Genomic DNA, 53981 nt, shown 5'->3' on the forward strand with positions numbered 1-53981 from the left:
ATAGGTGTGGCGTTCTTGTTGCATGAGCGTCCTCTTAAAAAGGCTAAAAATGGTGTCCACTTAAAATCAGGTGGACACCATCGCCTTAGACGACGCTGTCAGGTAGGTGTGTTGGCCGGACGCTTACGGTTAAGCGTGGTAATCAGGTTCAGGCTGGTTTGAATAAAACTATCGACCTTGGATGGATGCTTTCTGACCCATGAAAGCCCATCGACATGATCCTCAAGGTTCTCATAGGCCAGGAAGGCTTCGTTCACGAGCCCGTTGCGCTTGATAAAGCCATAGCCAATGAGCCTGGGGATCAGGCTGGTTCTTTGCGAGGCTTCGATATTGTTGTGCAGTTCCGCCAATACCCAGTCATAGGCGCCGGAACGACGTTTAAGGCCCAAGCTAATGCGCAGGCGCGAGGCCAGGCTATCCACTCTGGAGGTTTTGACGAAGATTTCCAGCGCATTGCCAGCACAACAAACTTGCGCCAGGCGGTGGCGTCCCATCTTCTTGCGTCTGTCAATCAGGCTTCTGATGGCGCCCAGGGCTGCGTGCAGAGCGCTGGTGTGATCGCCATGGCAGTAAAAGACGAGGTCTCTATCGCGCAAGCTTGCGTTAAAACGGCTTGCTAGCAGTCCCTTGGGTGTCACGTGCGCCTGTTTCCTTGTAATAAAGGCTGATCAGCTCATCAACCGGAAATCCTTTCAGGTCCTTGCGGCAAAGGTGACTTTGCAGATGTCTGAGGTTTCTTTTTATATGCCAACCCGTCAGCGGTAAGGCGTGTTGCTTGAGATCCAGAAAATCGACCAAGCCGAAGCTGCCATCGGGTAATAGCAAAATGTTACCCATGTGCAGGGAGCGGAAGTAGATTTTCTTGCGGTGAAGCTGGCGCACGAAAGTCGCGAGCTTCGGCAGCAATGCCTGGAGTTTGTCTGGAGACTGATGGAATAGCGCTTCGAGCGAAATGCCCGGTAAAGGATGGTACAGGCACCCGCTTAAGCCTGTGCGCTTGTCGAGCCAGAATATCTGGTTGATCGACGGTGTCGGGATCTGTAGGCGGGCTAGTAGGCGGGCATTGTCGGCAAAACGCTTGCAGGCAGGCCACAGGCGTGCGATCAGGGGCTGTTTGCGGGTATAGAAAATCTTCAGAAACAGCCCGTTATCCAGGGCGACCACCTTGGGGCCGCGCGCATCCTTTTCCAGCACCTTGCCGCTGGTCAGCCAACTTTCCAGTTCTTGCGCTGTTACAATCCGCATCTTATTTCTCTAGCCAGTCGTACGAGGCTCGCCGAATGGCCAACTCCGCACAGCAATCCAGTTTGAAGGTCTACCTGCGATTGCTGAAGTATGTAGTCCCCTATTGGGGCGCTTTCGCCGTCAGTATCATCGGTTTTCTGCTCTTCGCCTCAAGCCAGCCGATGCTGGCGCATATGCTCAAGCTGTTCTTGGACGGCTTGCAGAACCCTGAGCACGCTACCTTGCTCGGAGTACCGATGATCTATGGCGTGCCGTTGCTGATTGTACTCATTGCGCTCTATCAGGGCATAGGTTCATTTCTGGGCAACTATTACCTGGCCAAGGTGGCGCGTGGCGTGGTGCACGACCTGCGCTGCGCGTTGTTCGACAACCTGCTGACCCTGCCTAATCGCTATTTCGACAGCCACAACTCCGGTCATCTGATCTCCCGTATCACCTATAACGTGACCATGGTCACCGGTGCCGCGACAGATGCCATCAAAGTGGTGATTCGCGAGGGGCTTTCGGTCATTTTCTTGTTCGGTTATCTGCTGTACATGAACTGGAAATTGACCCTGGTACTGCTCAGCATATTGCCGGTGATCGGTCTGATGGTGGGGTCGGCAAGCAAGAAATTTCGTAAGCAGAGCAAGAAGATCCAGGAGGCGATGGGCGATGTCACGCATGTCGCTTCCGAGACTATTCAGGGTTATCGGGTGGTACGCAGCTTCGGCGGCGAGGCTTACGAGCAGCAGCGCTTTCATCGCTCCAGCGCCGACAATATGAACAAGTCGCTGAAGATGACCCGCACTCAGGCGGTCTATACCCCGATGCTGCAGTTGGTGATTTTCAGCGCCATGGCGGTGCTGATGTACCTGGTGCTTTACCTGCGCGGCGATGCGTCGGCTGGCGAACTGGTGGCCTATATTACTGCCGCCGGCCTGCTCCCCAAGCCCATTCGCCAGCTTTCCGAGGTGAGTGCGACTATTCAAAAAGGCCTGGCTGCGGCCGACAGCATCTTCGAGCAGCTCGATGAAACTCCCGAAGTCGACCGCGGTACGGTCGAGCTTGAACGGGTCAGTGGCCGGCTGGAAGTGCGTAATCTGAGTTTCCAGTACCCGGGTGCCGAGAGGCCGGTGCTTAGCGATATTTGCTTTAGCGCCGAACCGGGACAGATGATCGCCCTGGTCGGGCGCTCCGGCAGCGGCAAGTCGACCCTGGCCAGCCTGATTCCGCGTTTCTATCACCATGAAACCGGGCAGATTCTGCTCGATGGTGTGGATGTCGAAAACTACACCTTGCGCAACCTGCGCCGACATATCGCTCTGGTGACTCAGCAGGTCACCCTGTTCAACGACAGTGTGGCCAACAATATCGCCTACGGCGACCTGGTCGACGCGCCGCGTGAGGCCATCGAGCAGGCGGTTGAGGCAGCCTATGCCAAGGAGTTTATCGACAAGCTGGCGCAGGGGCTGGACACCGAAGTCGGCGAGAATGGCGTGCTGCTCTCCGGCGGCCAGCGCCAGCGTCTGGCGATTGCTCGGGCCTTGCTGAAAGATGCGCCGATTCTGGTGCTGGATGAGGCAACCTCGGCGCTCGATACCGAGTCCGAGCGGCATATTCAGGCGGCTTTGGATCGGGTGATGAAGGGGCGTACCACACTGGTTATCGCACATCGTCTGTCAACCATCGAGAAAGCCGACCTGATCCTGGTGATGGATCAGGGGCGGATCGTCGAGCGTGGTACGCATGTCGACCTGCTGGCGCAGAACGGTTTTTATGCACGCCTGCATGCGCTGGGGTTGGATGAAAGTACGCCATTGGATATCGCCTGATAGAATAAGCGCCCGCCATTTTTAGGCTCCGGAGTTCACATGAAGCTGTCCATGCCCCGTTTTGACCACGCTGCCGTTCTGGTGGTAGGCGACGTTATGCTCGACCGTTATTGGCATGGCGGCACCTCGCGGATTTCTCCGGAAGCGCCGGTGCCGGTGGTCAAGGTCGAGCAGATCGAGGATCGTCCGGGCGGCGCGGCCAACGTCGCGCTAAACATCGCCGCCCTCGGCGCGCCCGCCATATTGGTTGGCGTGACTGGGCAGGACGAAGCCGCCGAGAGCCTGAGCAACAGCCTGCACGCGGTAGGGGTGAAGACCCTGTTTCAGTGCATCAAGGATCAACCGACCATCGTCAAACTGCGCGTGCTGAGTCGTCACCAGCAGCTGTTGCGCATGGACTTCGAGGAACCATTCCGCACCGACAGTGCCGCTCTGACGGCCAGCGTCGAGTCGCAGCTGGAGGGCATCAAGGTGCTGATCCTCTCCGATTACGGCAAGGGTGCGCTGCAGAACCATCAGGCGCTGGTGCAGCTGGCGCGCAGCAAGGGCATTGCCGTGCTGGCCGATCCCAAGGGCAAGGACTTCTCCATCTACCGTGGCGCCAGCCTGATTACCCCGAACCTGCACGAATTCGAAACCATCGTTGGCCACTGCCGCGATGAGGCTGAGCTGGTGGCCAAGGGCGCGGCGCTGATGAGTGAGCTGGAACTGGGCGCGCTGCTGGTGACCCGTGGCGAGCACGGCATGACCCTGCTGCGCCCTGAGCATCCGGCGCTGCACCTGCCGGCCCGTGCCCGTGAAGTGTTTGATGTGACCGGTGCCGGCGATACAGTGATTTCCACCCTGGCCGCCAGCCTGGCCGCTGGCGAGGAATTGCCGCATGCCGTGGCCCTGGCCAACCTGGCTGCCGGTATCGTGGTCGGCAAGCTCGGCACCGCCGCCATCAGCGCGCCGGAGTTGCGCCGCGCTATCCAGCGTGAGGCCGGCTCCGAGCGTGGCGTGTTGAGCCTCGATCAGTTGCTGCTGGCGATCGACGATGCCCGCGCCCATGGCGAGAAGATTGTCTTCACCAATGGCTGCTTCGACATCCTGCATGCCGGCCATGTCACCTACCTGGAGCAGGCGCGCGCCCAGGGTGATCGACTGGTGCTGGCGGTAAATGACGACGCTTCGGTCAGCCGTCTAAAAGGCCCGGGTCGGCCGATCAACGCGGTGGATCGGCGCATGGCCGTGCTGGCCGGTCTGGGCGCGGTGGATTGGGTGGTGAGCTTTAGCGAAGACACCCCGGAAAACCTGCTGCGCGCGGTCAAGCCGGATGTGCTGGTCAAAGGTGGCGATTACGGCATCGAAGGCGTGGTCGGTGGCGATATTGTCCGTGCCTACGGCGGCGAAGTGCGGGTGCTGGGCCTGGTGGAAAACAGCTCGACCACCGCCATTGTCGAGAAGATCCGCAGCAAGTAACCCCCGTCCTGCGACTGGCTGTTGTGCCAGTCGCTGGCGGCGGCGCGGTCATAGGCGCTTGCTCTGACCGCGCGCATGATTCCTGGCATCCCCCGCATGGAGCGAGATGCCATGACTTCCGACGTACAGGGCTGTGCCCTGGCAATCCTCAACCGGGTCGCCCAGGCTGACTGGCCGGACCGCTTAAAGCTGCGCAAACCTTTCGAAAAACTTATCTACAGCGGCAGTCGCGCGAGTTTTCGTGCGGTGGCGCAGCGTGCGGGCCAAGCCGGTAAAGTTGCGCGCCCAGCTGATCCCGATGCCTTGTTCGATCTGTCGCTGTCCGATGAGCAGCAGATGCTGGTGGAGATGCTGGAAGCCTTCGCCAGCGAAGTGCTGCGTCCGCTGGCCCATGAGGCCGATGAGCAGGCCGCGCTACCGGCTGCCTTGCTCAACCAGGCCCACGAGCTGGGGCTGACCCACTACGCGGTGAGCGAAGCCCTGGGCGGTATGGCGGGCGAGCGCACCACCCTGAGCAATGCGCTGATCGCCGAGGCGCTGGGCAAGGGCGATCTGTCCTTGGCCGCCGCGTTACTGGTGCCGCTATCGGCGGCCAACTGCATCCGCCGTTGGGGCAATGCCGCGCAGCAGGCGCGCTGGTTGCCGGCCTTTGTCGGTGAGGAACCCGCGCCAGTGATGGCGATTGCGCTCAATGAGCCGACGCCGCTGTTTGATCCGCACAGGCTGGCGACTCGGGCGCGCAAGCGCGGCAAGCACTACGTGCTCAGCGGTGAAAAGAGCCTGGTGCTGCGCGGTCTGGATGCCAGCCAGTTGCTCGTCGCGGCGCACGCGGCGGACGGCCCGGCGCTGTTTATCGTCGAGGCGGGCGCCAAAGGCCTGCAGCGCAGCCCGCAGCCTGCCATGGGCCTGAAAGCCGGCAGCACCGCACGTGTGCGACTCAATGGCGTCAAGGTGCCGGTCGAGGCGCGCCTGGCCGCTGAGCATTTCAACTACCAGAGCTTTCTCGATTACGCCGGCCTGGCCTGGTGCGCCCTGGCCGTGGGCACGGCGCAGGCCGCCCTGGACTACGTGATTCCCTATTGCAACGAGCGGCTGGCCTTTGGTGAGCCGATCAGCCATCGCCAGGGCGTGGCCTTTATGGTCGCGGACATGGCCGTGGAGATCGACGCCATGCGCCTGCTGGTCTGGCGAGCCTGTGCCCGCGCCGAGCAGGGCTTGTCGTTCCAGCGCGAGGCCTATCTGGCGCGCCTGCTGTGCAGCGAGAAGGCCATGAAGATCGGCACCGACGCAGTGCAGCTGCTCGGCGGCCATGGCTTTACCAAAGAACATCCAGCCGAGCGCTGGTACCGCGATTTGCGTGCGCTGGCAGTCATGGCCGGCGGCCTACAGCTTTAAGGGCGCCTCAATATGAATCTGGAAACCCCAAAGAAATTCCGCGGTCTGGTCAATCAGGCCCATCAGGTGGCGGCGAATTATTTCCGCCCGCTTTCGCGCAAGTACGACAAGGCCGAACACGCCTACCCCAAGGAGCTGGACCTACTGGCCGCGCTGCTCGATGGCATGAACGCCGGCTCGCCGGATGCCATCGGCGCCACCTCGGCGAGCAAACGTGGCGCGGCTCGTGAGCAGCAGGAAGGCATCAAGAATGGCGGCAACCTCTCCGCCCTGCTCGGGGTGATGGAGCTGTGCTGGGGCGATGTCGGCCTGCTGCTGGCCATGCCCCGCCAAGGCCTGGGCAATGCGGCGATTGCCGCGGTGGCCAATGATGAGCAGCTGGCGCGCTTCGGCGGTACCTGGGCGGCCATGGCGATTACCGAGCCGGGCTGCGGGTCGGACTCGGCGGCAATCCGCACCACGGCGATCAAGGATGGCGATCACTACGTGCTCAACGGTGAGAAGATCTACGTGACCTCCGGCCAGCGCGCCGATGCGGTGGTGGTCTGGGCCACCCTGGACAAGAGCCTCGGCCGCGCGGCGATCAAGTCCTTTGTGGTGGAGCACGGCACGCCGGGCATGACGGTTACCCGCCTGGAGAAGAAACTCGGTATCAAGGCCTCGGATACGGCCGCGATCAGCTTTAGCGATTGCCGGGTGCCGGCGGCCAACCTGCTGGGAAATCCCGAAATCGATGTGCAGAAGGGCTTTGCCGGGGTGATGGAGACCTTCGACAACACCCGCCCGCTGGTCGCCGGGATGGCGGTGGGCGTGGCCAAGGCGTCGCTGGATCGCACCCGCGAGCTGCTGAAAAAGGTCTGCACGCTGGATTACCGTACGCCTTTGCTCTGCGTCAGCCATGCCGAGGCGACGCTGTATCGCCTGGAAGCCGAATGGGAAGCCGCACGCCTGCTGACCCTGAAAGCCGCCTGGATGGCCGACAACAAGCTGCCCAACTCCAAGGAGGCGTCGATTGCCAAAGCCAAGGCCGGACGGGTGGCCAACGAGGTGACGCTGAAATGCGTCGAACTGGCTGGCGCGCTGGGCTACGGCGAGGATGAACTGTTGGAGAAATGGGCGCGTGACTCGAAGATTCTCGACATCTTCGAGGGCACCCAGCAGATCCAGTTGCTGATCGTCGCACGGCGCCTGCTGGGCAAGAGTTCCAGCGAATTGAAGTAGTTGTTACGCGGGCTGGGTGACGCCAGCCCGTCTGCCTGCAATCCCTTTTTGCCCCGCCTAGACGGGGCTTTTTTGAGTCTGCGCCAGCCAATCCTTCCAGCGGATACGCTCATCGCGCACCAGCCAGCCATCCTGGGGGGCAAAGCTTTCGGCCAGCCACAGGCCGCGGGTACTGGCGGCTGATAGCTGGCCTTGCTTGAGGGTCAGTAGCTGGGCGCTCGGGCGGCCCTGATCCAGCGGAATCAGAAACAGGTCGGGACGGGCGCGGTTGAGGCAGGCGATCAGCTGGCCATCCTCCAGGTGCTCGTCGACGTGCAATAGACTCAGCTGTTTGATTTCCCTCGGCAGTTGCAGGTGCAGGTCATATACCAGCTGCAATGAGGCGGTCGGCAGGTGCACGTAAGCGCGCGGGCGTTCGAGCAGCTTGAGGTTGCCGCATTGCACCGACCGCGCCGCGCCGGACAGCGGGCTGAGGCTGAAATGCGCGGTTTCCCGGTAGCGCAGGCTGCTCCGGTAGGGCGTCGGCAGCCAGGTGTCGCCAAAGCGCCCGCTTAGCCAGCCTTCCGGGGTTTCCAGCAGGCACTCTTCGGCCACTTCCTGAATCGCGGTAAGCAGCGGCAGGTTGAGTTCATGGGCCGGTACGTAACCGGAGATCAGCTTGAGCACCACATCGCCACGATCGGCACGGCGCTGGCGCACCAGTACCCAGTATTCGCGGCCCTGCCAGCAGAGGGTCAGGCGCACCGAAACGCCCAGATTGGCCAGCTCCACGGCAAAGCGCTGGCTGTCGGCCACGCTGACCGGTTTGCGCCTCTCCAGCATCTGCGCGAAGTTCAGCGGCATGCCCAGGCCCTGGTAGCTCAGGCCTTCCGGGCTGGCTTCGACAAACAGCTGCAGGGTCTTGAAGTTGCTCGGGTCTTTGCGGATCAGGGTGCGCGGCATGGCAACTCCTCGCGGGCATGGATACGGCCTGAGAGCTTGGCACAGATGGGCGGGCGTGAACGCTTAGGCAATATCCTGAATTACAGCGGCAGCGGTGGCGACGTTATGCGTCAGGTGCTGTGGGTTGATGGTGCCGATGATGGCGCTGCTGGTAGCCGGGTGGCCGAAGATCAGCTCGAAGCTGGCGCGTACCGGGTCGACGCCCGGCGCTAGGCAGGCGTGGCCGCTGGCCAGGGCCTTTTTGATCAGGATGCCTTTGCCATGCACTTCGGCGTAGTCGAGCACGGCCTGCTCGGCCTGCTCATTGAGGTTGTAGGTGACCATCGCGCAGTCACCGTGCTCGAGGGCCAGCAGGCCGCCTTCGACGGTTTTGCCGGAGAGGCCGAAGCCGCGAATTTTGCCCTCGCGCTTAAGCTCGGCCAGGGTTTCGTACACGCCGCTGTCACGCAGGATGGCCACATCGTTGCCGTCCGAATGCACCAGCAGCAGGTCGATAAAATCGGTTTCCAGGCGTTTGAGGCTACGTTCCACCGAGAAACGCGTATGGGCCGGACTGAAGTCGAAGCGCGACTGGCCGTTGTCGAACTCTTCGCCGCACTTGCTGACAATCACCCACTGCTGGCGCTGGCCGCGCAGCAGCGGGCCGAGGCGGGTTTCGCTGCTGCCATAGGCCGGCGCGGTGTCGATCAGGTTGATGCCCAGGTCATGGGCCAGGGCCAGCAGTTCGCGGGCGGCGGCGTCATCGGGAATGGTAAAGCCGGCTGGGTATTTCACCCCCTGATCACGGCCCAGCTTGACCGTGCCCAGGCCCAGCGGCGAAACCAGCAGCTCGGTGGCGCCCAAGGGGCGATGCAGGTTGTGCAGGCTGTGCAGTGGATGCATCAGAACAGTTCCTCCCAGGCGGGTGGGGCCACGCTCGGGCGCGGCAGCGCGGGCAGCGGCGCGTGTTGCCCCGGCTGAATGCCGTCACGGGCCAGCGTCGCCAGCACGCGGTCGGCAAAGTCCGGGGCTAACGCCAGTTTAGTCGGCCAGCCGACCAGCAGCGTGCCCTGCTCGTGCAAAAAGGCATTGTCCGGGCGCACCAGACCGGATTGCGCCGGCTCGGCGCGTTCCACTCGCAGCGTCGCCCATTGCGCGGCAGACAGATCGACCCAGGGCAGCAGCTCGGCCAGCTCTTTCTGCGCGGCCTGGATTTGCGCCGCTGGATTGCGGGCCACGCCCTCGGCTTCGGCCAGGTCGCCACCCAGGTACCAGACCCACTGGCCATCTGCGGCCGGGTGGGTGGTGATGGTCACGCGCGGCTTCGGCCCGCCGCCCAGGCAGTGGGCGTACAGTGGCTTCAGCGTGGGCCCTTTGACCAGCACCATATGCAGCGGGCGCAACTGCTGGGCCGGTTGACTCAGGCCAAGGGCGCCGAGCAGATCGGCATTGCCACGGCCGGCGCTAAGGATAATGCGCTGCGCACGAACTTCCCGGCCGTCGACGCGCAGGCCGACCAGTTCGCCGTTTTCCCGCAGCGGCTCGATGCGCTCGGCGGCCAGCAGGCCATCGTCGGCCAGTTCACTGAGGCGGCTGATCAGGCTCGGCACATCCAGCACCAGTTCGGCCAGGCGGTAGACCTTGCCCTTGAATTTCGGGTGTTGCAGGGCTGGAGGCAGTTGCTCGCCCCTGACCTGATCGACCCGGCCGCGCACCGCCTTGCTGGCGAAGAAGCTGGTGATATTGCCGGCCAGGCTGCCGGGCGACCACAGGTAGTGGGCATCGGAGAGCAGGCGCACGCCCGTGAGGTTCAGTTCGCCGCTGCCGGCCAGGGCTTCGCGCCAACGCCTGGGCATATCGGCGATGGCTTCGGAGGCGCCGGTCAGTGCGCCGTGCAGGGCGTACTTGGCGCCGCCATGGATGATGCCCTGGGATTTCACGCTCTGCCCGCCGCCGAGGCGGGCATTTTCCACCAGCAGGGTGGCAAAGCCCTGGCGGCGCAGGCGCGCATTCAGCCAGAGGCCGGCAATGCCGCCGCCCACGATCAAAACATCAGTGCTTAACGCCTGGGACATGCATGTGTCTCACCGGGAAAACAGGCGCGCAGTATAACCCGCTCGCGCTGCTGCGCCTGCGTGGCCCAGAACCGGTTCAGTGCCCGACGCTTTGCGAGAACAGCTGAATCACCACCACACCGGCGACGATCAGGCCCATGCCGAGCATGGCCGGCAGGTCCAGCCGCTGCTGGTAGAGAAACACCGCCGCGATGCTTACCAGCACGATGCCCAGGCCCGCCCACACCGCGTAAGCGACGCCGACCGGGATGGTCTTCACCACCAAACTGAGCATCCAGAACGAGATGACGTAGCCGACCACGACCAGCAGCAGGGGCAGGGGTTTGTTGAAACCATCCAGGGCCTTCATCGAGGTGGTGGCGATAACTTCGGCGGTGATGGCGACAGCGAGATAGAGATAGCCGCTCATGGTGAACCTCCTGTGTGGTCTGGCGGCCATTCTAGTTGTCTGGGTGATGGGATAAAGTGATTACCTATCTGTATGGGAGATGGGTTATGCAGTGGAGCCTGGAGCAGATTCGCCTGTTTGTCAGCGTCGCCGAGGGCCAGTCGTTCTCCGCCGTGGGCCGGCAGATGCAACGCGCGCAGTCGGCGGTGAGCAATGCGATTGCCCTGCTGGAGACTGATTTGGGTGTGCTGCTGTTCGAGCGCAGCAGTGGCCGCCAGCCGCGTCTGACCGATGCTGGTGCGGCGCTGTTGGAAGAGGCGCGCGAGGTGCTGCGTCAGTGCCAGCGTCTAGAAGGGCGTGCGCTGGGCCTGGTCCGCGGTGAAGAGGTGCGCCTGCGCCTGGCCCAGGATGAGGCCATGCCCTATCAGCCGGTACTCGACAGCCTGGAGGCGCTGGCCCAGCGCTTCCCGCTGCTGGAGGTGCAACTGGCCAGCGGCGCCCAGGGCGATGTGGCGCGCAAGCTGCTGGAACACCGCGCCGACCTCGGCCTGCTGTTTCACCATGAGCAGATGCCCGACGCCCTGGAGCGCCAGCGCCTGGGTACCATCGAGATGGTCACCGTGTGCGGGGCAGGGCATGTGTTGGCGGGGGCCGGGCATGTTGATCGGCGTGAACTGGCGCGCCATCGGCAACTGCTGATGGCGCCGCAGGACAGCCATTATCCGGGTGGCGAGCAGCTCAGCCCGTCGGTCTGGCGTACGGACAGCTTCTACGCCATGGCCGAACTGTTGCTGCGCAACCTCGGCTGGGCCTGGCTGCCGCGTCATGTGGTGCAGTACCCGACTTACCAGAGCCAGTTGGTGGAGCTGAGCAGCGATTGGACGCCGCCACCGCTGGTGGTGGAGCTGGTCTGCCGCCGTGATGAAGCGCTGGGCCCGGCGGCGTTGTGGCTGGCCGAGTGCTTTGCCCAGCATCTGCAGGCCATCGGCTGATCAGCCCCAACCACTCTGTTAAGCTGCGCGCCCATGAATAGAAGCCTCTACACCCTGTTGTTTCATCTTGGCCTGCCGCTGGTGGCCGGGCGGCTGGCTTGGCGTGCCTGGCAGGCGCCGGCCTATGCCAAGCGTATCGGCGAACGCTTTGCCCTTGGCCTGCCGCCGCTCAAACCTGGCGGCATCTGGCTGCATGCGGTGTCGGTGGGCGAAAGTATCGCCGCCGCGCCGCTGGTGCGCGTGCTGCTGGCGCGTTACCCGCAGCTGCCAATCACCATCACCTGCATGACGCCAACCGGCTCGGAGCGCATCCAGGCTATGTTCGGTGGCAGTGAGTACGCCGGGCGGGTGCAGCATTGCTACCTGCCGTATGACCTGCCCTGGGCCGCCGCGCGCTTTCTACGCAAGGTGCAGCCTAAGCTGGCGGTGATCATGGAGACCGAGCTGTGGCCCAACCATATCCACCAGTGCGCCAAGCGCGGCATCCCCGTGGCGCTGGCCAACGGGCGCCTGTCCGAGCGCTCGGCCCGTGGTTATGCGCGCTTTGCCAACCTCACCGCGCCGATGCTCGCCGAGCTGGAGTTGCTGGCCGTACAAACGGCGCTGGAAGCCGAGCGTTTCAGAAGTCTCGGGGCGCGCTCTGAGTGCGTCGAGGTCACCGGCTCGATCAAGTTTGATCTAACGATTGATCCGCATTTGCTCACGCGCGCCGCGGCCTTGCGTGAGCAATGGCAGGCTACGCAGCGCCCGGCGTGGATCGCTGCGAGCACCCATGCCGGCGAGGATGAGATCGTTCTCGCTGCTCATCGTGAGCTGCTCAAGCAAAACCCCGATGCCCTGCTGATTCTGGTGCCGCGCCATCCCGAGCGCTTCAATACGGTGTTCGAGTTGTGCCAGCGGCAAGGTTTCAGCACGCGGCGGCGCTCCACCGGCGAAGCATTGCAGACGAGCGATCAGGTGCTGCTCGGCGACACCATGGGCGAGCTGCTGTTTCTCTATGCCCTGGCTGATATCGCCTTTGTCGGTGGCAGCCTGGTGGCCAATGGCGGGCATAACCTGCTGGAGCCGGCGGCGCTGGGTAAGCCGGTATTGAGCGGCCCGCACCTGTTCAACTTTCTCGAGATTGCCGCGCAGCTGCGCGCGGCTGGCGCCTTGAATGAGGTGGCGGATGCAGGCGTTCTGGCGCAGCGTGTTGCCCAGTTGTGGCGTCAGCCCGAGGTGGCGCAGGCCATGCGTGCTGCCGGGTTGGCGGTGATGCACGCCAATCAGGGCGCGCTGGCGCGTTTGCTGGCGGGGCTAGCGCGTTTGCTGAAGCAGAGGCAGTCGGAAGTGTAAATGCGGGTCATGCCCGTGAGGCCACACTGGTTGGCATGGTCTGCATGGCGGTCAATGGCCGCCACATAAAAAACCCGGTTCTGCAGCAGCAGGAACCGGTTTTTTTTGCTGCCTGCGCTAGCGCACCGAGCCGGTCAGAGTTTGCTCTCGACGTAGGCTTCGTCACGAATTTGCCGCAACCAGGCTTGCAGTTCTTCATCGTACTTGCGGTTACGCAAGATGGTCATTGCCTGCTGCTCGCGGAACTGGGCGCTGCTGTCGGTGGCGCGGCGCCCCATGACTTCCAGTACATGCCAGCCAAACGGGCTCTTGAAGGGTTTGGACAGCTCGCCCGCCGGCGTGTTGTTCATCACTTCGCGGAACTCGGGGACCAGTGCGTTCGGGTCGATCCAGCTCAGGGTGCCGCCATTCAGCGCCGAGCCTGGGTCTTCGGAGAAATTCTTTGCCAGTTCGGCAAAATCTTCTCCGGCCAGGATGCGCTGGTGCAGACGTTCGATCAGGCGCTCGGTCTCGGCTTCGCTACGGATTTCGCTGGGCTTGATCAGGATGTGGCGAACATTCACTTCGTCACGCACCTGGCTGTCGCCGCCGCGTTTTTCCAGCAGCTTGAGCATGATAAAGCCACCGGGAGTACGCATCGGTTCAGTCACCTGACCGACCGACAAGGCGCTGAGCATGCTGTCGAAGGGCGGTGGCAGCTGTCCGGCCTTACGCCAGCCCATTTCGCCGCCTTCCAGCGCGGTTTCACTGGCTGAACGGGCAATCGCCAGCTGGGCGAAATCGGCGCCTTGTTGCAATTGCTGATACAGCTCGCGGGCCTGACGGTCAGCGGCCTGGATATCCTCCGGGGAGGCACCTTCGGTTACCGGGATGAGGATGTTGGCTAGGCGGAACTCTTCCGACAGCTGCATCTTGCCCATGTCCGAGGCGAGGAAGTTCTGCACTTCCTGGTCGGTGACCTGGATGCGTTCCGCCACGCGGCGTTGGCGCACTCGGCTGATGATCATCTCGCGGCGTACCTGGTCGCGCGCATCGGTGTAGGACAGGCCATCTTTGGCCAGGGCGGCGCGAAACTGCTCGATGCTCATGCCATTGCGCTGGGCAATGGTGCCAATGGCCTGATTCAGCTCTTCGTCGGTAATCCGAATGCCCGAGCGCTCACCAATCTGCAGCTGGATGTTCTCGATGATCAGGCGTTCCAGCACCTGCTGGCTGAGCACATGCTCAGGCGGCAGGGCTGCACCGCGCTGGGCGATGGTCTGCTGCACTTCACGCAGGCGTGAGTCGAGCTGGCTTTGCATCACCACATCGTTATCGACAATCGCTACGACGCGGTTGAGTGGTTGTACCTCGGCGTTTGCCGCAGTACCCAGAAACAGCGCGCCCAACAGCAGGGGGCGCACGCAATCAGAAAGCTTGATCTTCACGTTCACGATAACCTTGAATGCCTTGGTCGAGGAAAGTCTCAACTTTATTACCGACTACACCGCCCAGACCTTTGAGTACGATCTGCAGGAAGATGCCGCGATCAGCCTGGTCGTTCAACGACGGGTTTAGGCTGACTTCGTCGTAGTCGATCCAATAGCGGTTGATCAGGCGCAGTTTCCAGCAGCAGCTGTCGTACTCGAAGCCGGCGAAGGCTTCCAGGGTGCGGTCGCGACCGTAGTCATACTGCCAGCGCGAGATCACGCTCCACTGCGGCACGATCGGCCAGATCACCGAGAAATCGTGCTGGCTGATCTTGTAATAGTCCTCGATATATTCGGGAGAGCCAGGAGTGCCATAGTCACCGCCACCCACAACCCAGTTACCAGTGGCCTGGTCATAGCGTACGGTGTCATTGCGGTAGCGATAGCCGGCGTTGACCACCTTGTTCGGGTTGTCTTCTGGCTGGTAGTGGAACATCGCACTGCCCGAGCGGGTGCTGCGGCTGTCCGGGTCCCAGTTGAAGTCCGAGGAGAAGCGCCAGTCGCGGTTAAAGCGGTAGAGGTACTCAAGCGCGTAGGGCGAAACCGACGACTGCGAGTCTTGGCGGGTGCGGTAGTCAATGCCCGGCAGCTGTACCTGGCGGTCTTCGAAGTAGAAAGACTGGCCGATACTAAAGCGTTGACGCTCGAAGCCATTCGGTTCGATCCAGCGGTTGCTCACGCCCAGCGACAGTTTGTTTTCGTCGCCGATGCGGTCCTTGCCGGAGAAGCGGTTTTCCCGCCAGAGCGAGGAGTAGCTAAAGGTGCTTTCGCTGGTGTCGAATACCGGGATGTCGGTCTGGTCTTCCTCGGGTACATAGAGGTAGAACAGGCGCGGTTCCAGGGTCTGGCGGTAGTTTTTGCCGAACCACTGGCTGTCGCGGTCGAAGTACAGGCCGCTGTCCAGGCTAAACATGCCGACGCCGCGGCTCTGGCTGCTCTTGTATTGCTGCTCGGCTAGCAAGGTGCTCTTGCCCTGCTGGTCGAGGCTCAGGTCGTAATTGGTCTGCAGGTATTTGACCTGTGGCTTGATAAAGCCCCAGCTCCAGTTCAGCGGCAGGCTGACAGCGGGTTCAACATGCAGGCGCTCGCCGTTGGCGCGGGCCAGGCCGCGCAGGCGGTCGTCGTACCAACGGAACGCTTCTGTGCCGGTATTGCCATCTTCATCGGTGAAGAAACCGTTACGCAGGCTGCGGTCGAAGCGCACATATTCTGTGCCGTAGCTGAAATTCACTCCGGCCGGCTTAAATGGCAGCACGCCATCCAGCGTCAGCTGTGGCAGACGATTGTATGGGGTGATATCGGTGATATTGGCCAGCTCGTAGGCATGCGCATTGAGGCGTGCGGTATAGCCGTTGCCACGGTAGGTCAGGGTGCCGCGCTGGTCGACATAGCTGGTGGAGCTGATGCCGAGGTCACTGTCCAGATCCTGGAAGTAATACGGGTCGCTGATGTCGGTGTAGTCGACTTCAGCCAGCAAGCGTGAAGTCAGGCCGGTCCGGTGCTGCCAGCTGTACATCCAGCGCTGGTCTTCATACTCGGACATAAGCTTGCGGTCGTCGTTGCTGTCGTCCAGGTACGCCGCGCCGAACTGGCCTTCGCTGTTCTTGCTGAGGTAGCGGAATTCGCCTTCCATCAGCAAGCCGCGATCAGCCATATAGGTCGGGTACAGCGTGGCATCGTAATTCGGCGCCAGGTTGAAGTAATACGGCGTTTGCAGGGTCAGGCCGTTATCGCTGGAGCTGCTGAGGCTTGGCGGCAGGAAACCGGACTGGCGACGATCATCAATCGGGAAGTAGATATAAGGTGTGTAGAACACCGGAATATTCTTCACCCGCAGGGTGACGTTGGTCGCGGTGCCGAAACCGGTGGCCGGATTCAGGGTGATGTTGTTGCCCTTCAGGTGCCAGGCGTTGCTGCCGGGTTCACAGCTGGTATAGGTGCCGTCTTTCAGACGAATAATCGCGCTTTCTTCACGCTTGGCGTAAAGCGCATTGCCGCGAATATGGCTCTTGTGCAGCACATATTCAGCGTTGTCGACTTTGGCTTCACCATTGTCCAGCTGCAGCTCGGCGCGGTCGCCCACCACCAGCATGCCTTGATCACGCAGGCGCACATTGCCGATCAGCTCGCCGCGGTTTTCCGCCTGGCGCAGGTTGGCTTCATCCGCTTCGACCTGCATGCCGGCCTGGCGCAGGACTACATCGCCAGCGAGGGTAGCGACCTGCTCTTCCTGCTCATAGCGCGAGGCTTTGGCCGAGACGAACATCGGCGCTTCATCCATCGGCGTGGTGTCGTTCATGCCCGGGCGCATCGGCTCTACATAAGCGCCTGCGCAGTAAGGGCCGGCTTCAGCCAACTGAGCAGCACTGAGGTTTTCGCGCGGCACCCAGTCGAGGTGGCTGTAGTCGGCGCTACGCGAGGCCAGGCCTTTGCCACGGCTTTCAGTCACCAGGGTCGCTTGCGCGGCTTTATCCTGGGGTGCTCCGGTGTTGCTCTCACCGGCGTTGCCGCTGGCGACCGAATCACGTTGTACTGGCCGGGCTGGCAGTGCAGCATTGCTGGCTTTCGGGGCGCATGCCCAGCCGCCGGTGGCGGAAACCTGGCAATCGTACTGCTCGGCAGCGATAGCAAAAGGAACGGCTAAAGGTTGTAGCGCCAGTAGGCTGCCAGTGACCAGTAGAGGGAATTTTTTACGAAACGCGGGGTATTTTACTGCCATCTTATTTTTTCCGGGCTTCCTGCGCGCCATTGGCCCTGAGGCCGCACGCCTCTCGATGGGCTTGAAAAGATGCTGGATAATAAAGCATGACCCGCGCAACGGCTAGCGCCGTCGGAGACCTTGTAATGCCTGATGAAGATGTACGCCTGAAACTCCTCGAAAACTGGCTGGATCAGCAGCTGCCTGGGCTGTTTGCCGAGCGCGGTTGGGGCGCTGTACCCACCGCCACGCTGACGTCGGCGAGCAGTGACGCCAGTTTTCGCCGCTATTTCCGTTGGCAAGGGGCCGGGCGTAGCCTGATCGTGATGGATGCGCCACCGCCGCAGGAAGACTGCGCGCCCTTCGTCAACGTGGCGCATCTACTGGCCGAGGCACACCTCAATGTGCCGCAGATTCTTGCCGCTGACCTTGAGCGCGGCTTTCTGCTGCTCAATGATCTGGGTCGGCAGACCTACCTGGATGTGATCAACGAAGGCAACGCCGACGTGCTGTTTGCCGATGCGCTGCAGGCGCTGTTGGCCTTCCAGCAACTGCCGATGACCACGCCATTGCCCAGTTACGATGACGCGCTGCTGCGTCGCGAGCTGCAGCTATTCCCCGAGTGGTATGTGCGGCGTCATCTCGGCGTCGAGTTCAGCGCGCAGCAGCAGACCCTGTGGCAGCGCGCCAGTCAGCGGTTGATCGACAGCGCCCTGGCGCAGCCCAAGGTGCTGGTGCATCGTGATTATATGCCGCGCAACCTGATGTTCAGTGAGCCGAATCCAGGCGTGCTGGATTTTCAGGATGCGGTCTACGGCCCGGTGACTTATGACGTTACCTGCCTGTTCAAGGATGCCTTCCTCAGTTGGCCCGAGGCGCGCGTACGCAGCTGGCTGGAGCAGTATTGGCAACAGGCGCGTGAGGCCGGTGTGCCGGTGCAGCCGGTATGGGAGGACTTCTTGCGTGCCAGCGATTTGATGGGTGTGCAACGCCACCTCAAGGTGATCGGTATCTTCGCGCGCATTTGCCATCGTGATGGTAAGCCCAGGTACCTGGGGGATGTGCCGCGCTTCTTCTCTTATATATCGGCGGTATTGGCGCGTCGGCCGGAGCTGGCCGAGTTGGCCGAGTTGCTTGGTAGCCTGCCGCAGGAGCCGGTATGAAGGCGATGATTCTGGCCGCCGGTAAAGGTGAGCGGCTGCGCCCGCTGACCCTGCATACCCCGAAACCCTTGGTGCGTGCGGCCGGCGTGCCCTTGATCGAGTATCACGTGCGCGCATTGGCGGCGGCCGGGTTTACCGAGCTGGTGATCAACCATGCCTGGCTGGGACAGCAGATTGAGGATTACCTGGGCGATGGCTCGCGTTTCGGCGTCAACATTGCCTATTCCGCCGAAGGCGAGCCCTTGGAAACCGGCGGTGGAATCTTTCAGGCCTTGCCTTTGCTGGGCGCCCAGCCTTTTGTGCTGATCAACGGCGATATCTTTACCGACTACCCCTTTGCCGAGCTGCGTCGGCCGTTAACCGGCCTGGCCCATCTGGTGCTGATCGAGAACCCGGGTCACCACGTCAAGGGCGACTTCTGTTTGCGCGAAGGGCGGGTCACGGATGCGCAACTGGGGCAGGACAGCCTGACCTACAGCGGTATGGCGGTGTTATCGCCTGCGCTGTTTGCCGATTGCCAGGCCGGCGTCTTCGCGCTTGCGCCGTTGTTGCGCACCGCCATGGCGACAGGGCAGGTTACGGGTGAGCGGTTTGACGGTTGCTGGGTGGATGTGGGTACCCATGAGCGCCTGGCTCAGGTGCAACGTTTGCTTGAGGCGCGCGGCTGAGATGCTCTGGCCTGCGACCCTGCTGGGGGCGGTTACGGGACTGGCGCTGGCCAGTATTCCCGGTGCCATGCTCGGCGGTTTGCTGGGCCAAGTGCTGGACCGGCGCCTGCGCCTGCAGTCCTGGGCGGCTTTGCGTGAGCGCCTGGGCGGTCGCGCCGAGGTGCGTGATGAGTGGCTGCTTTTCGTGCTTTTGGGGCGGTTGGCCAAGAGCGATGGTCGCGTGCTGCCGGCGCATATTCGACAGGCGCAGGCGGAAATGCAGCGGCTGGGGTTGGATGTCGAGGGTCAGCGTCAGGCGATAGCGGCTTTTGCCCAGGGCAAGACCGGCCGCGACAGTTTGCGTGCACCGCTGCGTCGTCAGCAGGCGCATGGCGAAGCATTGCTGCGGGCCTGTTGGCGCATGGCCTGGGTGGATGGCCAGGTCGGGCAGGCCGAGCGCGAGCTGATCATGCTCTGGGGTAGGTGGCTGCAGGTGTCAAAGGCTACCCAGGCGCAGCTGAGCGCTGCCTATGCGGCGCAGCAGGGGCCGCTGGTTTCGACGGCCAGTAATGCCTACCAGCGCGCCCTGAACCTGTTGAATAGCAATGCCGATGCCGAGCCTGCGCAGATCAAACAGGCGTATCGGCGCTTATTGAGTCGTCATCATCCGGACAAGCTGGCGGGCAGCGGCGCCACGCCGGAGCAGGTACGCGAGGCGACTGAACGTACCCGGGAGTTGCACCAGGCCTATGATCTGATTCGCCAGCGCCACGGCTTCCGATAAGCGCTATTTCACCTGCAACTTCAGCGTCAGCCAGCCGCGAATGCGGCGGTAGAGCTGCTCCTGTTCGGCTTCGCGGTTGCCCGGTAGGGCCTTCATGGCGATCTGTATATAGCTGGGGTGCTTCTGCCGTTTGCTGGCTTGCGCGCGTTTGAGTGCGGCCTGGCGGTCGCTGGCGAGGTCCTTGTAGTAGAAGTCGCCGGTGGCCAGTTGCAGTTGCGGGATCAGCTCATCCAGTGGCGGGGTATAGCCGGCGGGTAATTGTGCGGCGACCAGCAGCAGGTTCTGGATCTTGGCCGGCTTGCGTTCGGCCAGGTAGCGCGCGGCCCAGTAAGCGCCGCTGCCGTGGCCGAGCAGTACGATAGTCTCGGCTTGCTGCTGCTCGGCAAAGCCGATGGCCGACTCGATGCGCGCCAATACGCGCTCGGCATGGGCTTGCTGTTGCTCCTCGATGTTTTTCACTTTGCTCGCCGCAGTGTCGGCGCTGTCGAGCTGGCTATTGCTGGTTTGTGCAGCGGCTTCATCTGTGGCTGGGCTGCCCTCGGCGCTTTCCTCTGCTGCTGCCGTCGTGGTGTCGGCAGCAGCGTCTTCTGTCGGTTCTGCAGTGGCTGGTTCGACGCGGCGCAGTGGCGGCGCATCGCTGTTGGGGTCGGGCAGGGTCAGGCTAAGGCTGTGCCAGCCAGCATTGGGCAGCTTGCTGCGCAAGGGGCCGACACTTTGCGGCCAGTCGGCAGTTTCATCGTCCCCGGGCAGGATGATCACTACCCCGCTGGGCTCGGCGACATTGGCCGGCAGCCAGAGGGCCAGAAAGGGTTCGTCGCCCGCTTTCAACTGTTGCTGCTCCTTCTGCTCCAGCCGTTGCGCCAGCGCCGTTGCGTCCACTTCGCTGCGCTCGGACAGGGGGGCGCGAGGTGTTTCGGCGGGAGTCTCTGGGCTGGCTTCAGAGGTGGCGCTGTCGCTCTCCTCAGCCTGCAGGGGTTGAACCAGCAGCAGTGCTAATAGCAGGCTGAACAGGGTGGGCCGTGTGGGGATAAAGCGGCGCATCAGGCATTCCTATCGAGGCAGGCCACTGAAGCCTAATACCTGGGCGTGCCTTTGTCAGGGCTGAATAGCTCTAAGCCCTTCAGGACTGGAGTAAGGTAAGGGTTGCTGGATCCTGCCCGGTCGTTTCCCCCTGTGGAGTGTGGTTGCGTTGAAGCGCCTGTTGATTGTTCTTTTACTGTGGCCGGCGCTGCTGTGCGCGGCCGAGAGTAATGTGTTGCCCCTGAGGCCGGCGTTTAGCGCGGAGCAGCAGGCATGGCTGAGCGATCACGAGACCCTGCGGGTTGGCCTGGTGATGCAGCCGCCCTGGGCGCAATTTGATCGCCGCCAGCAGCGCTTGTCGGGGGCCAACGTGGACCTGATAAAGCGTCTGTTACAAGGCATGGGTGTACAGGGGCAGTGGTTGCGCTTTGCTGATCAAGATCAGCTGGAAGCCGCCCTGCAGCGTGGCGAAGTGGACCTGGCTCCCGGCCTGCAGCAAACCCCGCAAGGCCTGCGGCGTTGGCGCTTTTCCGATCCGTATTTGCGCGTGCCACATCTGGTGGTGGGCGAGCGGCGCGGCAGCAGTGCGGTGGACCTTGACCGTATCGGCCGCGATGAAAAAGTTGCCGTGCGTGCGCCCAGTGCTGTGCAGGAGTACCTGCGCGTGACGCATGGCAACGTGCAGCTGCAGCCAGTGGGCAATGAACGCGAAGCGCTGGATCTGTTGTTGCGCCAAGAGGTCAGTTACGCGGTGGTGGATGAGGCGCGCCTGAGTTTATTGCTGCGTGAAACCCAGTTTGCCGGGCTGAGCATCATCGGTGACATTGGCTTGCCGCAGTTGCTGCGCATCGGCAGTCGCCGCGATGCGCCGCTGCTCGCCGATATTCTCCAGCGCACCTTGCAAGCGTTGCCCGGTGGTGAGCTTGAGCAGCTGCAGGCGCGCTGGTTTCCCCTGTCAACGCGTCAGCTGGGTAACCCGCTGGCGTTCTGGAAAGGCGTCAGTGTGTTTCTTGGCCTCATCCTGCTGACGCTGGCCGCCATTGTCCGCTACCTGCTGCTGCAGCGCCGTAGCCTGGAGCGTCAGTTGCTGGACGCCCGCGCAGTGCTCAGCCAGCGTGAGGCTGCCGAGCAGGCACTGCGGCTGAGTCAGTTCTCGATTGATAACAGCACCGTGGGCATTCTCTGGGTCAATTGGGACAGCCATGTGCGTTACGCCAACCTGGCGGCTGAACGCATGCTGGGTTATGGCCGTGACGCGTTGGTCGACATGCCGCTGGTGCAACTGGAACCTGCGCTGAGCATGGACCGCTGGCTGAGCCTCTGGCGGCAGGCGCGTGGCAGCCAGGAGCCTTTGCCCGGCTTCGAGATTGACTGTCAGCGCGCCGATGGCAGCCGCTTGCCGGTCGACGTGTCGCTGAGTTTTTTGCGCTTTGACCAGTCGGAATACCTCGTGGTGTTTATCACCGATGTCACTGAACGGCGCCGCGCGCAGGCTGCCTTGCAGGAAAGCGAAGCGCGCCTCAAAGGCATTGCCGGCAACGTGCCGGGGCTGGTATTTCGGCTGGAGCGGGCCAGCGCCGAGCAGCCGGTGGAGTTTGCCTACATCAGTGAAGCCAGCCTGGATTTGGTGGGCTACCCGGCGGCCGAGTTGCAGCGTGCAGACCGTGGCATCCGCAGCCTGGTACACCCCGAGGACCAGGCGCGCTATCACCAGACCCAGGATGCCGCGCTGCTGGGTGACTGCGATTGGCAATGGCAGGGCCGCATCCTGACCCGTGACGGTGAGCTGCGCTGGGCTGACATCAAGGCCACAGCGCGCAGCCTAGGCGAAGGGCGGGTGGTGTGGGACGGCATTGTCTGGGACATCACCGAGAACAAGCAGATCGAGCTGGCGCTGGCCGAGTCCCGTGCTCATCTGCGCGAACTGGCGGCTCACCTGGAAAGCGTCCGCGAGGAAGAAAAAGCCCGGATCGCCCGCGAGGTGCACGATGAACTCGGCCAGGTGCTGACCGTGCTCAAGCTGGAAACCGCCATGTGTGAGCTGGCCTTTGCCGGTCAGGTCGCGGGCCTGGATGAGCGTCTGACCAGCATGAAAAAGCTGATCGCCAATCTGTTCCAGTTGGTCCGCGATGTGGCCACGGCCTTGCGCCCGCCGATCCTGGATGCGGGCATTGCCTCGGCCATCGAATGGCAGGTGCGCCGCTTTGAAGCGCGTACCCAGATTCCCTGCCTGGTGGAGGTGCCCGATCACCTGCCGCCGCTCAGCGATGCCAAGGCCATTGGCCTGTTCCGCATTCTGCAGGAGGCGCTGACCAACGTAATGCGCCACGCCGGTGCGCACAGCGTGCAGGTGTACTTGCGCGTGGAGCAGGGCGAGCTGTGCCTGTGTGTGATTGACGACGGTAAAGGCTTTGCGCAGGAACCCCGCAAAGCCGGGCAATCGTTCGGCCTGGTCGGCATGCAGGAACGGGTATTTATGCTCGGCGGGCGTTTACAGATTGACAGCCAGCCAGGCGAGGGCACTACGCTGCTGGCGCATGTGGCGCTGGATGAGGAGGCACTGACGTGATTCGGGTATTGGTGGCAGAAGACCACGCCATCGTGCGTGAAGGCATCAAGCAGCTGATTGGCATGGCGCGCGACCTTGAGGTGGTGGGGGAGGCGAGCAATGGCGAGCAGTTGCTGGAGACCCTGCGCAAGGTTGAGTGCGATGTGGTGCTGCTGGATATTTCCATGCCCGGCGTCAACGGCCTTGAGGCCATTCCGCGGATCCGGGCGTTGCTGCGCCCACCGGCGATCCTGGTGCTGTCCATGCACGATGAAGCGCAGATGGCCGCGCGTGCGCTGAAGATCGGCGCAGCCGGTTACGCCACCAAAGACAGCGACCCCGCATTGTTGATCGCCGCCATCCGCAAGGTTGCCAGTGGCGGCCGTTACATCGACCCGGAACTGGCCGACCGCATGGTCTTCGAGGTGGGCCTGACGGATTCACGTCCACCCCATGCGCAGCTGTCCGAGCGTGAGTTTTCCGTGTTCGAGCGGCTGGTGCGCGGCGAAGGGGTCAACGACATTGCCCTGCACCTGGCCGTCAGCAACAAGACCGTCAGCACCCACAAGGCGCGGCTGATGCAGAAGCTCGGGCTGCAATCGGTGGCAGACCTGGTGCGCTACGCCATGGAGCACAAACTGCTCTAAAGCGGTGCTTTGCGTGCTCTTTGAGATATTGCTCTAAGGCCTCTAAGGAGCGGCTGGCGCGGCGTGCGCACGGTCTCTGTACGCGCTGGGTGAGTCGATTTTTGTAGGGCAATCCCTACAGCAGGTTCTCCCCGCGCCTGACAGCAGGTTGTCATCCAGCCCGATTATGCCCCCGCTTTAACCCCCCTAGTCTTGTGCCATCAGCGTGCAGACAACAACAAGGGTGTGGCGATGAGCGGGTCTCAGGCAAACGATGTATTGGTGAGCTTTCGTGGTGTGCAAAAAAGCTACGACGGCGAAAACCTGATCGTCAAAGATCTCAATCTGGATATCCGCAAGGGCGAATTTCTCACCCTGCTGGGGCCGTCCGGTTCGGGTAAAACCACCAGCCTGATGATGCTGGCCGGTTTCGAAACCCCCACTGCCGGCGAGATTCTGCTCGACGGGCGTTCGCTCAATCGCCTGCCGCCGCACAAGCGTGACATCGGCATGGTGTTCCAGAACTACGCCCTGTTCCCCCATATGACCGTGGCCGAAAACCTGGCTTTCCCGCTCAGCGTGCGCGGCTTGTCGCGCACCGACAGCGCCGAGCGGGTGAAGAAAGCGCTGTCCATGGTGCAGCTCGACAGTTTCCGCAACCGCTACCCCGGCCAGCTGTCCGGTGGTCAGCAGCAGCGTGTGGCGTTGGCCCGCGCCTTGGTCTTCGAGCCGCAGCTGGTGCTGATGGATGAGCCCCTCGGTGCGCTGGACAAACAACTGCGTGAGCACATGCAGATGGAGATCAAGCACCTGCATCAACGCTTGGGCGTGACCGTGGTGTACGTCACCCATGACCAGGGCGAAGCGTTGACCATGTCGGACCGCGTGGCGGTGTTCCACCAGGGCGAGATCCAGCAGATCGCCGATCCGCGCACGCTTTACGAGCAGCCGAGCAACACCTTTGTCGCCAACTTTATCGGTGAGAACAACCGCATCAGCGGCCAGCTGCTCAGCCGCGACGGTGAGCGCTGCGTGGTTGGCCTGGCCCGTGGTGAGCAGGTCGAGGCACTGGCGGTCAACGTCGGTGCGCTGGGCGAGTCCGTGACCCTGTCGATTCGTCCCGAGCGCGTGCGCCTCAATGGCCATAGCGATGCCTGCCGCAACCGTTTCTCCGGGCGTGTGGCCGAGTTCATCTACCTGGGCGACCACGTGCGCATCCGCATGGAGGTATGTGGCAAACAGGATTTCTACGTCAAGCAGCCCGTGGCCGAGCTGGATGCCAACCTCGCGGTGGGCGATCTGGTGCCGTTGGGCTGGCATGTCGAGCATGCCCGCGCCCTCGACCCGCTGCAGGCCGACTGACCGAACACTAAACCCGTCCTAAATGACACAGAGGAGCTAACAACAATGATCAAATCCCTGAAGCTCGCGGCCCTGGCCGCTGGCGTGGCCTGCGCCATGCCCGCCCTGGCGGCGGACCTGACCGCCATTTCGTTTGGTGGCGCGAGCAAGGATGCGCAAGTCAAAGCCTTTTACGAACCCTTTGAAAAAGCCACCGGCAACAAGATCCTCGCCGGTGAGTACAACGGCGAAATGGCCCGTGTCAAAGCCATGGTCGACACCAACAGCGTGAGCTGGAACCTGGTGGAAGTGGAGTCGCCGGAGCTGGCCCGTGGCTGCGACGAAGGCCTGTTCGAGACCCTCGATCCGGCCCAGTTTGGTGACCAGAACAATTTCGTCAAAGGCGCGATTCAGCCCTGTGGCGTGGGCTTCTTTGTCTGGTCCACGGTGCTGGCCTACAACGCCGACAAACTGGCCAAGGCGCCAACCGGCTGGGCGGATTTCTGGGATGTGAAGCAGTTCCCCGGCAAGCGTGGCCTGCGCAAGGGCGCCAAATACACCCTGGAATTTGCCCTGATGGCGGACGGCGTTGCCCCGGCTGAGGTTTATAGCGTGCTGGCCACCCGTGATGGGGTTGACCGGGCCTTCCGCAAGCTCGATGAACTCAAGCCGCATATCCAGTGGTGGGAAGCCGGTGCACAGCCGCCGCAGTATTTGGCCTCCGGTGATGTGGTGATGAGCTCGGCCTACAACGGCCGCATCGCTGCCGTGCAAGCCGAGAGCAACCTGCAAGTGGTGTGGACCGGCGGTATCTATGACTTCGACTCCTGGGCCATCCCGCGTGGGGCGAAGAACCAGGAGCTGGCTAAGGAATTCATCGCGTTCTCGGTACAGCCCGAGGCGCAGAAAGTCTTTTCCGAGAACATCGCCTACGGTCCGGCCAACAAGCAAGCCATCGATCTGTTGGCCCCTGAGCGCCTCAACGTGATGCCGACCACCCCGGAAAACATCAAGGATCAGGTGGCCATCGATGTGGTGTTCTGGGCCGACTACGGCGAGCAACTGGAGCAGCGCTTCAATGCTTGGGCCGCGCGTAACTGAGTGTGTGACCTCGCGCCTGGCCGGCCTGTAACCGGCCAGGCGACCTGAATTCTTCGTCGCCTGCGGGCGACACCTGTTTGCGGAGTTGTTCATGGCCAGTGTCCTGTCCGCCACTGATACCGATTTGCAAGGGGCCGGCCCCAGCCTCAAACAGAAGCTGGCGCGCGCCGAACGGTTCAACCGCCTGAAGTCCAAGGCGTTGATTCTGCCGTTGGTGATCTTCCTGCTGCTGACCTTTATCGTGCCCATCGTGGCGCTGTTATGGCGCAGCGTGGACAACCCCGAGGTGGTCAGCAGCCTGCCGCAGACTGTGGTGGCGATTGAGGCCTGGGATGGTCGTGGCTTGCCCGATGAGGCGGTTTATCGGGCCATGGCCCTCGATATTGTCGAGGCGCGGCAACAGCGGGTGCTGGGCGACTTGTCCAAGCGCCTGAACATGGAACTGGCCGGCTACCGCAGCCTGATCAACAGCACCGCGCGCAAGCTGCCGTTTGCCGCTGAGCCTGACTCGTACAAGGCGGCGCTCGAAGCCCTGGATGAGCGTTGGGGGGACCCGGCCTATTGGCAAGTGGTGCGCCGCAACACCAGCAGCGTGACGCCTTACTACCTGCTGGCGGCGCTGGACCACCGGATTGATGACCTGGGCGAATTGGCCAGTGCCACCCCGGATCAAGCCATTTACCTGGATATTTTCACCCGCACCTTCTGGATGAGCCTGGTGATCACCGCCATCTGCCTGGTGCTGGCGTATCCGCTGGCCTACCTGCTGGCGATTCTGCCGACCCGGCAGAGCAACCTGTTGATGATCCTGGTGCTGCTGCCGTTCTGGACCTCGATCCTGGTGCGGGTCGCTGCGTGGATCGTGCTGCTGCAGTCAGGCGGGTTGATCAACAGTGCGTTGATGTCGGTCGGCATCATTGATGAACCCATGCAGCTGGTGTTCAACCGCAGCGGCGTCTACATCGCCATGGTGCACATCATGCTGCCCTTTATGATTTTGCCGATCTACAGCGTGATGAAGGGCATCTCGCCGACCTATATGCGTGCGGCGGTGTCGCTGGGCTGTCACCCGTTCGCCAGCTTCTGGCGGGTGTACTTTCCGCAGACCCTGGCCGGTGTCGGCGCTGGCTGCCTGTTGGTGTTTATCCTGTCGATTGGCTACTACATCACCCCGGCACTGCTGGGCAGTCCGAACGATCAGATGATCAGTTACTTCGTCGCCTTCTACACCAACAGTTCGATCAACTGGGGCATGGCCACCGCCCTCGGCGGCCTGCTGCTGACTGCCACGCTGGTGCTGTACGTGGTGTACAGCTGGCTGGTCGGCGCCAGCAAGCTGAGGTTGGGATAAAACAGCCTGCGCCGCAGGCCAATTTGCACCCCTCTCCCACGGGAGACGACTGCATGGATGCAGGAGGTAGGGCGACGCAGGATGCCAAAGCCGAGGGTGCCCGCAGGGCGGGTGAGGGATCGCAGGCGTTACACGGTCCGCTTTTGCTTCTCGGCTCCACCTAAAGATTGATTGGAGAACCTTTATGCTCAGCCCCTATATGTCGCCCATCGAACGCATCTGGCACTACAGCCTGCGCAGCCTCTGCGCCCTGGTGCTGCTGTTTCTGATTCTGCCGGTGCTGGTGATCATCCCGCTGTCGTTCAACTCCGGCAGTTTTCTGGTGTACCCGCTGCAGGGGTTTTCTCTGCGCTGGTATGAGGACTTCTTCACCTCGGCTGAGTGGATGCGCTCGCTGAAAAACAGCCTGATCATTGCCCCCGCGGCCACGCTGCTGGCGATGGTGTTCGGTACGCTGGCCGCGATTGGTCTGACCCGTGGCGAGTTTCGTGGCAAGGCGCTGGTGATGAGCCTGCTGATTTCGCCCATGGTGGTGCCGGTGGTGATAGTCGGGGTGGCCAGCTACCTGTTTTTCGCACCGCTGGGCCTGGGCAACAGCTATCTGTCACTCATCGTGGTGCATGCGGTGCTCGGTGTGCCGTTTGTCATCATCACCGTGTCGGCCACCTTACAGGGCTTCAACTACAACCTGGTGCGCGCCGCTGCCAGTCTGGGTGCTTCGCCGCTGACCGCGTTTCGCCGGGTCACCTTGCCATTGATCGCGCCGGGGGTGATCAGCGGGGCGCTGTTTGCCTTTGCCACATCCTTTGATGAAGTGGTGGTGACCCTGTTCCTCGCCGGCCCCGAGCAAACCACCCTGCCGCGGCAGATGTTCAGCGGCATCCGCGAGAACCTGTCGCCGACCATCGCCGCCGCCGCGACCCTGCTGATCGGTTTCTCCATCCTGCTGTTGCTGACCCTTGAATGGCTGCGCGGGCGCAGCGAGAAACTGCGCACCCAGCAACCCACCTGATTCGCCGAACAACCAGAGAGCCCTATGAGCCTGCAATTGAATGACCCCAGCCTGCTGCGCCAGCAGGCCTATGTGAACGGCCAGTGGTGTGAAGCCGACAACGGTGCACGAACCGAGATCCGCAACCCGGCGACCGATGAAGTGATCGGCAGCGTGCCGAATATGGGCCGTGCGGAAACCCGCCGCGCCATCGAGGCTGCACAAGTGGCGCAACCGGCTTGGCGTGCCCTCACCGCCAAGGAGCGAGCGACCCGTCTGCGCCAGTGGTTCAACCTGATCATGGCCAATCAGGAAGACCTGGCGCGGATCATGACCGCCGAGCAGGGCAAGCCCCTGGCCGAAGCCCGTGGCGAGATTGCCTACGCGGCCTCGTTTATCGAGTGGTTTGCCGAGGAGGCCAAGCGCGCCTATGGCGATGTGATTCCGGGCCACGCCACGGACAAGCGCATTCTGGTGCAGAAGGAGCCGGTGGGCGTGACGGCCGCCATCACGCCGTGGAACTTCCCCAGTGCCATGATCACCCGCAAAGCCGGCCCGGCGCTGGCCGTGGGCTGCGCCATGGTGCTCAAGCCTGCGCCGCAGACGCCGTTTTCGGCCCTGGCCCTGGCGGCGTTGGCCGAGCGCGCGGGGATTCCGGCGGGCCTGCTTAGCGTGATCCCGGCGGACGTGGACGCCAGCCGCGACGTGGGCGGCGAGCTGTGTGACAACCCCATCGTGCGCAAGCTGAGCTTTACCGGTTCCACCGGCGTCGGCATCAAGCTGATGCAGCAGTGCGCGCCGAGCCTGAAGAAGCTGTCGCTGGAACTGGGCGGCAACGCGCCCTTTATCGTCTTCGACGACGCCGACCTGGATGCGGCGGTGGAAGGGGCGATCATCTCCAAGTACCGCAACGCTGGGCAGACCTGCGTGTGCGCCAATCGCCTGTATGTGCAGGCCGGCGTGTATGACGCCTTTGCCGAAAAACTGCGGGCGGCGGTGGCCAAGCTCAAGGTCGGCAACGGCATGCAGGAGGGCATCACCACCGGCCCGCTGATCAATGCCGAGGCCGTGGCCAAGGTGCAGCGCCATCTGCATGACGCCCTGGAAAAGGGTGCAACCCTGCTGGCCGGCGGCAACAGCCTGGGCGGCAACTTCTTTGAGCCGACCATAGTCTCCGGCGTTACCTCCGCGATGGCGGTGGCCCGCGAGGAAACCTTCGGCCCGCTGGCGCCGCTGTTCCGCTTTAGCGACGAGGCCGAGGTGATCCGCCAGGCCAACGACACCGAGTTCGGTTTGGCCGCCTACTTCTACGCCCGTGACCTGGGCCGCGTATTCCGTGTGGCCGAGGCCCTGGAGTACGGCATGGTCGGCATCAACACCGGGGTGATCTCCACCGAGGTGGCGCCCTTTGGCGGCATGAAGTCTTCGGGGCTGGGCCGTGAAGGTTCGAAATATGGCTTAGACGAGTATCTGGAAATCAAATATCTGTGCCTCGGAATCTAAGCCGGGCCTGAATCCGTAGGGTGGAAGACCGCGAGCGTCTTCCACCACCTGAATAACCTGCACTCCCGACGAGGACCTTATGAGCAAGACCAACGAATCCCTGATGCAACGCCGCACCGCCGCCGTACCCCGCGGCGTGGGCCAGATCCACCCGATCTTCGCCGACAAGGCTGCGAACGCCACCGTGACCGACGTCGAAGGCCGCGAGTTTATCGACTTCGCCGGCGGTATCGCGGTGCTCAACACCGGCCACTTGCACCCCAAAGTGGTGGCCGCGGTGCAGCAGCAGCTGACCAAGCTGAGCCACACCTGCTTCCAGGTGCTGGCCTACGAGCCCTACGTCGAGCTGTGCGAGAAGGTTAACGCCAAGGTGCCGGGCGACTTCGCCAAGAAGACCCTGCTGGTCACCACCGGCTCCGAGGCCGTGGAAAACTCGATCAAGATCGCCCGCGCCGCCACCGGCCGTGCCGGGGTGATCGCCTTCACCGGTGGCTACCACGGCCGCACCATGATGACCCTGGGCCTGACCGGTAAAGTGGTGCCCTACTCGGCCGGCATGGGCCTGATGCCCGGTGGCATCTTCCGCGCCCAGTACCCCTGCGAACTGCATGGCGTCAGCACGGATGACGCGATCGCCAGCATCGAGCGGATCTTCAAGAACGATGCCGAGCCGCGCGATATCGCCGCGATCATCATCGAGCCGGTGCAGGGCGAGGGCGGTTTCTACGTCGCGCCGAAGGACTTCATGCAGCGCCTGCGTGCCCTCTGTGATCAGCACGGCATCCTGCTGATCGCCGACGAAGTGCAGACCGGCGCCGGGCGTACCGGCACCTTCTTCGCCATGGAACAGATGGGCGTCGCCGCCGATTTGACCACCTTCGCCAAATCCATCGCCGGCGGTTTCCCGGTGGCCGGTGTATGCGGCAAGGCGGAATATATGGACGCGATTGCGCCCGGTGGATTGGGCGGCACCTATGCCGGCAGCCCGATTGCCTGCGCCGCGGCCCTGGCGGTGATGGAGGTGTTCGAGGAAGAAAAACTGCTGGAGCGCTGCAAGGCCATGGGCGAGCGTCTGGTCACCGGCCTCAAAGCCATTCAGGCCAAGCACAACAGCATCGGCGAAGTGCGCGCTCTCGGCGCCATGATTGCCATGGAACTGTGCGAAGGCGGTGATGTGCACAAACCCAACGCCGCGCTGACCGGGCAGATCGTGGCCAAGGCGCGTGACAAGGGCCTGATCCTGCTGTCCTGCGGTACTTACGGCAACGTGTTGCGCGTGCTGGTGCCGCTGACCGCCGAAGACGCCTTGCTCGACCGTGGCCTGGCGATCATCGCCGAGTGTTTCGCCGAACTGGCCTAAGGCCAAACCCGTAGGGTGGATGACGCTTCATCCATCCACCAAACCCAGGGTGGATGGAAACGGCGCCATCCACCCTACGCGCTGCCTGCCGACCATCGTCCCAGCGACGCCTGAGAATTCGCTCGGGTACAATGCGCGCCTTTCGTGAATGCCACCGAGGTGCGTTATGCAACCCTTCGCCATTGCTCCGTCGATTCTTTCCGCCGATTTCGCCCGCTTGGGTGAGGAAGTGGACAAGGTGCTCGCCGCCGGGGCTGACATCGTGCACTTCGATGTGATGGACAACCACTATGTGCCCAACCTGACTATCGGCCCGATGGTCTGCGCGGCGCTGCGCAAGTACGGCATCACCGCGCCGATTGACGCGCACCTGATGGTCAAGCCGGTGGACCGCATCATCGGCGACTTTATCGAGGCGGGCGCCAGCTATATCACCTTCCACCCGGAAGCCAGCGAGCATATCGACCGCTCCCTGCAGCTGATCCGCGATGGCGGCTGCAAGGCTGGCCTGGTGTTTAACCCGGCCACCCCGCTGGAGGTGCTCAAGCACGTCATGGACAAGGTCGACATGATTCTGCTGATGAGCGTCAACCCGGGTTTCGGCGGGCAGAAATTTATTCCCCATACCCTGGAAAAACTCAGAGAAGCGCGCGCGCTGATCGACGCCAGCGGCCGCGAGATTCGCCTGGAGATCGACGGCGGGGTCAATGTGCAGAACATCCGCGAAATCGCCGCGGCGGGCGCCGACACCTTTGTCGCCGGCTCGGCGATTTTCAATCAGCCGGACTACAAGGCTGTGATCGACGCCATGCGCGCCGAGCTGGCTCAGGCGCGCGGGTGATTCTGCTGCGCGAGCTGTTCCAGGGCGAGTTGCCGCGCCTGGTGATGTTCGACCTGGACGGCACCCTGGTGGATTCGGTGCCGGACCTGGCCGCCGCCATCGACAAGACCTTGCTGTTGCTCGGCCTGCCGGCAGCGGGCATCGAGCAGGTGCGCGACTGGGTCGGCAATGGCGCGCGGGTGCTGGTGCGTCGCGCCCTGGCGGGTGGCCTGCAGCATGAACATATAGACGAGGCCCGCACCGAACAGGCGCTGGCGCTGTTTATGCAGCACTACGCCGAAAACCACGCCCTGACCCAGGTCTACCCCGGCGTGCGGCCCACCCTGGACTGGCTGCGTGAGCAACAGGTTGAGCTGGCGATTGTCACCAACAAGCCCGAGCGTTTTGTCGCGCCGCTGCTGGATGAAAAGGGCCTGGGTGGCTATTTCCGCTGGATTGTCGGCGGCGACACCCTGCCGCAGCAGAAACCCGACCCGGCAGCGCTGCTGCATGTGCTGCAGCTGGCGCGGGTGGAGGCGGCGCAGGCGCTGTTTGTTGGCGACTCGCGTAATGATGTGCTGGCGGCCAGGGCGGCTGGCGTGCCCTGTGTGGCGCTGAGCTACGGCTACAACCATGGTCGGCCGATTGCCGAAGAGAACCCCGCGTACGTACTGGCTAACCTGACGGGGCTGCTGCACCCCGCCGAACCCCCGATTTTGCCGGGGCTTGCGGGTTGATTCGCTTCCGGCCCTGCGCTAGTGTGGCCGAACTCCAATCCCGCCTGAATTAAGAGAGCTTCGTGGTGGTTACCTGCACGCGCCGGTCGGCAAGCACCGACATGAAAATCATCAAGGCCCTGGCCCGTTGGCGCTGGCGCCCCTGACTTGATCTTGGCCGCTTAGGCGGCGCGTTTGCACACGACCGTATTACCTCAAGCCACGAGGCTGCTCATGACCCGCGAAGAATTCCTGCGTTTAGCCGCTGCCGGCTATAACCGTATTCCTGTTGCCTGCGAAACCCTGGTGGATTTCGACACCCCGCTGTCGATCTACCTGAAGCTGGCCGATGAGGCCAATACCTATCTGCTCGAGTCCGTGCAGGGCGGCGAGAAATGGGGGCGTTATTCCATTATCGGCCTGCCGGCGCGCACCGTGCTGCGCGCCTATGGCCACGAGGTGACGATCAACGTGGACGGCGTCGAGGTCGAACGTCACCACTGCGAAGACCCTTTGGCCTTTGTCGAGCAGTTCCAGGGGCGCTACAAGGTGCCGACCCTGGCGGGCCTGCCGCGTTTTAACGGCGGCCTGGTGGGCTACTTCGGCTATGACAGCGTGCGTTATGTCGAGCCCAAGCTGGCCATGGGCGTCAACCCGGATGCCCTGGGTACGCCGGATATCCTGCTGATGGTCTCCGATGCCGTGGTGGTGTTCGACAACCTGGCGGGCAAGATGCACGCCATCGTGCTGGTTGATCCGGCCGATGCAGGTGCGCTGGAACAGGGCCAGGCGCGCCTGCAGGAGATTTTGCACAAGCTGCGCCAGCCGATTACCCCGCGTCTGGGCGTGGACCTGGCCGCAGCCAGTGGTCCGGAGCCGGATTTCGTCTCCAGCTTCAAACGCGATGATTACGAAGATGCGGTCCGGGCGATCAAGGAGTACATCCTCGCCGGCGACTGCATGCAGGTGGTGATCTCCCAGCGCATGTCGATCCCCTTCAAGGCCGCGCCGATTGATCTGTATCGCGCGCTGCGCTGCATCAACCCAACCCCCTATATGTACTTCTTCAACTTCGGCGACTTCCATGTAGTCGGCAGCTCGCCGGAAGTGCTGGTGCGCCTGGAGGACGGCCTGGTCACGGTGCGGCCGATTGCCGGCACCCGCCCGCGCGGCGCCAGTGAGGAGGCCGACCTGGCCCTGGAAGAGGACCTGCTGTCCGATGCCAAGGAAGTCGCCGAGCACCTGATGCTGATCGACCTGGGCCGCAACGATGTCGGCCGGGTGGCCAGCACCGGCAGCGTCAAGCTCACCGAGAAGATGGTGATCGAGCGCTATTCCAACGTTATGCATATCGTCTCCAACGTCACCGGCCAGTTGAAGCAAGGCCTTACCGCCATGGACGCGCTGCGCGCCATCCTGCCGGCCGGCACCCTGTCCGGGGCGCCAAAGATTCGCGCCATGCAGATCATCGACGAGCTGGAGCCGGTCAAACGCGGCGTCTATGGCGGCGCGGTGGGCTACCTGGCGTGGAACGGCAATATGGACACCGCCATCGCCATTCGTACCGCGGTGATCAAGGACGGCGAGCTGCATGTGCAGGCCGGTGCCGGCATCGTCGCCGACTCGGTGCCGGCCCTGGAGTGGGAAGAGACGCTGAACAAGCGTCGCGCCATGTTCCGCGCCGTTGCCCTCGCCGAACAAACTGCCGAATAAGGGGTTGTGCCATGCTGCTGATGATCGATAACTACGACTCCTTTACCTACAACGTGGTGCAGTACCTGGGCGAACTGGGTGCCGATGTCCACGTAATTCGCAATGACGAACTGTCGATTGCCGAGATCGAGGCGCTGCAGCCCGAACGTATCGTGGTCTCCCCTGGACCCTGCACGCCGAGCGAGGCGGGGGTGTCCATCGAGGCCATTCTGCATTTCGCCGGCAAACTGCCGATTCTCGGTGTGTGCCTCGGCCACCAGAGCATCGGCCAGGCCTTCGGCGGCGATGTGGTGCGCGCGCGCCAGGTGATGCACGGCAAGACCAGCCCGGTATTCCACCGCGACCTGGGTGTATTCGCCGGGTTGAACAACCCGCTGACGGTAACCCGCTACCATTCATTGGTGGTCAAGCGCGACACCCTGCCGGACTGCCTGGAGGTCACCGCCTGGACCCAGCTGGAAAACGGCGAGGTGGACGAAATCATGGGCCTGCGCCACAAGACCCTGCATATTGAGGGCGTGCAGTTCCACCCTGAGTCGATCCTCACCGAACAGGGCCACGAGCTGTTCGCCAACTTCCTCAAACAACAAGGAGGCCTGCGCCGATGAACATCAAGGAAGCCCTCAACCGGGTGGTCAGCCAGCTCGACCTGAGCACAGAAGAAATGCAGGACGTGATGCGCGAGATCATGACCGGGCAGTGCACGGATGCGCAGATCGGCGCCTTTCTGATGGGCATGCGCATGAAAAGCGAGACCATCGACGAGATCGTCGGCGCGGTCTCGGTGATGCGTGAGCTGGCCAGCCATGTGCACCTGGACAGCCTCGAGCATGTGGTCGATGTGGTCGGCACCGGTGGCGATGGTGCGAATATCTTCAACGTGTCGACGGCGGCGAGCTTTGTCGTCGCGGCCGCCGGTGGCAAGGTGGCCAAGCACGGTAACCGTGCGGTATCGGGCAAGAGCGGCAGTGCCGACCTGCTCGAAGCGGCCGGTATCTACCTGAGCCTGACGCCTGCGCAGGTGGCGCGTTGCATCGACAGCGTCGGCGTCGGCTTTATGTTTGCCCAGGTGCATCACTCGGCGATGAAGCACGCCGCCGTGCCGCGCCGTGAACTGGGCCTGCGCACCATGTTCAATATGCTCGGCCCGCTGACCAATCCGGCCGGGGTCAAGCATCAGGTGGTCGGCGTATTCAGCCAGGCCCTGTGCCGGCCGCTGGCCGAGGTGCTCAAGCGTCTGGGTAGCCAGCATATTCTGGTGGTGCATTCACGTGATGGCCTGGATGAGTTCAGCCTGGCGGCTGCGACCCATGTGGCGGAGCTGAAGGACGGGCAGATCAGCGAGTACGAGGTGCTGCCGGAAGACCTCGGGCTGAAGAGTCAGAGCCTGATCGGCCTGGCGGTGGAAAGCCCGGAGGCATCGCTGGCGTTGATCCGCGATGCCCTGAGCAAGCGCAAGACCGAAGCCGGGCAGAAGGCCGCGGACATGATTGTGCTGAATGCGGGCGCGGCGCTGTATGCGGCGGATCTGGCTGCTAGCCTGAAAGAGGGCGTGCACCTGGCTCACGATGCCTTGCACACCGGCCTGGCCTGGGAGAAATTGCAGGAGTTGGTGTCCTTTACCGCCGTATTCAAAGAGGAGAATGCCGGGTGAGTATTCCAACCGTTCTGGAGAAAATCCTCGCGCGCAAGGCTGAGGAAGTGGCGGCTCGTCGCGCCATTCATAGCCTGGCCGAAATCGAGCAGCAAGCCCGTAGTGCCGACCCGGTGCGCGGTTTCGCTCAGGCACTGCTGGCTCAGGCCAAGCGCAAGCAACCGGCGGTGATCGCCGAGATCAAGAAGGCTTCGCCGAGCAAGGGCGTGCTGCGTGAGCATTTCGTGCCCGCCGAGATTGCCCAGAGCTATCAGGCGGGTGGGGCCACCTGCCTGTCGGTGCTGACCGATATCGACTTCTTCCAGGGTGCCGATGCCTACCTGCAGCAGGCGCGGGCCGCCTGCAAGCTGCCGGTGATCCGCAAGGATTTTATGCTCGACCCCTATCAGATCGTTGAAGCCCGCGCCCTGGGCGCCGACTGCGTGCTGCTGATCGTCTCGGCCCTGGAAGACGGGCAGATGGCCGAACTGGCGGCGACTGCCAAGGCTTTCGATCTCGATGTGCTGGTGGAAGTACACGACGGCGATGAGCTGGAGCGCGCGCTGAAAACCCTGGATACGCCGCTGCTGGGTATCAACAACCGCAACCTGCACACCTTCGAACTCAATCTGGAAACCACCCTCGACCTGCTGCCACGGATTCCCCGCGATCGCCTGGTGGTGACCGAGAGCGGCATCCTCAACCGTGCCGATGTCGAGCTGATGGAAATCAGCGAGGTGTATGCCTTCCTGGTCGGCGAGGCCTTTATGCGCGCCGACAATCCCGGGGCGGAGCTGGAGCGCCTGTTCTTCCCCGAGCGCAAGCGGGTGATCGCTGCGCCTGACGTGGACTGAAACCGCCGATATAAAAAAGCCGACGCATGCGTCGGCTTTTTTATATCTTCAGCATACGACTTAGCGCGTGCCGAACACCACCATGGTCTTGCCTTTGACGTTGACCAGGCCTTGCTCTTCCAGGGCCTTGAGCACGCGGCCAACCATCTCGCGGGAGCAGCCGACGATGCGGCCGATTTCCTGACGGGTGATCTTGATCTGCATGCCATCTGGGTGGGTCATGGCGTCGGGTTGCTTGCACAGATCGAGCAGGGTGCGCGCGACACGGCCGGTGACGTCGAGGAAGGCCAGGTCGCCGACCTTGCGTGTGGTGTTGCGCAGGCGCTCAGCCATCTGACTGCCGATGGCGTAGAGAATGTCCGGGTCCTGCTGGGTGAGTTCGCGAAATTTGGCGTAGCTCAGCTCCGCCACTTCGCACTCGGTCTTGGCGCGCACCCAGGCGCTGCGTTCTTTCTCGGTGCCGTCCTTTTCGAACAGACCCATCTCGCCGAAGAAGTCCCCGGAGTTCAGATAGGCGATGATCATTTCGCGGCCATCATCGTCTTCAATCAGGATGGTGACCGAGCCCTTGACAATAAAGAACAGGGTTTCGCAGCGATCGCCGGCATAAATGATGGTGCTCTTGGCCGTATAGCGACGGCGGTGGCAATGCGCGAGGAGTTTATCGAGATTTTTTATTTTTGGTGTAAGGGTGATAGCAACCATGCCCGAATCCCGAATTTATAAGAGTAAGCCGTTGTATGGCTGGCGTTTCTAATAATAGTTATCTGCACAAGTGTGCCAGTAATCCGGCGTCAGCTTAACAGAGCTTCTCCGCACAGGGCCCGTTTTGCGACGTAGCTAACATCTGGCCGGGAACTTTGCGGCCCCTGTCGGTATCGGGTTGCTAAAAGTGCTGTGCTAAGCTGCCGATCCTTTTTAACAGCGGAGCCTGAGTAATGAAAGCGCGTATTCAGTGGGCCGGCGACGCCCTGTTTATCGGTGAGTCGGGCAGCGGCCATGCGGTGGTAATGGACGGCCCGCCGGAGAGCGGTGGACGCAACCTGGGTGTGCGCCCCATGGAGATGGTGCTGATCGGTTTGGGCGGCTGCAGCAACTTCGATGTGGTCAGCATTCTGAAAAAATCCCGCCAGGCGGTGGAGAGCTGCGAGGCCTTTCTGGAAGCTGAGCGCGCCGCCGAAGAGCCCAAGGTGTTTACCAAGATCCACCTGCATTTCGTGGTCAAGGGCCGAGGCTTGAAAGAGGCTCAGGTCAAACGTGCGGTTGAGCTGTCGGCGGAAAAATACTGCTCGGCCTCAATCATGCTGGGCCGTGGCGGGGTCGAGATTACCCACGACTACGAGATTATCGAGCTGGGCGAGTAAAGCGCTGCAGCGATCCAGCGACATGAAAAAGGGCACCGCGGTGCCCTTTTCTGTGCCTGTGATTGCGCCCTAGACGCGATAGGTGGTGTGGGTCATCACCTTGGCCAGCAGGCTCATGCCGAATTTCACCGGCGCCGGGAAGCGCAGGCCGCCAGCATCCAGGGCGTTGCAGGCATGCTGCTGTTCATCGACGCGCATCTGCTCGAGAATCGCGCGGGATTTCTGGTCTTCCAGCGGGATCTGCTGCAGGTGTTCATCGAGGTGTTTGACCACCTGATCTTCGGTGGCGGCAACAAATCCCAGGCTGACCTTGTCGCTGATCAGCCCTGCGGCCGCGCCGACGCCAAAGGACAGGCCGTAGAACAGCGGGTTGAGGATGCTCGGCTGGCTGCCCAGTTGGCGGATACGCTGTTCACACCAGGCCAGATGATCAATTTCTTCATCGGCGGCATGCTCCATGGCCTTGCGCACCTGTGGCAGCTTGGCGGTCAGGGCCTGACCCTGGTACAGCGCCTGGGCGCAGACCTCGCCGGTATGGTTGATGCGCATCAGGCCGGCAACATGCTGGGCCTGCTGTTCATCCAGCTCCGCATCCGCCTGCACGATGGCCGGCGATGGTCGGCTTGGTTGGCCGCTAAAGGGCAACAAGGTCCGCAGCGCGGCATCGGCTTGCAGTAACAGGCGGTCAACAGGTGAGAAGTGACGTTCGCTGGCCATAGGGACCTCCGGCGATGACTACGGCGGCCAGTTTACTCCAAGCGCGGGAGAAGGTCTGTTGACGTTTCGTCGCAGCCTTGTCTCATGGCAGCTCGCGCAGTACACGAAAACCCAGGGCGTAGTCCTTGTGCTGCGGCTGCTTCATATCGCGCTGGCTGCTGCGCAGGTAGCTGGGGCCGCTGTTCCAGGCGCCGCCGCGCACTACCCGCGGGCTTTGGTCGAGCAGGCTGGCCGGTTGCTGCTCGCTGCCATCGAAAGGGCTGGCAAAGCGTGAGGCGGTCCATTCCCAGACGTTGCCGGCGCTGTCATGCAGGCCGAAGGCATTGGCGGCAAATTGGCCGATGCGTTCGGTCTTGTTCTGGATCAGCCGCGAGGTGGCGCAGCCACGGCAATGGGCGCGCGGTCGGGTTTCCGGGCTGTCGAGCTGTTCGCCCCACCAGTAGTAGCTGGTACTGCCGGCGCGGGCGGCATATTCCCACTCGGCTTCGGTGGGCAGGCGATAGCGCTGGCCGGTGACTTTAGTCAGCCATTGACTGTAGGCCTGGGCTTGGTGCCAGGACACATGAATCACTGGCCGCTGCGCCGACAGTCCCCAGCCCTCGGCGTCCGGCATTGCTGTAGCGGTGGCCTCGGCGTAGTGCTGCCAGTCGGCAAAGCTTACTTCGTAGCGGCCGATGGCGAACGCTTGGTTGATTTCGATGGGGGTAAGCGGGCGCTCGTTATGGTTACCGCGGCCGCTGTGGTCACCCAGCAGATAGCGCCCGGTCGGCAGCACAACCAGCTGCGGTCCTTGCTGGCCCTTGGGGAGGGCGTCGCTGAACACGCTGCCAGACGTGTGCGCCCGCGCGGGGTTGCCAATCAGCAGGGCGAGCGTGGTTAATGCGCCGAGTAATAAACGAGTCAACCCGGAGGCCATGTCATCTGCCGCTGACCCAGTACGTGCATATGGATGTGATGCACCGTCTGGCCGCCCAGGTCATTGCAGTTCATCACCACGCGAAAACCGTCGTCGCAGCCTTGCTCCTTGGCCAGGCGCTGGGCGGTGAAGAGGATGTGCCCAGCCAGCGGCTTGTCCGCCTCGCTCAGGTCATTAAGGGTGCTGATGTGTTTTTTCGGGATCACCAGAAAGTGCACCGGTGCTTGTGGGCCGATATCGTGGAAGGCAATCACCTGGTCATCTTCATAAAGCTTGCGCGCCGGTATTGCACCAGCGACGATCTTGCAAAATAGACAGTCCATGGACGGTCTCCCGGCCGGTATTGATCGAGGCTCGAGTTTAGTGGACAAGGAGCGTGGGTGAAAAACGATATTCATGATCTGGGCTTGGTGCTGGATTCCAAGACCAAGCTTGTATTAATTGAGTCCTGGGATGAGCTGCGGGTGCTGCAAACCCTGACCAGCCTGGCGGTGCGCCGCAGTCTGGGCTTGCAGGTTTGGTCGGTGACTGAGGGCTTGCAGCGCGTGGGCTATTCCATTCAGGAGCCCGTCGACAGCGCCACCCTGGAGCCAGAAACCGCCCTGCGCCTGATCAAGGCTGATACGCAACCGACGCTGTATGTGCTGTGCGACCTGCATCCGTTTCTTGACGACAACCCCAAGCTGGTGCGCCTGCTCAAGGAAATCGCCATGAGCGAACAGCCCAGTAAGCCGACCCTGGTGCTGGTATCCCACGCCTGCAAATTGCCGCCGGAAGTGCAGCGTTACGCCTCGCGCTTCAGCCTGGCGCTGCCCTCCGCGGAGGAGCTACTGGCCATTGTGCGCGACGAGGCCACCGCCTGGAGCGCGGGCAACCGCAACGCCCGAGTGCGTACCGATAACCGCACCCTGCAGCAGGTGGTGAAGAACCTGCGTGGCCTCAGTCACGCCGAGGCCCGTGGGCTGGCGCGCAATGTGATTTGCGATGACGGCGCGATTACCCAGGAAGACCTGCCGGAGCTGAATAAAACCAAGTTCAAGCTCCTCGATCTCGATGGCGTATTGAGCTTCGAGTACGACACCGCGCGCTTTGCCGAGGTTGGCGGCTTGAGCAATCTCAAGCGCTGGCTGGGGGATCGGCAGAGCATCTTTCTCGAAGGCAAAGGCGTCGATCTGCCCAAGGGCGTGCTGCTGGTTGGTGTCCAGGGCGGCGGCAAGAGCCTGGCCGCCAAGGCCATCGCCGGCCTCTGGGGCTTGCCCCTGCTGCGCCTGGATTTTGCCTGCCTGTACAACAAGTTCTTCGGCGAGACCGAGCGCAACCTGCGTGAAGCCTTGAAGCTGGCCGAGCAGATGGCGCCTTGTGTGTTGTGGATGGATGAAATCGAAAAGGGCCTAGCCAGCGGCGATCACGATGGTGGCGTCAGCCAGCGGGTGCTCGGCACCCTGTTGACCTGGATGGCCGAGCGCAAGGCACCGGTGTTTATGGTGGCCACCGCCAACGTCATCTCGCGATTGCCGCCGGAGCTGGTGCGCAAGGGGCGTTTCGATGAGCTGTTCTTCGTCGACCTGCCGGATGCGGCGGTGCGGGCCGAGATCTTCCGTATTCACCTGGCGCGGCGTGAGCTGGAGGTGACTGATTTTGACCTGACGCAGCTGGCGGCGGCCAGCGGCGGGTTCTCCGGTGCGGAGATCGAACAGGCGGTGGTCAGCGCCCTGTATGCCGCACAAGCCCAACAGCAATCGGTCAATCAGACCTTGCTGCTGCAGAGCATCCAGAGCACCGCACCGCTGTCGGTAGTAATGGCCGAAGACCTGGCCGCGCTGCGCGCCTGGGCGGACGGGCGCACGGTTAACGCGGGTTAGCTACTGCGCCGCTTTGCCAAACTGGCGATTAAGTCGTGCGCTGATGCGTCGTACCAGCCAGCGCGGTCCCAGCCTCGGGCTGAGGGTGAGCAGGCGGTTGCGCCAGCCCGGAATGATGATTGCGCGATTTTTCTCCAGCGCCTTGACCGTAATGAGTGCCACTTCCTCGGCGCTCATCAGCAGTTTGCTGTCCTGCAGCGCCTCGACGCTCATCTGTGCATTGCGCAAGAAGGCGCTGCGGGTGGGGCCAGGGCAGAGCACCGAAACCTTAACGCCGTACGCTTTAAGCTCTTCGCGCAGGCCTTCGGAGAAGTGCAGCACGTAGGCCTTGCTCGCGTAGTAGTTGCTCATGCCCGGCCCAGGCTGAAAGCCGGCGACTGAGGCGACGTTGAGAATCTGCCCACTACCCTGGCCGGCCATGATGGTGCCGATGGCGTGACAGAGGCGGGCGAGTGCCAGGATATTCAGCTCGATCAGCTGTTGTTCGCGGGCCCAGTCCTGAGCCACGTAGGCGCCCGAGGTGCCGATGCCGGCGTTGTTCACCAGCAGGTCGATACTGCGCTCACCCTGTTCCAGTTCATGCAGCAGGCCGCTGACCTGCAGCGGCTGGCTGAGGTCGCAAACGCGGAACAGCACCTCGACGGAGAAGCGCTGGGTCAGCTCGCAGGCGATGCTTTCCAGCGCGTTACGCTGACGCGCCACCAGAATCAGATTGCGGCCACGCCGGGCCAGGGCTTCCGCCAGGGCCAGGCCAATGCCGCTGGAGGCGCCAGTGATAAGCGCGTAACGGGTCATAGGGTTCTCCGTGATGGGGCCTTTCGACCCCATGTGCCGCGCAAGGTTGCGTCTTACCGGCCGGGGTCGGCAAAACCCATATAGGCCGGTAGGGCGATGGCCGCAACGATACCGAGGACGATAGCGCCCAGCCAGAGTGCTGCGAGCACTTTCACTGCCGTGCTGTTAGGTGGCGGCGGCGGGCCAAAGCGGTTGGCAGCGGTGCTGCCGGGGATGATAAACATCAGCAGGGAGAACACCCCGCCGACAATCGGCACCAGGGTGACCAGCAACAGCCAGCCAGACCAGCCGATATCGTGCAGACGTTGTACACCGAACATGATGCCGACCACTACCGCGGCGATACCCACCACTGCCACCAGCAGCCCGCCGAGAATCTCCGATGCGGCAAAGAAGCCACCGGCGATGCCGAACAACGGCAAGCAGGCCAGCATCAGCACCATCGACCAGGCCAGGTAGCGTAAACGGCCGATGCGTCCATCGGTAGTAAAGGCTTTTAGCTCGCCGAACTCCGGCAGGGCTTCAGCCACGGTCGCTTTCGGCGTGGCGTAAGGCGTTGCGGTAGCGCTGACCAGGTCGGGTGGGTTCTGCGTGAGCATGGCCTGACGGGCGATAAATTTCTCGATAACGATGCCGCAGGCCGCGCACTCTATGGCTTTGCTTTGCTGATGGCCACATTTGGGGCAGGTCATTTCGCCGGTGCTTTCGGCGCGTGGCGCTGAGTCCTGAGTCCGTGGGGCGTGGTCATCGCTTTTCACCAGGTTCAGGCTGGCGCCCAAGTCCTGCTCCTTGCGCACTCTGGCCCCCGCACCTTGCAGGGCTTTGAGGTACTGGTCAGCTTCGTTTTCGCTGAGGTTGCGTTTGATATCGACAGTGCTGCCGGCAAACAGCGAGTTGATCCGGGCCTGGTCGCTCTTGAACAGGCGGGCGAGGTTTTCTTTGGCGGTGGCCAGACTGACGTCGGGCATCAACTCGCCGTTGAACACAATCTTGAAGCGGGCTTGGGTCATGTCGGCGTCCTTGTCGATGCCTGAGTGAGAGTGCGCTACAGCCTAGCCCAGTAAACAAGCAGCCTGCACGCAAATCTGCATGGGCCTAGAGGTGCTTCACGCTCTGCTGGCAGACCAGCTACCGACCAGGCGACCGTTGCGCAGCAAGTAGAGCTGGTTGAACAACTCGAACAGGCCTTCCGAGCGTTGCGGGCGCAGAAATACCCAGTCATCGACCCGTAAGCCTGTGCCGGCTGAGCCGATCAGGCGTTCCTGGTTGGCGCTGCGGCCATACAGCGGGTCATAACTGAGCCCGGCCGGAGACACCGGGGTTGCCGGCCATTGTCCGCCATACAGGTAATACGCCTGCTGGCGATTGCGGTCCCAGCCTTGCAGCAACTGGTGTGAGCGGTCGAGAAACGGCAGCTGCCCCGGTAGCGCCTTGAGCACCGGGCTGGCGATCCACAGCGCGGCTTGTTGGGCGGCCAGCAGATCGCTGTCGAAATCGCTGGGTTTGAGCAGGGCAGAGCCGACCGCTACTTCATTCAGTGGCGTATCGAGCTGGGTATGCAGGGCATAGGTCAGGCTGCCTGCGCCATTGAGCAGCGGCTGTTGTGGCCACAGCTCGCTGAATGCCTGAGCGCTGGCGATAAATGCGCGATAACGTGCGGCGCTGTCGGCAAAGGCGCTGGCCTGTTCGGTCCAGAACGGCGTATGGGCGAGGTGGGCGTCATAACCCATCAGGCCGCGCACGCGCAGGCGGTTGGGGGTGTTACGCAGCCAGGTGAGTGCGGCACCGAGTTCGGCGGGTGTGGCAAAGCCACCACGGGTCAGGCCGATGTCGATTTCCAAGGCAATCTGCAGCGGCTGGTTGAGCGCGTTGGCCAGGGCGACATATTCCTGCAGACGGGTTTGGCTGTCGATCAGCCAGGTCAGCTGTTCGGCCGGGACAAAGCCGCTGCCTTGTGGCAATTGCTGGTAGAAACTCAGGGCCGCTGCACTGGGCAAGGGCTTGCCGAGCAGCAGGTCGGACTGCGGGAAGTTCACTGCCAGCTGATTGATCTGTGGCTGGTGAAACACCATAAAGCGCTGGGTGCCGAGCTTTTTTGCCAGATAGTCGAGCAACCCGGTGGCGGCCAGCGACTTGGCCACCAGGCGCAGCGGCAGTTTATTACCGAGCTGACTAGCCAGCAGCTCGGCGTTCTGATCGAGGCGTTCCAGGTCCACCACCAGCAGCGGCAGCCCTGCGCCTGTACGCCGGAGCAACTGGTTGAGTGCGGCAAAGTAGGGCGTGTGCGGCTGGCCGTGATCGCTCGGGCGCAGCGCCCAGCCACCCAGCAGCCCGAGCGCGCCCAGGCCGAGCAGGCTGCGTCGCTTCATCGCGGCCAGCGTTGTTGCAGCTGCAGGCTATGTGCGAGGGCGGCGCGGTATTCGTTGTCGAGGCGGGCGATCAGCTGCTCGACGCTGGGCAGGTCGCGGATAGTGCCGACGCCCTGGCCGGCCGACCATACGGTTTTCCAGGCCTTGGCTTCCTCATCCATCGGCTTGAGCTTTTCGCCGTAGTTGACCTCACCTTTATTCTGCAGCTGTTTGAGGTCGTAACCGGCCAGTTCCAGGCTCTGGCGCATAAAGTTCGCCGGCACGCCGGAGACCGCCGGGGTGTGAATGATGTCGGCGGCTTTGGCGTCGAGGATCATCTGCTTGTAGGCCGCGGAAGCGGCGTTTTCCTGGGTGGCGATCAGGCGGGTGCCGAGGTAGGCGAGGTCGGCGCCGAGCAGTTGCGCGGCCAACACTTCATGGCCCTGGTTAAGGCAGCCAGCCAGCAGCAGGGTCTTGTCGAAGAACTGGCGAATCTCGGCGATCAGCGCGAAGGGACTCCAGGTGCCGGCATGGCCACCGGCGCCGGCGGCCACTGCGATCAGGCCGTCGACGCCCGCTTCTGCGGCCTTTTCCGCATGGCGGCGAGTGGTCACGTCGTGAAACACCAGGCCGCCGTAGCTGTGCACGGCATCGACCACTTCCTTCACCGCGCCGAGGCTGGTGATGACGATGGGCACGCGCTGTTCGACGCAGATCGCCAGGTCCGCCTGCAGTCGCGGGTTGCTGCCGTGCACGATCAGGTTGACCGCATAGGGCGCAGCGGCCCTGTCCAGGCCGGCTTCGATCTCTTCTAACCAGTCCTTGAAGCCGCTGCTGTCGCGCTGGTTCAGCGCCGGGAAGCTGCCGACGATGCCGCTGTTGCAGCAGGCCAGCACCAGTTGCGGGTTGGACACCAGAAACATCGGCGCCGCGACGACGGGCAGGCGCAGGCGTTGTTCGAGCAGGGCTGGCAGCGACATGCAGTAATCCTCTTGATGTATTTAGAACGGACGAACCACGACCAGAATGACGATGCCGAGCAAGGCCAGCACGGGCGCTTCATTGAACCAGCGGTAGAACACATGGCCGCGCTGGTTCTCGCCGCGGGCAAAGGCCTTGAGCTGGGCGCCGCAAATAAACTGGTAGACCACCAGCAGCGCCACCAGGCTCAGCTTGGCGTGCATCCAGCCCTGGCTGAAGTAATAGCTGGGGTTGAGGCTAAGCAGCCACAGGCCCAGGCCGACGGTGAGGAGCAGCGACGGCCACATGATCCCGCGGTAGAGCTTGCGCTCCATGATGCAGAAGCGTTCGCGGCTGACCGCGTCGGTGCTCATGGCGTGGTAGACGAACAGGCGCGGCAGGTAGAACAGACCGGCGAACCAGCAGACCATGGCGATGATGTGCAGGGCCTTGAGCCACAGATAGAGCATTGCGCGAACTCGTTGAGGACAGTGCCCCGATAGTAGTGGGCATGATCGCCTCCGTCATCATTGCCAGGCGCCAAGTGTTGGCCCCTGGCCGAAGCGGCCGTATCATCGTCAGTTTTCCACTGCTGGTATTGCAAAGGGGCAAGTGATGATCAAGGTCGGAATCGTCGGCGGCACGGGGTATACCGGTGTCGAGCTGTTGCGTTTGTTGGCGCAACACCCGCAAGCGCAGGTCGAGGTGATTACCTCGCGTTCCGAGGCCGGCATGCGGGTCGACGAGATGTACCCGAATCTGCGCGGTCATTACGACCGCCTGGCGTTCAGCGTGCCGGACGTCGCCACCCTGGGCGCGTGCGATGTGGTGTTCTTCGCTACGCCGCACGGTGTGGCCCATGCCCTGGCCGGTGAGCTGCTGGCAGCCGGGACCAAGGTGATCGACCTGTCAGCCGACTTTCGCTTGCAGGATGCCGACGAGTGGGCCAAGTGGTACGGCCAGCCGCACGGCGCGCCGGACCTGCTGCCGGAAGCGGTGTACGGTCTGCCGGAAGTCAACCGTGAGGCGATCAAGCAGGCGCGCCTGATCGCCGTGCCAGGCTGCTATCCCACCGCCGCACAGCTGGCGCTGATTCCGCTGCTGGAGGCCGGTCTGGCCGATACCACGCAACTGATCGCCGACTGCAAGTCCGGGGTCAGCGGTGCCGGTCGCGGTGCCAGCGTTGGCTCGCTGTTCAGCGAAGCCGGCGAAAGCATGAAGGCCTATGGGGTCAAAGGTCATCGGCATCTTCCGGAAATCCGCCAGGGCCTGCGCCGGGCGGCCGGGAAGGATGTTGGCCTGACCTTTGTGCCACACCTGACGCCGATGATCCGCGGTATTCACGCCACGCTTTACGCCACCGTGGTCGACCGCTCGGTGGACCTGCAGACGCTGTTCGAGCAGCGTTATGCCAACGAGCCCTTCGTCGATGTAATGCCGGCCGGCAGTCACCCGGAAACCCGCAGTGTGCGCGGCGCCAATGTGTGTCGGATCGCCGTGCACCGGCCGCAGGATGGTGACCTGGTGGTGGTGCTGTCGGTGATCGACAACCTGGTCAAAGGTGCGTCGGGCCAAGCGGTGCAGAATATGAACATCCTCTTCGGCCTCGATGAGCGCCTGGGCTTGTCCCACGCGGCCATGCTGCCTTGACGGCGGGCTGGGAAGTTCGCCCCAGCGATCCGGGGCGTGCGCGGCGACGGCGCATGCTCGGCTTGTTGCTGGTGCTGTGCATGCCGCTGGCCTTCTATGCCGGCGGCTGGTGGCAGCAGTACAGCCAGCCCGCCATGGTGGCGGGGCAGGCGACCGAACCGCAACGCGATAAGCAGCTGCTGCGCGAGGTCGATGAGTTGCGTCAGCGCGTGGCGGTATTGAGCAGCGCGGAAAAGGTCAGCCAGCAAGCCAACGAGCAGAGCCGTCTGACCATCAAGCTGCTGGAAGAGCAGATCTACAAACAGCAGCAGGATCTGGCCTTTTATAAAGGTGTGCTGGCGCCGGCCAGTCGTCGTGAAGGTTTGCGCATCAAGACCTTTGAGCTACAGGCCACGGACAGGCCCGAGCATTTCCGCTACAAGATACTCCTCAGTCGTGTGGGTAAAGGCGAGGCGCTTCTGGAAGGCCAGTTGCAGGTGTCGATCATCGGCAAGCAGGGCGAGCAGGACGTCACGCTCGAACTGGCGGCGCTGGGCGCAGACTTGCCCGATGCCCTGCCTGAGCAGCCGATAGCTTTCGCCTTCAAGCACTTCCAGGCCATTCCCGAGGCCGGGCGCTTCGCCGAGCTGAAGCTGCCTGAGGGGTTTATCCCGCGCGAGATCAAGGTGCGTGCCGAGGTAAAGGGCGAGAAGCCTTTGCTGCGCACATTCAAATGGAACAAAGAGGAGTAACTGTTCCTTATGTGGAATAAAGACAAGGCGCGTACTGACGTGCAGCGTTTCGCGGGCAAGACCAGCCTGATCGCGGTGGGTGCCGAGCTGCATGGCGATTTACGTTTTCAAGGCGCGGTGCAGATCGATGGCAAGGTCATCGGCAATCTGCTGGCCAGCGAAGGTATGGTGCGCGTGAGTGTGCAGGGCCGGGTTGAAGGTGAGATCCGCGCCCCCCACATAGTGATCGATGGTGAAGTGGTCGGCGATGTGCACGCCAGTGGCCATCTTGAGCTGGGTACGCGAGCGCGGGTGCGCGGCAATCTATATTACGCCCTGATGGAAATGGCCATGGGTGCGCAGATCGAAGGCCGCCTCTGCCGTTTGCAAGACGAGGCGCGGCCATTGGAATTGCCGCAAACGCTGGATACCGCACAATAGTTGACCGCTTTTCTCGGGTAAGCGGATAATGCCGATCAAAATGCAGTATGGCGCTTAGCGCCGGGAGTTAATCAGCATGAGCGTCGAAACCTTCACCCCCAGCGCTATGCAATTTACGCAGGGCGCAGCGAACAAGGTGAAGAGCCTGGTCGATGAGGAAGGCAATCCGCGCCTGAAATTGCGCGTGTTTGTAACGGGAGGCGGTTGCTCCGGCTTCCAGTACGGTTTCACCTTCGATGAAGAAGTGGCCGAGGATGACACCATTATCGAGCGCGAAGGCGTAAGCTTGGTGGTCGACCCGATGAGCTTTCAGTACCTGGCCGGTGCCGAGGTCGATTATCAGGAAGGTCTGGAAGGTTCGCGATTCGTCATCAACAACCCGAACGCCACTACCACCTGCGGTTGCGGTTCTTCGTTCTCGATCTGATCGGCAGGTTGTTCAAACTAACGCCGTGCCTTGCGCACGGCGTTGCCGTTTCTGGGGCTAGCAGATTTGCATGGGCGATTAGGCGGGGTAAATAGCGCCGAGCACCCGCAGGCCGCGTGCCCCGGTGACGCTCGGCCGGTTGGCCGGTATGCCTTCCAGGCAGCAGTGCGCGAGCCAGGCAAAGGCCATAGCCTCAACCCAATCGGCCGGCACGCCATGTTCATCGGTACTGCTCACCTGGCTATTGGGCAACAACTGCGCCAGGCGGCGCATCAGCGTGTGGTTGTGTGCGCCACCACCACACACCAGCAGCATCGCGGTGTTCTGCTGAGCGGCCGTGAGCGCCTCGGTAATGCTGATAGCGGTCAGTTCCAGCAGGGTTGCCTGTACGTCAGCCGGCGCAAACGCCGGCAGGTTCTGCAGGTGCTGATCCAGCCAGGCCAGGTTGAATAGCTCGCGCCCAGTGCTTTTCGGACCCTGGGTCTGGAAGTAGGGGTCACTTAGCAAGGCGTGCAGAAGCGGCGCCTGTACCTGGCCACTGGCGGCCCACTGACCGTCCTGATCGTAAGTCAGGTCCTGGTGGCGCTGAATCCAGGCGTCCAGCAGTACATTGCCTGGGCCGCAATCGAAGCCATGCACCGGGCGTTCAGGCTCAAGTAAGCTGAGGTTGCTGAAGCCGCCAATATTCAGGATGGCGCGAGTGCTGCTGGGGCTGGCGAATAAGGCCTGGTGAAACGCCGGAACCAGTGGTGCGCCCTGACCGCCAGCCGCCACATCGCGGCGGCGGAAGTCGCTGACCACGCTGATGCCGGTCAGCTCAGCGAGCAGGGCGGGGTTGCCGATTTGCACAGTAAAGCCGCGCGCAGGCTCATGGCGCACGGTCTGGCCATGACTGCCGATGGCGCGAACGCTGTGTGCGGGGATGTTGTGCTGCGCGAGTAAGTCATTGATGCCTTGCGCGGCAAGCGCGACCCACTGCTGTTCGGCGACCGCCGCACGGGCCAGCTCATCCGGGCCGGAGGCGCACAGGCTGAGTAAATTGATACGTAGTTCGTCTGGCATGGGCAGGTAGCGGGTGCCGAGCAGGCGGGTGTTGTGTTCCTGCTCGATCAGCGCAATGTCCAGCCCATCCAGGCTGGTACCGGACATCACGCCGAGGTAGAGGGGCATGGCTTAGCGCTGATTGTTGAGGGCGAGCATCGTAGACTTCTCTTTGTCCATCTGCGCCATCAACGGCTTGCTCAACTGCATAAAGCGGGCTTTTTCGCTGCCGGCGATCGGGTCGGCCATTGGCAGCTTCTGGCTCAGCGGGTCAACGTGCACGCCGTTGACCTGGAATTCGTAGTGCAGGTGCGGCCCGGTGGACAGGCCGGTGGTGCCGATGTAGCCGATGATCTGTCCCTGTTTGACGTTGCTACCACTGCGGATACCTTTGGCAAAACCGTTCATGTGGGCATACAGGGTGCGGTAGCGTTGGCCGTGCTGGATGATCACCGCATTGCCGTAACCGCCGTGACGACCGGCGAGGGTGATGCGGCCATCGCCGGCGGCCTTGATCGGTGTGCCGCGTGGGGCGGCGTAATCCACACCCTTGTGTGCGCGAATCTTGTTGAGTACTGGATGACGGCGGCCGGTGGAGAAGCGCGAGCTTATACGGGCAAAGTCCACCGGAGTGCGGATAAAGGCTTTGCGCATGCTCTCGCCATTGGCGTTGTAGTAGCTGCTATTGCCCTGCTTGTTGGTGTAACGCACAGCGGTATAGGTTTTGCCGCGGTTGGTGAAGCGTGCGGAGAGGATGTTGCCGGTGCCCACCTGCTTGCCGTTGACCACTTTCTTTTCGTAGATCAGCTCGAACTCATCGCCTTCACGAATATCCATGGCGAAGTCGATGTCGTAGCCGAATACGTTGGCCAGATCCATGGTCAGACTGTGCGACAGGCCTGCGCGCTTGGCTGAGAGAAACAGCGAGCTGTTGATCACGCCGTGGCTGTAGGTGGTCTGAACTTCCGGCTTGACCAGCTCGCGCTCGAAGCTGAAACCTTTCTCGCTTTTGGCCAGGACAATGCTTTCCAGGTCGCTAAGCTTGCTGTGCAGGCTTTCGAGCTGGCCGTCCGGGCTCAGCTTGAACTCCAGTGCCTGGCCCACCTTCAGGCGTGTCAGCTGCTTGGCTTCCTTGCTGCTGTTGATCACCTCATGCAGGGTGGTTGCGCTTAGGCCGACCTTGGCAAATACCGTGGACAGCGTGTCACCGTTTTCTACGCGAACAATACGGTGCAATGGGTTCGTTTCTGGCGATTCTTCAACCTGTGCGGCCTGCGGCTCATCAGCTGTTGGTGTATTGGCTGCGGCCGTGCTGGCGAATGGCGACTGGCGCGTCAGCGAGGCGGCGGACTCCGGCTCGTCCTGGTTCTGGTCCTGTTGCTCGGCGTATTCTGCGCCGTTGTCTAGTTCAAGATTGATGTAGGTTTTTTTGGCTTCAACTTCGCGGGTGGGGAATACCAGTAGGGCTAGGCTCAGCAGGGCGGCGACGCCGCTGGCTGCCAGAATATGGCTTTTCGGGTACAGGGGCGGCGCTTTAGTTGTAGAGGTCATAGGCTGCTTTTTGACTTTAAAAATGAAGAGAAATAGATAATAGAAATGATGAATATGCAGTAACTGTATAAAATATAACCAAATCGCTAGCTAGGCAACCCCGGTTGTCGCAAGGTGGTCTTAACGTAGGTGGGCGGCGGGCAAAACTTGTGATTTGTCTGTGATCTTGTATGGTTGGTTCCCTTTCGTTTTTGAGTGGTCGTGAGTCCTGTCATGAAGTCGGTTGAAGAGCAGTTGGCGCTGATCAAGCGTGGCGCGGAAGAGGTTCTGGTTGAGGCCGAACTGGTTGAGAAGCTCAAGCGTGGTCAGCCACTGCGGATCAAGGCCGGTTTTGATCCGACCGCGCCGGATCTGCACCTAGGACACACCGTGCTTATTAATAAGCTGCGTCAGTTTCAGGAGCTGGGTCATCAGGTTATTTTCCTGATCGGCGATTTCACTGGAATGATTGGTGATCCCAGCGGCAAGAGCGCCACGCGTCCGCCGCTGACCCGCGAGCAGGTGCTGGAAAACGCGGAGACCTACAAAACTCAGGTGTTTAAGATTCTCGATCCGGCGAAAACCGAAGTCGCCTTCAACTCCACTTGGATGGACACGATGGGGCCGGCAGATTTCATTCGTCTGACCTCGCAGTACACCGTGGCGCGCATGCTTGAGCGCGACGACTTCAGTAAGCGCTACTCGACCAATCAGCCCATTGCCATCCATGAGTTCCTCTATCCGCTGGTGCAGGGTTATGACTCGGTCGCGCTGCGGGCGGATGTCGAGCTGGGCGGTACCGATCAGAAATTCAATCTGCTCATGGGGCGCGAGCTCCAGCGCGCCTATGGTCAGGCGTCGCAGTGCATCGTCACCATGCCGTTGCTTGAAGGGCTGGATGGCGTGAAGAAGATGTCCAAGTCATTGGGCAACTATATAGGTATCCAGGAAGCGCCCGGTGTCATGTACAACAAGCTGGTCTCCATGCCGGATGCCTTGATGTGGCGCTATTTCGAACTGCTCAGCTTCCGCTCCATGGGTGAGATTGAGCAGTTCAAGCGGGATGTCGAGCAGGGTGCCAATCCCCGTGATATCAAGATTAAGCTGGCCGAAGAGATCGTCGCGCGGTTCCATGGCGAAGAGGCTGCGCTCAGTGCTCATCGCTCTGCGGGCAACCGCATGAAAGAGGGCGAGCTGCCTGAGGATCTGCCTGAAATCGAGGTGTTGTCTGCTGAGCATATGCCGATTGCTGCGCTGCTGAATAAAGCAGGCTTAGTGAAGAACGCTGCGATGGCGCGTGATCTGCTGGGTTCCGGTGGCGTGCGTATAGATGGTGAGGTGGTGGATCGCTCCTTTATATATAAGGTCGGTGCGGTGCATGTCTGTCAGGCCGGCAAAAAGGCGTTTGCGCGCATTACGCTTAAGCTCGAGTCGTGATGTGTTAGGCGCAGCTGGTACGACAAAGCCGTTGAAGCGTCAGCTTCAACGGCTTTGTCGTTTCTGCAGGCGGCGCGCAGGTAACTGTATGACTGCAGCCCTTGATTTCGAGGGTGTTGAAATAAAAGCGCAATAATCGATTGACCCTCGTTCGGCAGTCCCTATAATGCGCACCTCTTCAGGCGTAAGCAGTTCCTTAAACTTCTTTTAAAACAAGAAGTTAGATTTAAAAAAGGAGTTGCAAAGCGGCAAAAGCTGCGTACAATGCGCCGGGCTGGCAGGGTGATGGTTTGGTCCTGTTGGTGGTTCGGTCGAGTTGATCGAAAGCGGTAAAAGAGGCGGTTGACAGCGGTTTGAAACGCTGTAGAATTCGCCTCCCGCTGACGAGAAGCTAGATGTTGATCGAAAGCGCAAGTGGTTGAGATTGAAAAGAAATTTTCACTCTCTGTAGTAAAAACCACTTGACGGAATATGAGGCTGCTGTAGAATGCGCGCCTCGGTTGAGACGAAAGGTTCAACCACCCGCTCTTTAACAACTGAATCAAGCAATTCGTGTGGGTGCTTGTGAGGTAAGACTGCTAGTCGCAAGATTATCAGC

The 53981-nt window shown here is 62.2% G+C and carries 50 protein-coding genes; 30 read left to right on the forward strand and 20 right to left on the reverse strand.

The genetic code is table 11. The annotated features are described in order from the left end of the window. Positions 1 to 98 precede the first annotated feature (98 nt). Positions 99 to 638 carry a hypothetical protein gene (locus WA145_RS08395; protein WP_422581139.1) on the reverse strand — a complete coding sequence of 180 codons (540 nt, stop codon included), beginning with the start codon at positions 636 to 638 and terminating at the stop codon, positions 99 to 101. Further along, positions 604 to 1245, reverse strand: a complete 642-nt coding sequence (locus tag WA145_RS08400; protein WP_422581140.1) for a lipopolysaccharide kinase InaA family protein — start codon at positions 1243 to 1245, stop codon at positions 604 to 606. The genes WA145_RS08395 and WA145_RS08400 overlap by 35 nt, the downstream gene beginning before the upstream one ends. Before the next feature lie 35 nt (positions 1246 to 1280). Between WA145_RS08400 and msbA the strand changes: the two genes are divergently transcribed. The 4 genes from msbA to WA145_RS08420 all read left to right on the forward strand — a co-directional run bounded on the left by msbA (position 1281) and on the right by WA145_RS08420 (position 7136). Further along, positions 1281 to 3059 carry a lipid A export permease/ATP-binding protein MsbA gene (gene msbA, locus WA145_RS08405; protein WP_422581141.1) on the forward strand — a complete coding sequence of 593 codons (1779 nt, stop codon included), beginning with the start codon at positions 1281 to 1283 and terminating at the stop codon, positions 3057 to 3059. A 39-nt stretch (positions 3060 to 3098) separates the two neighbouring features. Then, on the forward strand, positions 3099 to 4520 hold the full coding sequence (hldE, locus tag WA145_RS08410) for a bifunctional D-glycero-beta-D-manno-heptose-7-phosphate kinase/D-glycero-beta-D-manno-heptose 1-phosphate adenylyltransferase HldE (RefSeq protein ID WP_422581142.1): 1422 nt from the start codon (positions 3099 to 3101) through the stop codon (positions 4518 to 4520). A 111-nt stretch (positions 4521 to 4631) separates the two neighbouring features. After that, entirely contained in the window at positions 4632 to 5915 is a 1284-nt protein-coding gene (locus tag WA145_RS08415) for an acyl-CoA dehydrogenase family protein (protein ID WP_422581143.1), read from the forward strand. Positions 5916 to 5927: 12 nt separating this feature from the next. Continuing rightward, positions 5928 to 7136 (forward strand): acyl-CoA dehydrogenase family protein, encoded by a 1209-nt coding sequence (locus WA145_RS08420; protein ID WP_422581144.1) that lies wholly within the window; start codon positions 5928 to 5930, stop codon positions 7134 to 7136. Between the two features lie 57 nt (positions 7137 to 7193). On the opposite strand, the gene WA145_RS08425 is transcribed toward WA145_RS08420, so the two are convergent. The 4 genes from WA145_RS08425 to WA145_RS08440 all read right to left on the reverse strand — a co-directional run bounded on the left by WA145_RS08425 (position 7194) and on the right by WA145_RS08440 (position 10541). Further along, a complete protein-coding gene (locus WA145_RS08425) occupies positions 7194 to 8078 on the reverse strand; it encodes a metal ABC transporter ATPase (protein ID WP_422581145.1) in 885 nt (294 codons plus the stop codon). Positions 8079 to 8141: 63 nt separating this feature from the next. Continuing rightward, on the reverse strand, positions 8142 to 8960 hold the full coding sequence (locus WA145_RS08430; RefSeq protein ID WP_422581146.1) for an aldo/keto reductase: 819 nt from the start codon (positions 8958 to 8960) through the stop codon (positions 8142 to 8144). Further along, positions 8960 to 10132, reverse strand: coding sequence for an NAD(P)/FAD-dependent oxidoreductase (locus WA145_RS08435; RefSeq protein WP_422581147.1), 1173 nt, complete (start codon positions 10130 to 10132; stop codon positions 8960 to 8962). The genes WA145_RS08430 and WA145_RS08435 overlap by 1 nt, the downstream gene beginning before the upstream one ends. Before the next feature lie 76 nt (positions 10133 to 10208). Next, positions 10209 to 10541 carry a DMT family transporter gene (locus WA145_RS08440; RefSeq protein WP_422581148.1) on the reverse strand — a complete coding sequence of 111 codons (333 nt, stop codon included), beginning with the start codon at positions 10539 to 10541 and terminating at the stop codon, positions 10209 to 10211. Positions 10542 to 10627: 86 nt separating this feature from the next. Between WA145_RS08440 and WA145_RS08445 the strand changes: the two genes are divergently transcribed. After that, positions 10628 to 11512: a LysR family transcriptional regulator gene (locus WA145_RS08445; protein WP_422581149.1), complete on the forward strand. Its 885-nt coding sequence runs from the start codon at positions 10628 to 10630 to the stop codon at positions 11510 to 11512. Positions 11513 to 11545: 33 nt separating this feature from the next. After that, complete coding sequence (gene waaA, locus WA145_RS08450; protein ID WP_422581150.1) at positions 11546 to 12847, forward strand: lipid IV(A) 3-deoxy-D-manno-octulosonic acid transferase; 1302 nt, start codon at positions 11546 to 11548, stop codon at positions 12845 to 12847. A 134-nt stretch (positions 12848 to 12981) separates the two neighbouring features. Here the strand turns inward: waaA and WA145_RS08455 are convergent, their stop codons facing one another. Next, the gene (locus WA145_RS08455; RefSeq protein WP_422581151.1) at positions 12982 to 14274 is read right to left on the reverse strand and encodes a peptidylprolyl isomerase; all 1293 of its coding nucleotides are present in this window, start codon (positions 14272 to 14274) and stop codon (positions 12982 to 12984) included. Next, complete coding sequence (locus WA145_RS08460) at positions 14255 to 17035, reverse strand: LPS-assembly protein LptD (protein WP_422581152.1); 2781 nt, start codon at positions 17033 to 17035, stop codon at positions 14255 to 14257. Before WA145_RS08460 ends, WA145_RS08455 begins: the two co-directional genes overlap by 20 nt. Before the next feature lie 125 nt (positions 17036 to 17160). Here WA145_RS08460 and WA145_RS08465 point away from each other — a divergent pair, with 125 nt between their 5' ends. The 3 genes from WA145_RS08465 to WA145_RS08475 are packed head-to-tail and all read left to right on the forward strand — an operon-like array spanning position 17161 to position 19608. Continuing rightward, positions 17161 to 18177, forward strand: coding sequence for an aminoglycoside phosphotransferase family protein (locus WA145_RS08465; protein WP_422581153.1), 1017 nt, complete (start codon positions 17161 to 17163; stop codon positions 18175 to 18177). Next, a complete protein-coding gene (murU, locus tag WA145_RS08470; protein WP_422581154.1) occupies positions 18174 to 18845 on the forward strand; it encodes an N-acetylmuramate alpha-1-phosphate uridylyltransferase MurU in 672 nt (223 codons plus the stop codon). Before WA145_RS08465 ends, murU begins: the two co-directional genes overlap by 4 nt. Position 18846: 1 nt before the next feature. Then, the gene (locus WA145_RS08475) at positions 18847 to 19608 is read left to right on the forward strand and encodes a TerB family tellurite resistance protein (protein ID WP_422581155.1); all 762 of its coding nucleotides are present in this window, start codon (positions 18847 to 18849) and stop codon (positions 19606 to 19608) included. Between the two features lie 3 nt (positions 19609 to 19611). Here WA145_RS08475 and WA145_RS08480 read toward each other — a convergent pair whose 3' ends face one another. Continuing rightward, complete coding sequence (locus WA145_RS08480; protein ID WP_422581156.1) at positions 19612 to 20649, reverse strand: alpha/beta hydrolase family protein; 1038 nt, start codon at positions 20647 to 20649, stop codon at positions 19612 to 19614. A 148-nt stretch (positions 20650 to 20797) separates the two neighbouring features. Between WA145_RS08480 and WA145_RS08485 the strand changes: the two genes are divergently transcribed. From WA145_RS08485 to trpC, 14 genes are all read left to right on the forward strand, one after another. Next, entirely contained in the window at positions 20798 to 23197 is a 2400-nt protein-coding gene (locus WA145_RS08485) for a PAS domain-containing sensor histidine kinase (RefSeq protein ID WP_422581157.1), read from the forward strand. After that, entirely contained in the window at positions 23194 to 23823 is a 630-nt protein-coding gene (locus WA145_RS08490; RefSeq protein ID WP_397378642.1) for a response regulator, read from the forward strand. The genes WA145_RS08485 and WA145_RS08490 overlap by 4 nt, the downstream gene beginning before the upstream one ends. A gap of 231 nt (positions 23824 to 24054) precedes the next feature. Then, positions 24055 to 25164: an ABC transporter ATP-binding protein gene (locus WA145_RS08495; protein WP_422581158.1), complete on the forward strand. Its 1110-nt coding sequence runs from the start codon at positions 24055 to 24057 to the stop codon at positions 25162 to 25164. 45 nt (positions 25165 to 25209) lie between these two features. Then, entirely contained in the window at positions 25210 to 26244 is a 1035-nt protein-coding gene (locus WA145_RS08500) for an ABC transporter substrate-binding protein (protein WP_422581159.1), read from the forward strand. Between the two features lie 91 nt (positions 26245 to 26335). Further along, positions 26336 to 27595 (forward strand): ABC transporter permease, encoded by a 1260-nt coding sequence (locus WA145_RS08505; protein WP_422581160.1) that lies wholly within the window; start codon positions 26336 to 26338, stop codon positions 27593 to 27595. Positions 27596 to 27779: 184 nt separating this feature from the next. Continuing rightward, complete coding sequence (locus tag WA145_RS08510; RefSeq protein WP_422581161.1) at positions 27780 to 28607, forward strand: ABC transporter permease; 828 nt, start codon at positions 27780 to 27782, stop codon at positions 28605 to 28607. Positions 28608 to 28637: 30 nt separating this feature from the next. Further along, positions 28638 to 30089: an NADP-dependent succinate-semialdehyde dehydrogenase gene (gabD, locus tag WA145_RS08515; protein WP_422581185.1), complete on the forward strand. Its 1452-nt coding sequence runs from the start codon at positions 28638 to 28640 to the stop codon at positions 30087 to 30089. A gap of 79 nt (positions 30090 to 30168) precedes the next feature. Continuing rightward, complete coding sequence (gene gabT, locus WA145_RS08520) at positions 30169 to 31449, forward strand: 4-aminobutyrate--2-oxoglutarate transaminase (protein WP_422581162.1); 1281 nt, start codon at positions 30169 to 30171, stop codon at positions 31447 to 31449. Positions 31450 to 31615: 166 nt separating this feature from the next. Next, the gene (rpe, locus tag WA145_RS08525) at positions 31616 to 32290 is read left to right on the forward strand and encodes a ribulose-phosphate 3-epimerase (RefSeq protein WP_422581163.1); all 675 of its coding nucleotides are present in this window, start codon (positions 31616 to 31618) and stop codon (positions 32288 to 32290) included. Between the two features lie 44 nt (positions 32291 to 32334). Beyond that, positions 32335 to 33006, forward strand: coding sequence for a phosphoglycolate phosphatase (locus WA145_RS08530; RefSeq protein WP_422581186.1), 672 nt, complete (start codon positions 32335 to 32337; stop codon positions 33004 to 33006). 213 nt (positions 33007 to 33219) lie between these two features. Continuing rightward, a complete protein-coding gene (gene trpE, locus WA145_RS08535; RefSeq protein ID WP_422581164.1) occupies positions 33220 to 34698 on the forward strand; it encodes an anthranilate synthase component I in 1479 nt (492 codons plus the stop codon). 11 nt (positions 34699 to 34709) lie between these two features. Beyond that, positions 34710 to 35306, forward strand: coding sequence for an aminodeoxychorismate/anthranilate synthase component II (locus WA145_RS08540; protein ID WP_422581165.1), 597 nt, complete (start codon positions 34710 to 34712; stop codon positions 35304 to 35306). Continuing rightward, on the forward strand, positions 35303 to 36352 hold the full coding sequence (trpD, locus tag WA145_RS08545) for an anthranilate phosphoribosyltransferase (protein ID WP_422581166.1): 1050 nt from the start codon (positions 35303 to 35305) through the stop codon (positions 36350 to 36352). The genes WA145_RS08540 and trpD overlap by 4 nt, the downstream gene beginning before the upstream one ends. After that, positions 36349 to 37185, forward strand: coding sequence for an indole-3-glycerol phosphate synthase TrpC (gene trpC, locus WA145_RS08550; protein WP_422581167.1), 837 nt, complete (start codon positions 36349 to 36351; stop codon positions 37183 to 37185). The genes trpD and trpC overlap by 4 nt, the downstream gene beginning before the upstream one ends. Before the next feature lie 60 nt (positions 37186 to 37245). Here trpC and crp read toward each other — a convergent pair whose 3' ends face one another. After that, the gene (crp, locus tag WA145_RS08555) at positions 37246 to 37890 is read right to left on the reverse strand and encodes a cAMP-activated global transcriptional regulator CRP (RefSeq protein ID WP_422581168.1); all 645 of its coding nucleotides are present in this window, start codon (positions 37888 to 37890) and stop codon (positions 37246 to 37248) included. Positions 37891 to 38123: 233 nt separating this feature from the next. Here crp and WA145_RS08560 point away from each other — a divergent pair, with 233 nt between their 5' ends. Next, complete coding sequence (locus WA145_RS08560; RefSeq protein WP_422581169.1) at positions 38124 to 38549, forward strand: OsmC family protein; 426 nt, start codon at positions 38124 to 38126, stop codon at positions 38547 to 38549. Positions 38550 to 38618: 69 nt separating this feature from the next. On the opposite strand, the gene coq7 is transcribed toward WA145_RS08560, so the two are convergent. The 3 genes from coq7 to WA145_RS08575 form a co-directional block, all read right to left on the reverse strand. Further along, positions 38619 to 39266: a 2-polyprenyl-3-methyl-6-methoxy-1,4-benzoquinone monooxygenase gene (gene coq7 / locus WA145_RS08565; RefSeq protein WP_422581170.1), complete on the reverse strand. Its 648-nt coding sequence runs from the start codon at positions 39264 to 39266 to the stop codon at positions 38619 to 38621. Positions 39267 to 39348: 82 nt separating this feature from the next. After that, on the reverse strand, positions 39349 to 40170 hold the full coding sequence (locus WA145_RS08570) for a formylglycine-generating enzyme family protein (RefSeq protein WP_422581171.1): 822 nt from the start codon (positions 40168 to 40170) through the stop codon (positions 39349 to 39351). Further along, positions 40167 to 40505: a histidine triad nucleotide-binding protein gene (locus tag WA145_RS08575; protein WP_422581172.1), complete on the reverse strand. Its 339-nt coding sequence runs from the start codon at positions 40503 to 40505 to the stop codon at positions 40167 to 40169. The genes WA145_RS08570 and WA145_RS08575 overlap by 4 nt, the downstream gene beginning before the upstream one ends. A gap of 57 nt (positions 40506 to 40562) precedes the next feature. On the opposite strand from WA145_RS08575, the gene WA145_RS08580 reads away from it, so the two are divergent. Then, positions 40563 to 42044 carry an AAA family ATPase gene (locus WA145_RS08580; RefSeq protein WP_422581173.1) on the forward strand — a complete coding sequence of 494 codons (1482 nt, stop codon included), beginning with the start codon at positions 40563 to 40565 and terminating at the stop codon, positions 42042 to 42044. Here WA145_RS08580 and WA145_RS08585 read toward each other — a convergent pair whose 3' ends face one another. From WA145_RS08585 to hemJ, 5 genes are all read right to left on the reverse strand, one after another. Continuing rightward, on the reverse strand, positions 42045 to 42839 hold the full coding sequence (locus WA145_RS08585; RefSeq protein ID WP_422581174.1) for an SDR family NAD(P)-dependent oxidoreductase: 795 nt from the start codon (positions 42837 to 42839) through the stop codon (positions 42045 to 42047). 53 nt (positions 42840 to 42892) lie between these two features. After that, positions 42893 to 43849: a DUF805 domain-containing protein gene (locus WA145_RS08590; RefSeq protein WP_422581175.1), complete on the reverse strand. Its 957-nt coding sequence runs from the start codon at positions 43847 to 43849 to the stop codon at positions 42893 to 42895. 96 nt (positions 43850 to 43945) lie between these two features. Beyond that, positions 43946 to 45208, reverse strand: coding sequence for an alanine racemase (locus tag WA145_RS08595; RefSeq protein WP_422581176.1), 1263 nt, complete (start codon positions 45206 to 45208; stop codon positions 43946 to 43948). Then, positions 45205 to 46167, reverse strand: a complete 963-nt coding sequence (locus WA145_RS08600) for an NAD(P)H-dependent flavin oxidoreductase (protein ID WP_422581177.1) — start codon at positions 46165 to 46167, stop codon at positions 45205 to 45207. Before WA145_RS08600 ends, WA145_RS08595 begins: the two co-directional genes overlap by 4 nt. 21 nt (positions 46168 to 46188) lie before the next feature. After that, positions 46189 to 46617 carry a protoporphyrinogen oxidase HemJ gene (hemJ, locus tag WA145_RS08605; RefSeq protein WP_422581178.1) on the reverse strand — a complete coding sequence of 143 codons (429 nt, stop codon included), beginning with the start codon at positions 46615 to 46617 and terminating at the stop codon, positions 46189 to 46191. 145 nt (positions 46618 to 46762) lie between these two features. Between hemJ and argC the strand changes: the two genes are divergently transcribed. From argC to erpA, 4 genes are all read left to right on the forward strand, one after another. Further along, entirely contained in the window at positions 46763 to 47797 is a 1035-nt protein-coding gene (argC, locus tag WA145_RS08610) for an N-acetyl-gamma-glutamyl-phosphate reductase (RefSeq protein ID WP_422581179.1), read from the forward strand. A gap of 53 nt (positions 47798 to 47850) precedes the next feature. Beyond that, positions 47851 to 48528: a DUF6776 family protein gene (locus WA145_RS08615; protein ID WP_422581180.1), complete on the forward strand. Its 678-nt coding sequence runs from the start codon at positions 47851 to 47853 to the stop codon at positions 48526 to 48528. A gap of 9 nt (positions 48529 to 48537) precedes the next feature. Then, positions 48538 to 48948, forward strand: coding sequence for a bactofilin family protein (locus tag WA145_RS08620; RefSeq protein ID WP_422581181.1), 411 nt, complete (start codon positions 48538 to 48540; stop codon positions 48946 to 48948). Positions 48949 to 49024: 76 nt separating this feature from the next. After that, complete coding sequence (gene erpA, locus WA145_RS08625; RefSeq protein ID WP_090256106.1) at positions 49025 to 49375, forward strand: iron-sulfur cluster insertion protein ErpA; 351 nt, start codon at positions 49025 to 49027, stop codon at positions 49373 to 49375. A 78-nt stretch (positions 49376 to 49453) separates the two neighbouring features. Here the strand turns inward: erpA and WA145_RS08630 are convergent, their stop codons facing one another. Beyond that, positions 49454 to 50545: an anhydro-N-acetylmuramic acid kinase gene (locus WA145_RS08630; RefSeq protein WP_422581182.1), complete on the reverse strand. Its 1092-nt coding sequence runs from the start codon at positions 50543 to 50545 to the stop codon at positions 49454 to 49456. 3 nt (positions 50546 to 50548) lie between these two features. Next, positions 50549 to 51967, reverse strand: coding sequence for a peptidoglycan DD-metalloendopeptidase family protein (locus WA145_RS08635; protein WP_422581183.1), 1419 nt, complete (start codon positions 51965 to 51967; stop codon positions 50549 to 50551). A gap of 213 nt (positions 51968 to 52180) precedes the next feature. On the opposite strand from WA145_RS08635, the gene tyrS reads away from it, so the two are divergent. Further along, entirely contained in the window at positions 52181 to 53383 is a 1203-nt protein-coding gene (gene tyrS / locus WA145_RS08640; RefSeq protein WP_422581184.1) for a tyrosine--tRNA ligase, read from the forward strand. The last annotated feature ends 598 nt before the right edge of the window (positions 53384 to 53981 follow it).

The sequence above is a fragment of the Pseudomonas sp. genome (genome assembly GCF_049301935.1).
In the GTDB taxonomy this organism is placed as follows: domain Bacteria; phylum Pseudomonadota; class Gammaproteobacteria; order Pseudomonadales; family Pseudomonadaceae; genus Aquipseudomonas.

What these genes read in the sequence shown, in the direction of transcription:
- WA145_RS08620 (WP_422581181.1), top strand. Translation starts at nt 48,538, where the DNA reads ATGTGGAATAAAGACAAGGCGCGTACTGACGTGCAGCGTTTCGCGGGC.
- WA145_RS08430 (WP_422581146.1), bottom strand. Translation starts at nt 8,960, where the DNA reads ATGCATCCACTGCACAGCCTGCACAACCTGCATCGCCCCTTGGGCGCC.
- WA145_RS08600 (WP_422581177.1), bottom strand. Translation starts at nt 46,167, where the DNA reads ATGTCGCTGCCAGCCCTGCTCGAACAACGCCTGCGCCTGCCCGTCGTC.
- WA145_RS08435 (WP_422581147.1), bottom strand. Translation starts at nt 10,132, where the DNA reads ATGTCCCAGGCGTTAAGCACTGATGTTTTGATCGTGGGCGGCGGCATT.
- WA145_RS08635 (WP_422581183.1), bottom strand. Translation starts at nt 51,967, where the DNA reads ATGACCTCTACAACTAAAGCGCCGCCCCTGTACCCGAAAAGCCATATT.
- trpD (WP_422581166.1), top strand. Translation starts at nt 35,303, where the DNA reads ATGAACATCAAGGAAGCCCTCAACCGGGTGGTCAGCCAGCTCGACCTG.
- tyrS (WP_422581184.1), top strand. Translation starts at nt 52,181, where the DNA reads ATGAAGTCGGTTGAAGAGCAGTTGGCGCTGATCAAGCGTGGCGCGGAA.
- waaA (WP_422581150.1), top strand. Translation starts at nt 11,546, where the DNA reads ATGAATAGAAGCCTCTACACCCTGTTGTTTCATCTTGGCCTGCCGCTG.
- WA145_RS08560 (WP_422581169.1), top strand. Translation starts at nt 38,124, where the DNA reads ATGAAAGCGCGTATTCAGTGGGCCGGCGACGCCCTGTTTATCGGTGAG.
- WA145_RS08440 (WP_422581148.1), bottom strand. Translation starts at nt 10,541, where the DNA reads ATGAGCGGCTATCTCTATCTCGCTGTCGCCATCACCGCCGAAGTTATC.
- gabT (WP_422581162.1), top strand. Translation starts at nt 30,169, where the DNA reads ATGAGCAAGACCAACGAATCCCTGATGCAACGCCGCACCGCCGCCGTA.
- WA145_RS08530 (WP_422581186.1), top strand. Translation starts at nt 32,335, where the DNA reads ATGTTCGACCTGGACGGCACCCTGGTGGATTCGGTGCCGGACCTGGCC.
- WA145_RS08480 (WP_422581156.1), bottom strand. Translation starts at nt 20,649, where the DNA reads ATGCGCCGCTTTATCCCCACACGGCCCACCCTGTTCAGCCTGCTATTA.
- WA145_RS08465 (WP_422581153.1), top strand. Translation starts at nt 17,161, where the DNA reads ATGCCTGATGAAGATGTACGCCTGAAACTCCTCGAAAACTGGCTGGAT.
- WA145_RS08630 (WP_422581182.1), bottom strand. Translation starts at nt 50,545, where the DNA reads ATGCCCCTCTACCTCGGCGTGATGTCCGGTACCAGCCTGGATGGGCTG.
- WA145_RS08540 (WP_422581165.1), top strand. Translation starts at nt 34,710, where the DNA reads ATGCTGCTGATGATCGATAACTACGACTCCTTTACCTACAACGTGGTG.
- WA145_RS08505 (WP_422581160.1), top strand. Translation starts at nt 26,336, where the DNA reads ATGGCCAGTGTCCTGTCCGCCACTGATACCGATTTGCAAGGGGCCGGC.
- WA145_RS08575 (WP_422581172.1), bottom strand. Translation starts at nt 40,505, where the DNA reads ATGGACTGTCTATTTTGCAAGATCGTCGCTGGTGCAATACCGGCGCGC.
- WA145_RS08595 (WP_422581176.1), bottom strand. Translation starts at nt 45,208, where the DNA reads ATGAAGCGACGCAGCCTGCTCGGCCTGGGCGCGCTCGGGCTGCTGGGT.
- rpe (WP_422581163.1), top strand. Translation starts at nt 31,616, where the DNA reads ATGCAACCCTTCGCCATTGCTCCGTCGATTCTTTCCGCCGATTTCGCC.
- WA145_RS08495 (WP_422581158.1), top strand. Translation starts at nt 24,055, where the DNA reads ATGAGCGGGTCTCAGGCAAACGATGTATTGGTGAGCTTTCGTGGTGTG.
- trpE (WP_422581164.1), top strand. Translation starts at nt 33,220, where the DNA reads ATGACCCGCGAAGAATTCCTGCGTTTAGCCGCTGCCGGCTATAACCGT.
- hldE (WP_422581142.1), top strand. Translation starts at nt 3,099, where the DNA reads ATGAAGCTGTCCATGCCCCGTTTTGACCACGCTGCCGTTCTGGTGGTA.
- WA145_RS08475 (WP_422581155.1), top strand. Translation starts at nt 18,847, where the DNA reads ATGCTCTGGCCTGCGACCCTGCTGGGGGCGGTTACGGGACTGGCGCTG.
- hemJ (WP_422581178.1), bottom strand. Translation starts at nt 46,617, where the DNA reads ATGCTCTATCTGTGGCTCAAGGCCCTGCACATCATCGCCATGGTCTGC.
- WA145_RS08420 (WP_422581144.1), top strand. Translation starts at nt 5,928, where the DNA reads ATGAATCTGGAAACCCCAAAGAAATTCCGCGGTCTGGTCAATCAGGCC.
- WA145_RS08425 (WP_422581145.1), bottom strand. Translation starts at nt 8,078, where the DNA reads ATGCCGCGCACCCTGATCCGCAAAGACCCGAGCAACTTCAAGACCCTG.
- argC (WP_422581179.1), top strand. Translation starts at nt 46,763, where the DNA reads ATGATCAAGGTCGGAATCGTCGGCGGCACGGGGTATACCGGTGTCGAG.
- WA145_RS08500 (WP_422581159.1), top strand. Translation starts at nt 25,210, where the DNA reads ATGATCAAATCCCTGAAGCTCGCGGCCCTGGCCGCTGGCGTGGCCTGC.
- WA145_RS08400 (WP_422581140.1), bottom strand. Translation starts at nt 1,245, where the DNA reads ATGCGGATTGTAACAGCGCAAGAACTGGAAAGTTGGCTGACCAGCGGC.
- murU (WP_422581154.1), top strand. Translation starts at nt 18,174, where the DNA reads ATGAAGGCGATGATTCTGGCCGCCGGTAAAGGTGAGCGGCTGCGCCCG.
- crp (WP_422581168.1), bottom strand. Translation starts at nt 37,890, where the DNA reads ATGGTTGCTATCACCCTTACACCAAAAATAAAAAATCTCGATAAACTC.
- WA145_RS08585 (WP_422581174.1), bottom strand. Translation starts at nt 42,839, where the DNA reads ATGACCCGTTACGCGCTTATCACTGGCGCCTCCAGCGGCATTGGCCTG.
- WA145_RS08590 (WP_422581175.1), bottom strand. Translation starts at nt 43,849, where the DNA reads ATGACCCAAGCCCGCTTCAAGATTGTGTTCAACGGCGAGTTGATGCCC.
- erpA (WP_090256106.1), top strand. Translation starts at nt 49,025, where the DNA reads ATGAGCGTCGAAACCTTCACCCCCAGCGCTATGCAATTTACGCAGGGC.
- WA145_RS08460 (WP_422581152.1), bottom strand. Translation starts at nt 17,035, where the DNA reads ATGGCAGTAAAATACCCCGCGTTTCGTAAAAAATTCCCTCTACTGGTC.
- coq7 (WP_422581170.1), bottom strand. Translation starts at nt 39,266, where the DNA reads ATGGCCAGCGAACGTCACTTCTCACCTGTTGACCGCCTGTTACTGCAA.
- WA145_RS08510 (WP_422581161.1), top strand. Translation starts at nt 27,780, where the DNA reads ATGCTCAGCCCCTATATGTCGCCCATCGAACGCATCTGGCACTACAGC.
- WA145_RS08615 (WP_422581180.1), top strand. Translation starts at nt 47,851, where the DNA reads ATGCTCGGCTTGTTGCTGGTGCTGTGCATGCCGCTGGCCTTCTATGCC.
- WA145_RS08415 (WP_422581143.1), top strand. Translation starts at nt 4,632, where the DNA reads ATGACTTCCGACGTACAGGGCTGTGCCCTGGCAATCCTCAACCGGGTC.
- WA145_RS08445 (WP_422581149.1), top strand. Translation starts at nt 10,628, where the DNA reads ATGCAGTGGAGCCTGGAGCAGATTCGCCTGTTTGTCAGCGTCGCCGAG.
- msbA (WP_422581141.1), top strand. Translation starts at nt 1,281, where the DNA reads ATGGCCAACTCCGCACAGCAATCCAGTTTGAAGGTCTACCTGCGATTG.